Source organism: Pseudomonas sp. ZS1P83, assembly GCF_054897825.1.
Genome location: NZ_CM142706.1, coordinates 6,057,127 through 6,110,000, shown reverse-complemented (window position 1 = coordinate 6,110,000; position 52,874 = coordinate 6,057,127). Strand labels below are relative to the sequence as shown.

Genomic DNA, 52,874 nt, shown 5'->3' with positions numbered 1-52,874 from the left:
CGTATATAAAGGTGCGATCAACAATCTCACCATCTATACGCACACCACCCGAACCCAGAAGATCACGCGCAACCGCAGAGTTCTTCACCAGCCCTGCTTTATTAAGGACGGCTGCGATCGGCATATCTTCGGCGGCAGTCAATTCGATCTCTGGAAGATCATCCGGCAGCTCGCCTTCCTTCATACGGTTACCCGCCGCACGGTGAGCATTGGTCGCAGCCTCCTCACCATGGAAACGCGCGACGATCTCTTCAGCCAACTTGATCTTGATGTCGCGCGGATTTGCACCCGTATCAACATCCGCACGGAACGCATTGATCTCATCCATGGAGCGGAAGCTGAGCAATTCGAAGTAGCGCCACATCAGCGCATCCGGAATGGAAACCAGTTTGCTGTACATCACACCCGGCGCTTCCTGAATACCCACGTAGTTGCCCAAGGACTTGGACATCTTCTTCACGCCATCCAGACCCTCGAGCAGCGGCATGGTCAGAATGCACTGAGCCTCTTGACCATATCCACGCTGCAGTTCACGCCCCATCAACAGGTTGAACTTCTGATCGGTACCACCCAGCTCGACATCCGCACGCAAAGCGACCGAGTCATACCCTTGAACCAGCGGATAGAGAAACTCGTGAATGGCGATTGGCTGATTGGTTGTGTAGCGCTTGTCGAAGTCGTCGCGCTCGAGCATGCGAGCCACAGTGTACTGGGAGGTCAGACGAATGAAGTCGGCCGGCGCCATCTGATCCATCCAGGTGGAGTTGAACGCAACTTCAGTTTTCGCCGGATCAAGAATCTTGAAGACCTGGGTCTTGTAGGTCTCGGCATTCTCGAGAACCTGCTCACGGGTAAGCGGAGGACGTGTTGCACTCTTGCCGCTCGGATCACCGATCATCCCGGTGAAGTCACCTATAAGGAAGATGACTTGGTGACCCAGCTCCTGGAACTGACGTAGCTTATTAATAAGCACGGTATGACCCAGGTGCAAATCCGGCGCGGTCGGATCGAAGCCTGCCTTAATACGTAGCGGCTGGCCACGCTTGAGCTTTTCGATCAGCTCGGACTCGACCAACAGTTCTTCCGCACCACGTTTGATCAGCGCTAGCTGCTCTTCAACCGACTTCATAACAGACCCGCAAGGCTCGAATTCAAAGGGAACCAACCATACAAGATCGCGCGTCAAATACAAGTTCTGCCCGGCGCACGGAAGCCAATCCACGAACAGAGCGTTCGCGGACTTGCTTCAGAGATGATTTGGTTATATTTTATACAGTTATTTCATCTTCATCATGTCATTCATCTTTTCCAATTCATCTTTTTTCAAAGTCAAAAATTACCTATGACCAAAGAATCGTCTAAAGCGCCGCCGCTTTACCCGAAGACCCACCTGCTCGCAGCAAGTGGCATCGCCGCCCTTCTGAGCCTGGCGCTTCTGGTATTCCCTTCCAGTGATGTTGAAGCCAAAAAGACGACCCTGAGTCTTGAACTGGAAAGCCCTGCTGAACAACTGACACAAGATCAAGACGCTGCCGAGGCCGTCCAGGCCACAAATGAGCCAGCAGCTTCCCCTTTCGCGCAGATCGAAAACAGCACAGAAGAACCCCAGGAAACCGCTCAGACCGCAACGGCGCCGGCATCCACGCCCGCCTCTGTGATCGAAGGAAAAAAATCTCCAAACCATAGGGAAGTGATCGTTTCTAAAGGCGATACGCTCTCCACACTGTTCGAGAAAGTCGGCCTTCCAGCAACTTCGGTGCATGAAGTGCTGGCCAGCGACAAACAGGCCAAGCAGTTCAGCCAACTCAAACATGGTCAGAAACTTGAATTCGAACTAAGCCCCGATGGCCAGCTGACCAACTTGCACAGCAAGGTCAACGACGTCGAAAGCATCACCCTGACCAAGAATGACAAGGGTTATGCATTCAACCGCATTACCGCCAAGCCTACCGTGCGCTCCGCCTACATTCATGGCGTGATCAACAGTTCGCTGTCGCAATCCGCTGCACGTGCAGGCCTGTCCCACAGCCTGACCATGGACATGGCCAGCGTGTTTGGCTATGACGTCGACTTCGCCCAGGATATTCGCCAGGGTGACGAGTTCGATGTCATCTACGAACAGAAAGTCGTCAACGGCAAGGCTGTCGGCAATGGCCCGATCCTTTCCGCGCGCTTCACCAACCGCGGCAAGACCTACACCGCCGTGCGTTACACCAATAAACAAGGCAACAGCAGCTACTACACCGCTGACGGCAACAGCATGCGCAAGGCGTTTATCCGTACCCCGGTGGACTTCGCCCGCATCAGTTCGAAATTCTCCATGGGCCGCAAGCACCCAATCCTGAACAAGATCCGCGCCCACAAAGGCGTCGACTATGCAGCGCCACGTGGCACCCCAATCAAGGCAGCCGGTGACGGTAAAGTGTTGCTGGCCGGACGCCGCGGTGGCTATGGCAACACCGTGATCATCCAGCACGGCAATACCTACCGCACGCTGTACGGCCACATGCAAGGCTTCGCCAAAGGCATCAAGACTGGCGGCAGCGTCAAGCAGGGCCAGGTGATCGGCTACATTGGTACTACCGGGCTCTCCACGGGGCCGCACTTGCACTACGAGTTCCAGGTCAATGGCGTGCACGTCGACCCACTAGGCCAGAAGGTGGCGATGGCCGATCCGATCTCCAAAGCAGAACGCACACGTTTCCTCGCGCAGAGTCAACCGATGATGGCGCGCATGGATCAAGAGAAATCCACGCAGCTGGCTTCGAGCAAGCGCTAAGCCATGGCTCTCTATATAGGTGTGATGTCCGGAACAAGCCTTGATGGACTGGACATTGCGCTGGTTGAGCTAGCCCCGGCGATCAAGCTGATCGCCACGCACTACATTCCCATGCCTGATTCCCTACGCACCGAGCTGCTTGGCTTGTGCAGTAGTGGCCCAGACGAGATCGCCCGCTCTGCTATCGCCCAGCAGAACTGGGTGAAGCTGGCAGCACAGGGCATTCACACCCTCCTTGATCAACAAAACCTGAAGCCCGAAGACATTCGTGCAATCGGCAGCCACGGCCAGACCATTCGCCACGAACCCGCGCGCGGCTTCACGGTGCAAATTGGAAACCCTGCCCTACTGACGGAGTTGACCGGCATCACTGTGGTCAGCGACTTCCGTAGCCGCGACGTGGCCGCCGGAGGGCAAGGTGCGCCACTGGTTCCAGCCTTTCACGAAGCGTTGTTTGAAAAACGCGCAGGCAATCGCGCGGTATTGAACGTTGGCGGTTTCAGCAACCTCAGCCTGATCGAGCCCGGCAAACCGGTAGCCGGTTTCGACTGTGGCCCGGGCAATGTTCTGCTGGATGCGTGGATTCACCAGCAACGCGGCGACAACTTTGATCGCGACGGCCAATGGGCTGCCAGCGGCAAGGTCGAACCGATTCTTTTGAAAGAGCTGCTCAGTGATCCGTTCTTCGTGACCAACGGCCCCAAGAGCACCGGTCGCGAATTATTCAACCTGCCATGGCTGACACAGCATCTGGCACAGCTGCCGACCTTCGCCACCGAAGACGTGCAGGCAACCCTGGTCGAACTCACCGCCCTGACCATCGTCGAGTCACTGCAAAACGCCCAATCAGACACCCAGGAACTGCTTGTCTGCGGCGGCGGCGCGCACAACACCACGTTGATGAACCGTTTGGCCATTTTGCTGCCGAACACCAAGGTCACCAGCACCGCGGCTTACGGTGTAGACCCGGACTGGGTCGAAGCCATGGCCTTCGCCTGGCTGGCCCATTGCTGCCTTGAAGGCATCGCCGCCAATCGCCCGAGCGTTACGGGCGCCCGTGGCCTACGCTTACTTGGCGCCATCTACCCTGCCTGACTAGCCATACCGAATTCCGGACAGCAAAACGCCGCAGAGCCCTGAGGCCATGCGGCGCTTGGTGATGCGGTGAATTGTGATCAGATCGAGAACGAAGAGCCGCAACCACACGTGGTACTGGCGTTCGGATTCTTGATGACGAAGCGCGAACCTTCCAGACCTTCCTGATAATCCACCTCGGCACCTGCCAGGTATTGGAAGCTCATCGGATCGACCACCAGACTCACACCTTCGCGTTCGACAATGGTGTCGTCATCGGCCACTTCTTCATCGAAGGTGAAACCGTACTGAAAACCTGAACAACCACCGCCCGTAACGAATACGCGCAGCTTCAAGCGATCATTCCCCTCTTCATCGACCAGGCTCTTCACCTTGTGCGCGGCACCGTGGGTGAATTGCAAAGCCGTGGGGGTGAAGGATTCGACGCTCATGCTAACTATCTCCCGGCGTTACGCCGCCATAATGCGTGATGACGCGCATTATCCGCTTCTCCTAGAAAATCGGTCAACTATTGTTACGGTATATCAATCAACACATTTGCCCGCCCGAAATGCCAAAAGGCCCGTCAGACGGGCCTTTTTGCTGAGTGGAATGAACCTTACGGCAGCATACCTGCGTGGGACAGACCCAAGCGTTCATCCAGACCGAACAGAATGTTCAGGTTCTGCACCGCCTGACCCGACGCGCCTTTGACCAGGTTGTCGATCACCGACAATACCACCACCAGATCACCATCCTGTGGACGATGCACGGCAATACGGCACACGTTGGCGCCACGCACGCTGCGGGTTTCCGGATGACTGCCGGCCGGCATGACATCGACGAACGGTTCGTTGGCATAGCGCTTTTCGAACAGCGCCTGCAGATCCACCGAGCGATCCACGACGGTCGCGTAGAGCGTCGAGTGGATGCCTCGAATCATGGGCGTCAGGTGCGGAACGAAGGTCAGACCAACGTCCTTGCCCGCTGCGCGACGCAGACCCTGGCGAATTTCCGGCAAGTGACGGTGACCTTTGACGGCGTAGGCCTTCATGCTTTCCGACGTCTCGGCGTACAGCGAACCTACGGAAGCCCCACGACCGGCGCCGCTGACGCCGGATTTGCAGTCAGCGATCAAGCGGGTGGTATCGGCCAGACCTGCTTCAAGCAGTGGCAGGAAACCCAATTGCGTAGCGGTCGGGTAGCAACCTGGCACAGCGATCAGGCGGGCCTGTTTGATCTGCTCGCGATTGACTTCCGGCAAGCCATAGACCGCCTCTTCCAGCAGTTCCGGTGCGCCGTGAGGCTGACCGTACCACTTAGCCCACTCATCGGCGTCTTGCAGACGGAAGTCAGCCGACAGGTCGATAACCTTGGTGCCAGCAGCCAACAGTTCACCGGCCAGGGCATGGGCAACACCGTGAGGCGTAGCGAAGAACACCACGTCACAAGCGCCCAGCGTCTTGATGTCCGGAACGCTGAACGCCAGGCCATCGTAATGACCGCGCAGGTTCGGATACATGTCAGCCACGGCCAGACCGGCCTCGGATCGGGAAGTGATGACTGCCACTTCAGCTTGCGGGTGCTGCGCCAACAGACGCAGCAGTTCGACACCGGTGTAACCCGTGCCGCCGACGATACCGACCTTGACCATAAACCTGCCCTCAACAAACCCACTGGAAAGCCGTCGATAATAGGGGCCGCGCGGCTCTGCGACAACCGTCAAGGTGACGTGCGGGCGCTCTACCCTCTACTATCTTCGCTACCGTGAACCTGGGAATAACTAAAAATGCTTTATCTGTGGCTCAAAGCGCTTCACATCGTCAGCATGGTCTGCTGGTTTGCCGGCCTGTTCTACCTGCCGCGCCTGTTCGTTTATCACGCCCAAAGCGAAGACACCGTCAGCAAAGAACGCTTCAGCATCATGGAGCGCAAACTCTACCGCGGCATCATGGGCCCGGCGATGATCGCCACCCTGATTTTCGGCATTGCACTGATCGCCTTGAACCCCAGCATATTTAGTCAAGGTGCCTGGATTCACGCGAAGTTGACGCTGGTAGTGATCCTGATCGGCTACCACCACATGTGCGGCGCCCAGGTGAAACGTTTTGCCCGTGGTGAGAACACCCGCAGCCATGTCTTTTATCGCTGGTTCAATGAAGTGCCGGTTCTGATATTGCTGGCTATTGTAATTCTGGTTGTCGTTCGGCCGTTCTAACTCCAATAAGCACAACTCACCGGGGTACTTCCAATGTCGCTGCCCGCTCTGCTCGAACAACGTTTGCGCCTGCCTGTGGTGGCAGCGCCGATGTTCCTGATCTCCAACCCCCAGCTGGTGCTCGCCTGCTGCCGTACTGGTGTGGTGGGCAGCTTCCCCGCGCTGAACCAGCGTGAGAGCAGTGGCTTCAAGGCCTGGCTGGAAGAGATCGAAGCAGGGTTGGCAACACTGGAGAATCCGGCGCCTTATGCGGTGAACCTGATCGTCCACAACAGCAACCCGCGGCTGCAAGCGGATCTGGAGATCTGTATCGAGCACAAAGTGCCGATCGTGATCACCAGCCTCGGCGCCGTGAAAGAACTGGTCGATGCCGTGCACAGCTATGGCGGTCTGGTATTTCATGACGTGACGACTCGTCGCCATGCCGAGAAAGCCGCCGAGGCCGGGGTCGACGGCTTGATCGCCGTGGCAGCAGGCGCCGGTGGACACGCCGGGACCTGGAGCCCGTTCTCGCTGATTGCGGAGATACGCCAATTCTTCGACAAGACGCTGCTGCTGGCGGGCTGCCTGAACCACGGCCACGAGATTCTCGCTGCACAATTGCTCGGTGCGGATCTGGCCTACTTCGGTACGCGATTTATCGGCACCACCGAAAGTCATGCGCCTGACGCCTATAAAGAGATGCTGCTGACTTCCAGAGCGGCGGACATCGTCCATACTCCAGCGGTGTCGGGGGTACCGGCGAGCTTTATGCGTCAAAGCCTTGAGGCTGCGGGTTTCGACATGGCAGCGCTGCAAGGCAAGGGTGAGGTGAACTTCGGCTCCAAACTCAAGCCTATCAGCGATGAAGCCAAAGCCTGGAAAACCGTTTGGTCCGCAGGCCAGGGTGTCGGCGAAATCGATGACCTGCCGAGTGTCGATCAATTGGTCGCTCGCCTTGATGCCGAGTACCGCAAAGCCCTCGAGCTGGCGGCAGCGCTGCCCAAACGCTGGCCACGCTGACAGGAAAACTTGGCCAGTCCATTCCGGCTGGCCTTACACTCCACGCGCAATTCTCCCTAAAACACTCGCGACAAGGATGCCTCGCAATGAGCGAAAACCGTTTCAAGATCGTATTCGACGGCGCTCTGCTGCCAGGTGTTGACGTCACCACCGCCAAGCTCAATGTCGCCGATCTGTTCAAAAGCGATGTGGCTGCCATCGAGCGGCTGTTCAGTGGCAAGCCGGTTGCACTCAAACGCGACCTGTCACAGACCGATGCTCAGACTTATCTCCAGGCGCTGACCAAAACCGGTATCGATGCCCGGATCGAATCCGAACCTTCGATCGAGCTGAACCTGTCTGACGTTCATGAACACGGCCCTGCCCTCACAGCAGATCCTGAATCCCCTTACGCACCACCCCGGGCGACCGTCGGCGAAGCCTTGCCCGAATTTGCCCCACTCAAGGCGTTCAGTTTCGAGGGCCGCATCGGCCGCTTGCGTTACCTGGCATGGACGATGGCCCTGACACTCGTCACCCTTGCCGTTGGCGCTGTGCTTGCTGTTTTCGGCCTGGCCCTCATCAGCACGGACTCGACCGCCGGACTGATTCTTGGTGGCTTGCTGGCCTTTGTTCTATTCGTGGCGCTCGCGTTCGTCAGCATTCAGTTCAGTGTCCAGCGTCTGCATGATATCGGCTGGTCTGGCTGGCTTTGGCTACTGACTCTCGTGCCGTTCGTGGGCAGCATCTTTCCGTTCGTGATGATGATTGCGCCGGGCAATAACACCGCCAATCGATATGGTGCGCCACCACCGCCCAACAGCTCCGCGGTCAAGGTCCTGTCTTCACTGTGGCTGGTGTTTATCGCGATCCTGTTCATCGGCGGACTGGCCGGTGGCCTCTCTACCATTCAAAGTGAATACGAAAGCGCCACACAGAGCAGTTATGAAAGTGACTCCGCGACCACCGAAGAGATCGAAGATCAGGCCGCTGTGGAAGCAGAGCCGGCACCAAATTCAGCCGACGATGCAGCCGAAGAAGCCCAGCCCCCTGTAGACTCTGCGAAAGAATGAACAGCGCTCCCCGCCCGTGACACCTGCGTCGCCGGCGCGGAGCTGTTGCGATGGAGAAATGCATGACCCGTTACGCTCTGATCACTGGCGCTTCCAGCGGCATCGGCCTGGCGATGGCCGAAGCGCTGGCCCGGCGCGGCCGCAGCCTGATTCTGGTGGCCCGGCAGCGTGATCAGCTGGAAAGTATTGCGATTGAACTGACTCAACGTTTTGGCGTGGAAGTGTTGTTCCGAGCCTGTGACCTCGGCGAGCCGCTGCGGCTGTCCGGTTTTCTGCTGGAGCTGGAGGAAGGTGACCGACAGATCGATTTGCTGGTCAACTGCGCCGGCATTGGCACTTGCGGCCCTTTCCTGGCTCAGGACTGGATGACCGAGCAGGACCTGATCGAAGTGAACATCCTCGCGCTCACTCGCCTGTGTCACGCGATCGGCAACAGTATGGCGCTGCAGGGCGGCGGGCAGATTTTGAATGTCGCCTCGGTTGCGGCGTTCCATCCCGGCCCATGGATGAGTACTTACTACGCCAGCAAGGCGTATGTGCTGCACTTTTCCGAAGGGTTGCGCGTCGAACTGAAAAAATGTGCGGTCAAGGTCTCGGTGCTCTGCCCCGGTCCTACCCGCACGGCGTTTTTCCGCACCGCGCAATTGGACGCAGGCAAACTGGTCGACAGCAAAATGCTGATGAGCCCGGAGGAAGTCGCGCTCTATACCGTGAGGGCTCTGGAGAAAAATCGCGCCATCATTATTCCGGGTCGACGCAACCGCTGGCGCGCCTTCCTGCCGCGGCTCGGCTCACGCTGGCTGACCCGGACAATCGCAGGCATGGTCAATAAGGCTTACTGCCCGCGCTGATCGCCCCTCAAGGTAAAAGGCTGGGCTCGGGCATAACCCATGGTTAAACTCAGGCCAGCCCAAACAACGGAGAAACAGCTGTGGATACTCTGTTCACCAAGATCATCAACCGGGAAATCCCGGCCAAGATCATCTACGAGGACGACCAGGTACTGGCCTTCCACGACATAGCCCCACAGGCACCGGTGCATTTTCTGGTGATCCCGAAAAAAGCGGTGCGCACGCTTAACGACCTGACCGAGGACGACAAGGCACTGGCCGGGCACATTCTGTTCACCGCCCAGCGTCTGGCCCTGGAACTGGGCTGCGAAGAGGGCTTTCGCGTGGTCATGAACTGCAATCCACTGGGTGGGCAGACTGTCTATCACATTCATATGCACGTGCTGGGTCAGCGCCAGATGCATTGGCCGCCGGGCTGATTCATTCCCCGCCCTTGTAGGAGCACAGCTTGCTGGCAATGGCGTCATTGAAATCGCCATCGCCAGCAAGCTGTGCTCCTACAGGAGAAGCCTGCATCACAATGACCCAACGCAAACCTTCGCCGGCCGATTGGGTTAAACTGGCCGCCGAGATTCTTCCCGGAGGTCAGCATGACTACCCAACGTCACTACTCGCCGATTGACCGTCTTCTGCTGCAAGCCGATGCCGCGATGCGTACCTTGCTGCCCTTCAGTGGCCAGCCGTACCGTCCTTCGCCCGCTATCGTGCAGCCGGATGCGCAAATGAGCGACGAAGACACCCGACACGTCGCCGGCCTGATGCGCATCAACCATACCGGTGAAGTCTGTGCCCAGGCGCTGTATCAGGGTCAGGCCCTGACCGCCAAGCTGCCGCAAGTGCGCGCAGCCATGGAACATGCCGCCGAAGAAGAAATCGACCACCTGGTCTGGTGCGAACAACGCATAAAACAGTTAGGCAGCCACACCAGCATTCTCAATCCGCTGTTCTATGGCATGTCGTTCGGGATCGGCGCGGTAGCAGGGTTGATCAGCGATAAAGTCAGCTTGGGTTTCGTTGCTGCCACCGAGCATCAGGTCTGCAAACACCTGAACGAACACCTTGAACAACTGCCGGCCGAGGACGAAAAGTCCCGGGCGATCCTCGAGCAGATGCGCATTGATGAAGAACACCACGCCGAAAGCGCGCTGGAGGCTGGGGGTTTCCGCTTCCCGGCACCGGTGAAGTTCGGCATGAGCCTGATGGCCAAGGTCATGACCAAGAGTACTTACCGGATCTGATCCCCAAATCCCGGGCACAAAAAAAAGGGCGCTTTTCAGCGCCCTTTCTTTTTGCGCCCAGGAATCAGTTCGACATGTTGCGCGCGTAAAAGATTTCCAGCATTTCGTGCTTCACGCGGTCAGTCACCTGAGTACGCTGCTCAGAGGACAGGCTGCTGGTGGCGTCGCCGAACAGGTAGTTATCCAGTTCGAAGTTCTTCAGCAGCATTTTGGTGTGGAACAGGTTTTCCTGGTACACGTTCACGTCGGTCATTTGGTACGCGTCACGGGTGTCTTCGGAAAGGTAGTTCTGAATCGAGTTGATCTCGTGATCGATGAAGTGCTTTTTGCCTTCCACGTCACGGGTGAAGCCGCGCACGCGATAATCCACGGTCACGATGTCCGAATCGAACTGGTGAATCAGGAAGTTGAGCGCCTTAAGCGGTGAAATGACGCCACAGGTCGACACGTCAATGTCCACACGGAAGGTCGCGATACCGTCCACCGGATGGATTTCCGGATAGGTGTGCACCGTGATGTGGCTCTTGTCGAGGTGGGCCAGGATAATTTCAGGCAGCGGGCCCGGGGACTCTTCGATCTGGCTGTCGGTCGGGGTCACCGGCTCTTCAGAGATCAGAATCGTGACACTGGCGCCCTGCGGTTCATAGTCCTGACTGGCAATGTTCAGGATGTTGGCGCCAATGATATCGACAACTTCTGTGAGGATCTGCGTCAGGCGCTTGGCGTTGTACTCTTTATTGATGTACTCGACGTAAGCCTGTTGGTCTTGCGGGGTTTCCGCGTAGCAGATGTCATAAATGTTGAAGCTCAAGGTCTTTGTCAGGTTATTGAACCCGTGGAGCTTGAGTTTGCTTTTCACCGTTAAAACTCTCTATGTATTGCGGCCCGGCCGCGTGATCAAGCATGCCTGCGCCACTTTTTTCAGGGTAGCGGCCCGTCAACCGACAGGCCGTACACCCGAACAGACGCCCGCTTTAGATCACCAGAGTCTGCACTGCTTTTATGATAGTTGAATGTCGATTCAACCGAGTTCGATGATCTCGTAGTCATGGGTAATGGCCACGCCAGCCGCGCCGAGCATGATCGACGCCGAGCAATACTTCTCGGCAGACAGCTCGATGGCGCGTTTGACCTGGGCTTCTTTCAGCCCGCGGCCCTTGACCACGAAGTGCATGTGGATCTTGGTGAACACCTTCGGATCTTCGGTGGCGCGCTCGGCTTCGAGGAAGGCTTCGCAGCTTTCAACGGCCTGACGGGACTTCTTGAGGATGCTGACCACATCAAAATTGCTGCAACCGCCGACACCCAGCAGGAGCATTTCCATCGGCCGGACACCCAGGTTGCGACCGCCGGCATCGGGCGGACCGTCCATGACCACGACATGACCGCTGCCGGATTCACCGAGGAACATGGCTTCGCCAGCCCATTGGATGCGTGCCTTCATCGCCAAGACTCCACTGTATAAAAAAGGGTCGCCAGCTTAGCACAGGGCCCTTGATTGACAGCGCTCGCCTTCGTAGGACATAACCTACTGCGTCGTAGGTAAATGCTCGAATATTGCAGGAAGTGTCTGTTAAGCTGGCGCCAATTCGCTGGCGCATAGCCAGCTTTGTAGCAGCCTCAGCTATTCATAAAAAAACCAAACATACCGCGCAGTCTTTTCGGGATACAACCATGGTTGCTATTACCCCCACACCCAAAATCAAGAACCTCGACAAGCTGCTGATGCACTGCCAGCGCCGTCGCTATGCGGCCAAGAGCAACATCATTTGTGCCGGCGACCGCTCGGACACGCTGTTCTTCATCATCAAAGGGTCAGTCACCATCCTGATCGAGGATGACGACGGCCGCGAAATGATCATCGCCTACCTGAATTCCGGGGACTTTTTCGGCGAGTTGGGCTTGTTCGAACAGGCCGGCCTGGAACAGGAACGCAGCGCCTGCGTGCGCGCCAAGATCGAATGCGAAGTCGCGGAGATCAGCTACGCGAAATTCCGCGAGCTGTCCCAGCAGGATCCGGACATTCTTTACGTGCTCAGCGGACAAATCGCACAGCGTCTGCGTAACACCACGCGCAAAGTCGGTGATCTGGCGTTCTTCGACGTCACCGGTCGCGTTGCGCGCTGCCTGCTGGAACTCTGCAAACAGCCGGATGCCATGACCCACCCGGACGGCATGCAGATCAAGGTGACCCGCCAGGAGATCGGGCGGATTGTCGGTTGTTCGCGTGAGATGGTCGGTCGCGTACTCAAGGATCTGGAAGAACGCAACCTGGTGGACGTAAAAGGCAAGACCATGGTGGTCTTCGGTACGCGCTAAGCCCTGAACATGTCTGCCAGCAACTGGCGGTACAACGTGTCGAGTCGCTCCAACGCATCAGGTGCTGCATATTTTTCATGCAAGGCGATGTGGCTCTCGGCGCGAACTCGCTGCTCCAGGCCACAGGCTTCATTGAACCGGTTGACCGCCGTAACCATCGATTCGCGCTCGTTATCGAGCAACAAAGCACCGTGCACCAACCCTACCGGACGCGTACCGCCCTTGCTCTGACGCCAGCGCTGAGCAGTGCCGACTATCTTGCGACCGTCGAGGTTGACGTTGAAACGGCCATCGCAAAACGCGCCATCCACTTCGCCCAGGGACGAAACGCCGCCCAACTCATCAAGCATCTGACAAATCGGGTCGCAGAGTCGTCGGTAAGCGGTTTCGATCCGGTTCTGGTCACCCTCGCTACGCAGTGGCGCGTAGACCAGCGCGATATTGATGGTTGAGGCCGATTGCGGCACCGGTTCACCACCGGTTTCACGCAATAACACCGGCCAACCCGCCGCAGCCGATACCTCGCACGCGGCCTCGAACCCAGGCAGACGATTCAACCGTCGCGGCATGACCAGCGCCCGATCACTGGGTTGCCAAAACAGCAGGCCAAACTCCGAATCGCCGGTGCATACATGGGCCAACAGATCCTGTTCGGCGAGCAGGCCGGCTTTGACGGTCATGGCGATGGGCTGGGTCATGGCAGTAGGCATCCTTTGTTTGGGGTATAAAAAAGCCGGCATCGCCGGCTTCTTCATTAAGTCAGGTTCAGTCGAGTGTAGAACCGCTCACCGTGATACCACGCTCAGGAAAGAACAGACGCTGCAGTTCGGTGCCCGGGCTTTCGGCGCGCATGAACGCTTCGCCAACCAGGAACGCGTACACATCACTGATTTCCATCAGCTCGACATCGGCCCGGTTGAAAATGCCACTTTCGGTGATCACCAAGCGATCACGCGGTATACGAGGCAACAGGTCGAGGGTGGTTTCCAGACTGACGTCGAAGGTGTGCAAATTGCGGTTGTTCACGCCCACCAGCGGCGTGTCAAGGGTTTTCAAGGCCCGCTCCAGCTCGTCGCCGTCGTGGACTTCTACCAACACATCGAGGCCGACGCTTTTGGCCACGGCCGCCAGCTCAGCCATTTTCACGTCGTCCAGTGCGGAGACGATGAGCAGCACGCAGTCGGCGCCTAACGCTCGGGCTTCAATGATCTGGTATGGATCGATCATGAAGTCCTTGCGGATCACCGGCAGTTTGCATGCCGCCCGAGCCTGTTGCAGATACGCATCGGCGCCCTGGAAGTAATCGATATCGGTGAGCACCGACAGACACGTTGCGCCGCCCTTCTCGTAACTCTTGGCGATGTCGGCGGGAACGAAGTTCTCGCGGATCACACCTTTGCTCGGTGAGGCTTTCTTGATTTCGGCGATCACCGCCGGGTGCTTGAGCTTGGCCTGAGCGATCAGTGCCTTGGCAAAACCACGGGGTGCATCGGCCACCTTGGCCAGACTTTCCAGCTCCGCCAGGCTTACGCGAGCGCTACGCTCGGCGACTTCCTGGACTTTGCGGGCCAGAATGTTTTCCAGAACCGTCGGTACACTCATCCCTCATTCTCCACTTTGAATACCGCGGTAAATGCACCCAACTCCTCCAGTTTTTCCCGAGCGAGGCCTGTGTGCAGCGCATCGTGCGCCAGGGCAACGCCTTCTTTCAAACTGCTGGCATGGTCGGCGGCGTACAGCGCGGCACCGGCATTGAGCATAATCATTTCCGCGGCTTTCTGACCGTTCTCGGTCTTGCGCTTGCCCAGGGCATCGCGAATCAGCTCCAGGGAGGCCGCCGGGCTATCCACCGCCAGACCGTGCAGGCTCTGGCTCTTCATGCCCAAGTCTTCTGGTTCGACCCAGTACTCGGTGATCTGGTCATCCTTCAATTCCGCCACAAAGGTTGGCGCCGCCAGACTGAATTCGTCCAGGCCATCCTTCGAATGCACCACCAGCACGTGTTTGCTGCCCAGACGTTGCAAGACTTCAGCCAACGGCCGGCACAACGCCTGATTGAAGACGCCCACCACCTGATGTTTCACGCCGGCCGGATTCGTAAGCGGGCCGAGCATGTTGAACAAGGTGCGCAAGCCCAGCTCCCGGCGCGGGCCGGCGGCGTGCTTCATGGCACTGTGGTGGGTCTGGGCGAACATGAAACCGATGCCGACGTTATCGATGCAGCGTGCTACCTGAACCGACGTCAGGTTCAGGTAGATACCGGCCGCCTCCAGCAGGTCGGCGCTGCCGCTTTTGCCCGAGACCGCACGGTTGCCGTGTTTGGCGACGGTGCAACCGGCCGCCGCGACCACGAACGAGGACGCGGTCGAGACGTTGAAAATATTGGCACCGTCACCACCGGTACCGACCACATCGACGACGCCATCGAGGGTCTTGAGTTCGACCTTGTCCGCCAGCTCGCGCATGACCGACACGGCGCCGACGATCTCGTCGATGCTTTCGCTCTTCATGCGCATGGCCATCATAAATGCGCCGATCTGCGCATCCGTGCACTGACCGGTCATGATTTCGCGCATGACATCGCGCATCTCATCGGTGCTGAGGTCGAGCTGTTCGACGATACGGCTCAGGGCTGTCTTGATATTCATGAAAAGTCCTTAGCGCATGCCGCCGGTTTGTTTGAGGAAATTGGCGAACAGCTCGTGGCCCTGTTCGGTGAGGATCGACTCAGGGTGAAACTGGACGCCCTCGATGTTCAGTGTCTTGTGGCGCAGGCCCATGATCTCGTCCACAGAGCCGTCTTCAAGCTGGGTCCAGGCGGTCAGCTCAAGGCACTCGGGCAGGGTTTCGCGTTTGACGATCAGTGAATGATAGCGGGTGACCGTCAGCGGATGGTTCAGGCCTTCGAAAACGCCCTTGTCCTCGTGGAACACCGGGCTGGTCTTGCCATGCATGACCTGTCGGGCGCGAACCACATCGCCGCCAAACGCCTGGCCGATGGATTGATGGCCCAGGCAGACGCCGAGAATCGGCAGTTTGCCGGCAAAATGTTTGATCGCTTCAATCGAGATGCCGGCTTCAGTCGGGGTGCAAGGACCGGGCGAGACGACGATCCGCTCAGGGTTGAGGGCTTCGATTTCGGCGATGGTGAGCTCATCGTTGCGCACGACCTTGACCTGGGAGCCGAGCTCACCAAGGTACTGCACAACGTTGTAGGTAAAAGAGTCGTAGTTATCGATCATCAGCAACATGGCGTTATGAACCTCTTGAATTCACTGACTTTAATACAGCCTTCGAATGAGTTACCCGCAGCGTCCTGCGCTTTGCCAGTCGCTGGAATCGCGCAGCAAAGCGGTATGTCTTACGGGTAAAGAAGGCAAAGCGGTAAAGATCCGGCCGGGCCGGCAGAAGGATTCAGGCGCGCCAACGCCAGCGGGCGTGTGCCTTGATGACTTGATCCAGAAGTTTGCTGACGATCAACACGGGGAAGGTCTCATTTATACGTCTCGGCACAGTAACTTAGCTGGGCAGAGCGTGCAATATGGCGCGATCGAAGCGCATGAAACAATCGACGGGTTCGCGCCAAACGGCAACAGGCTCTATAGTTTTTGGCACTGACGTTTCGCTCACTAAAACAATAACAAACGGACTTGCTCATGATTAGACAGACGTTGGCTGTACCGCTTGCCGGCTGCTTGCTCGCTATGGCCTGCACCCAGGCGATCGCGGCGCCCAACCCTTACTCGAACTTCATCGTCTTCGGTGACAGCCTCAACGATGCAGGGCAGTTTACCGACACGGGCGGCCCCGCCGGTGCCACCCTGCGCTTCACTAACCGGACCGGGCCGATCTATCGGGATGGCAGTGGCGAAGTTTATTCCGCCAACTCGACACAACTGCTGGGGGCAAGGCTTGGGTTTTCTCCAGACCAGACGGCCGCTTCGACCTCGGCCGCGCGTGCCACCCAGGGCCTGCCGGACGGCAATAACTGGGCGGTTGGTGGTTACCGCACCGACCAGATTCTCGACTCGATCACCACCGCATCCGCCACAGGTGAACGCAGCCGTTTGGGTTATCTGCCGACAAACGACTTCCGCGCCGATCCGAACGCGCTGTATTACCTCTCCGGGGGCGGCAACGATTTTCTTCAAAGACGTGTTCAAAGTGGCGCTCAGGCGAATGCCGCTGCCGATCGACTGGCCAACAGTGTTCAGATTCTACAAACCGCCGGCGCCCGCTACATTATGGTCTGGCTGCTGCCCGACCTGGGTCTGACGCCTGCCATCAATGGCACGCCGCTACAAACAGCCACCTCACAATTGAGCAGTGCGTTCAACCGGCAGTTGGTCACCCGTCTCGCTGGGATCGATGCCGAAATCATCCCGCTGAATATTCCGCTGCTGTTGCAGGAAACCTTCGCCGATCCGGCTCGATTCGGTTTTGCTACTGGCCAGAACCTGACGGCGACCTGCTTCAGCGGTAACAGCTGCACCGAAAACCCTACGTATGGCATCAACAGTGCGACCCCGGACCCCAGCAAGCTGATTTACAACGATGGGGTTCATCCGACCGAAGCCGGGCAAAAACTGATTTCCGACTACGCCTATTCCTTACTGGCTGCGCCTTGGGAGCTGACGTTGTTGCCGGAAATGGCCCACGCTACCTTGCGTGCGCACCAGGATGAACTGCGCAGCCAATGGCAATCGGACTGGGATAACTGGCAAGCGATCGGCCAATGGCGCGCCATTGTCGCTGGCGGTGGTCAGCATCTCGATGTCGACAGCCAAAGCAGCGGCGCCAGCGCTGATGGCAGCGGTTATAACTTGAATATCGGTGGCAGCTATCGTCTCAATGAAGCCTGGCGTGTGGGCGTAGCGGCCGGGTTCTATCGTCAGAATCTGGAAGCAGGCAGTAACGATTCAGACTACAAACTCAACAGCTACCTGGCCACCGCTTTTGCCCAGTTCCAACAGAACCGCTGGTGGGCTGATGCCGCGTTGACCGGCGGCAAGCTGGATTACGACAACCTCAAACGCAAATTCGACCTGGGCGCCAGCGAAGGGGCGGAAAAAGGCGATACCGATGGCTATCTCTGGGCCTTCAGCACACGCGTTGGCTACGACATTGCGCAACCGGGTAGCGAGTGGCACCTGTCGCCGTTCGTCAGCGCCGATTACGCGAAAGTGGAAGTCGACGGCTATTCGGAAAACAGCAACCGCTCCACGGCACTGACCTTTGATGACCAGAAACGCGATTCAAAACGCCTCGGCGCCGGGCTGCAGGGCAAATACCAAATCACAGCACAGACTCAAGTGTTCGGCGAATATGCCTACGAGCGTGAGTATGAAGATGACGTGCAGAAGGTGAAAATCGCCCTCAACAGCCTGCCATCCCTCGACTTCAAGCTTGATGGCTATACACCGCAAAGCCACTTGAATCGCGTGAGCCTGGGGGTCAGCCACACGTTGACGGCCGACCTGGCGGTGCGTGCCGGTTACACGTTCCGCAAGGATGATGACTTCACCCAGCAAGGGCTCACCGTCGGGGTAGCGTTGGACTTCTGAACAGTAGGCAATAAAAAACGCGGCGCCCTCACAGGTGCCGCGTTTTTATTGAGTAGCCGTGATCCGTAGGAGCATAGCTTGCTGGCGATGGCGATCTCATGGGCGCTATCGCGAGCAAGCTGTGCTCCTACAGGAAACGACCCTGCGCCTAGTTGTCCGGGGTTTGTTCCGCCAGGGCTACGGCGCGGAACATCGCGCGGCGCTTGTTCAGGGTTTCTTCCCATTCCAGCGCCGGCACCGAGTCGGCAACGATACCGCCACCGGCCTGCACGTGCAGTTCGCCGTTCTTGATCACCGCGGTGCGGATCGCAATCGCAGTGTCCATGTTGCCGTTCCAGGCGAAGTAGCCGACGGCGCCGCCGTAGACGCCACGCTTGACCGGTTCCAGTTCGTCGATGATTTCCATCGCGCGGATTTTCGGTGCGCCGGACAAGGTGCCCGCCGGCAGAATCGCGCGCAATGCGTCCATCGCCGTCAGCCCGGCCTTCAGTTGACCGGTGACGTTGGAAACGATGTGCATCACGTTGGAATAACGCTCGATGACCATCTTCTCGGTGAGTTTCACCGAACCGATTTCCGAGACCCGACCGGTGTCGTTACGGCCAAGGTCGATCAGCATCAAGTGCTCGGCAATTTCCTTGTCGTCGGACAGCAGGTCTTTTTCCAGCGCCAGGTCAGCCTCTTCGTTGGCGCCGCGAGGACGGGTGCCGGCAATCGGGCGCACGGTGATCAGGTTGTCTTCAACCCGCACCAGCACTTCAGGCGAACTGCCGACAACGTGGAAGTCGCCGAAGTTGAAGAAGTACATATAAGGCGTCGGGTTGAAGCAACGCAGCGCCCGGTACAGATCAATCGGCGCGGCCTTGAAGTCAATCGACATGCGCTGGGACGGCACGACCTGCATGCAGTCACCGGCCAGGATGTATTCCTTGATGGTGTCGACGGCTTTTTCGTAATCGTCCTGGGTGAAGCTCGAACGAAAGACCGGATCAGCAGACTGTTGCTTGCTGAAATCCAGGCCACGGCGCGGGGTGATCGGTTGACGGAGTTTTTCCAGCAGCTCTTCCAGCCGAGCCTGGCCTTGCTCGAAAGCCTCTGCCTGCGACGGATCGGCCAGAACAATCGCGTGCATCTTGCCGGCGAGGTTGTCGAACACCACCACCGCGTCGGAAACCATCAGCAGAATGTCCGGCACGCCCAATGGATCCGGGTTCGGGCACCTGCCTAGACGCTTTTCTACATACCGCACGCAGTCGTAACCGAAGTAACCCACCAGACCGCCATTGAAGCGCGGCAGGCCGGGGATGGTCGGCACGTTGTAGCGGGCTTTGAATTCTTCGACGAAGGCCAGCGGATCTTCAGCTTCGTGGCTTTCGATCTCGACGCCGTCGTGGGTCACGCTCACATGGTGATCATGAACTCGCAGCACGGTGCGGCACGGCAGGCCGATGATCGAGTATCGCCCCCACTTCTCCCCGCCCTGCACCGATTCCAGCAGGTAGGAGTTGGGCTCGTCGGCCAGTTTCAGGTAGATCGACAGCGGTGTATCGAAGTCGGCCAGGGTTTCGCAGGCAAGCGGGATGCGGTTATAGCCGGCAGCGGCCAAACGCAGGAATTCTTCGCGGATCATGGGGTAGCCTCGTGGCTTGAGGGTCTAACAGTCAGGTATGCAAACGCGCCGGTATGCCGGCCAGGAGCAAGTCAGGCGCGCCAACGCCAGCGGGCCAGGGCCTTGATGACTTTCATCCAGAGTTTGCGAGTGACCACCACGATGGCGCTTCCAGAAGGGGGTTGGACAACGTTGGGCAACGTTATCTCAGCGGCCGGATCCAGGCAACCGCGAATTAGCTTGCGCAGATCGTCGATCACCAGCGCCGGTGACTCTTCGGCAATCGGCCGGCCGTGGTTATAGCCATAACTGAGTGCCACGCATTTGACCCCCGCCGCTTTCGCCGCCTGCACATCGCTGCGCGAATCGCCGACGAACAAGGATTGCGACGCCGGGATGTTGGTCATTTTCATCACGAAAAACAGTGCTGCCGGGTCCGGCTTTTTCTGTGGCAGGGTGTCTCCGCCGATGATCAAGCGAAAATAACGACCGATTTTCATCTGATCCAGCAGCGGCGCGACGAAACGCTCCGGCTTGTTGGTGATCAGCGCCATCTCTACACCCTGCTTGTGCAGCCATTTCAGGGTGTCACGCACGCCGGGGTAAACCACCGTCAGCTTGTGACTGTCCTCATAAAAGCCGTTGAACAATGCCAGGGCATGCTCGGCTTCGACCTCATCGACACCCTCGGCGTCGATGTGGTTGGCCAGGGCCCGGCGCACCAGCACGTGCACGCCGTTGCCCACCCACTCACGCACCGATTCGATGCCAGCAGGTTGACGTCCGAGTTTGAGCAGCATGTTATCCACAGCCGCTGCGAGGTCGGGGACCGAATCGATCAGCGTGCCATCCAGATCGAACATCACCAGCCGCGGCAGAGACCCGGGGAACAGTTGCTCAAAGCCACTCATGGGCGGGCCAGCGCCAGCTCGGAACGCATCTTTTCAATCACCTCTTGGTAGTTCGGTGCATTGAAGATCGCCGAGCCGGCGACGAAGGTGTCGGCGCCAGCAGCAGCGATTTCACGAATGTTGTTGAGGTTCACGCCGCCGTCGATTTCCAGGCGGATGTCACGGCCGGAAGCATCGATCAGCGCCCGCGCTTCACGCAGTTTGTCGAGGGTGCCGGGGATGAACTTCTGCCCGCCGAAGCCCGGGTTGACACTCATCAACAAGATCATGTCGACCTTGTCCATCACGTACTTGAGCACGTCCAGCGGGGTCGCCGGATTGAACACCAGGCCCGACTTGCAGCCACCTTCGCGGATCAGTTGCAGGGAACGGTCGACGTGCTGCGTGGCTTCCGGGTGGAAGGTGATGTACGTCGCGCCGGCCTCGACGAAGTCACCCACGATGCGGTCCACCGGGCTGACCATCAGGTGCGCGTCGATCGGCGCAGTCACGCCGTACTTGCGCAGTGCGGCGCAGACCATCGGGCCGATGGTCAGGTTCGGCACGTAATGGTTGTCCATGACATCGAAGTGCACGAAGTCGGCACCGGCGGCCAGGACGTTGTCCACTTCTTCACCCAGGCGGGCGAAGTCGGCGGAGAGAATCGACGGAGCAATGACGAAGGGCTGCATGACGCACCTTTTTTGAGCAGAATCACGATGGCGCGCATTGTATACCGCATGCTTTGAAGCGCGCACCGTGACGCGATAATCAGTAAGCCGCCCTATAGATCTTCTCGATATCGACGGCGCTCAATTTGCGTGGATTGTTGCGCATCAGACGCTCAATCCCCGCAGCTTCGACCGCCATGGCCGGGATCGCGTCCTCGGGAATACCGAAGCTGCGCAGGCCCGGCGGGATTTCCACCGCGGCGCACAGTTCGGTCATCGCCTTGACGGCTTTGTCGGCCGCGTCGTTGGCGCTCAGATGAGCGGTCTTCACCCCCATGGCCTCGGCAATATCCTGCATGCGCTCCACGCAGGCCATTTTGTTCCAGTTCATGACATACGGCAGCAGCAAGGCATTGCTGACGCCGTGGGCAATGTTGAACCGCCCGCCCAGCGGATACGCCAATGCATGCACCGCCCCGACCCCGGCATTACCAAACGCCATACCGGCCATCAGGCTAGCGGTGGCCATGTCTTCGCGGGCTTGAAGATTGGACGGATTGGCGTAGGCCTTGGGCAGCGCCTTGGCGATGAGCTTGATGGCACCGATGGCCAGCGCGTCGGTAATCGGTGAGGCGTTCAGCGACAGATAGGATTCGATGGCGTGCACCAGTGCATCGACGCCACTGGCGGCAGTGACACTGCGCGGGCAGGTCAGGGTCATTTGTGGGCTGACCAGCGCCACGTCCGGTAATAGATAGTCGCTGACGATGCCTTTCTTCAGCTGCGCAACCTTGTCGGAGAGGATCGCCACGTTGGTGACTTCCGAGCCGGTGCCCGCGGTGGTCGGAATGGCGATCAGCGGCGGGCCTTTGCGCGGCACCTGATCGATACCGAACAGATCCTCCAGCGCCCCGTGATAACCGGCGTAGGCCGCGACACTTTTAGCGATGTCGATGGCACTGCCACCGCCCAGGCCGATCAATCCGTCGTGCCCGCCCTCGCGGTAGACCCGCATGCAGTCTTCGACGATGGCGATTTCCGGGTCTGGCAGCACACGGTCGAAAATTTCGTAGGGGCGGTCGCCCAGCTGCGCCAGCGCCAGCTCGACCGTGCCGGACTTGACCAGTGCGGCATCGGTGACGATCAGCGGGTTGTCGATGTCCAGGCGTGTCAGTTCAGCCGCCAGTTGCTCGATGGCACCGGCGCCGGTGATCAGTTTGTGAGCGATTTTGAAGGAGGAAAGACTCATGTGCGCAGCCTCTTATAGATAGGGGAGCTGGGCACAAGAGTAGCTGGGGATTTGGGATTGTCTGCTATTCAGGTCGTGAATGACTGAGCCTGCACTCGATCGTTCCCACGCTCTGCGTGGGAATGCCTCAACGGACGCTCTGCGTTCGGCTTTTAAATGGGACGCGGAGCGTGGGAACGATCAAATCAAAAGCTACTCAGACTTGGGCGGTGCGCAGTTTCTCGCTGCGCCCGCGCAGCCATTCCAGGGTCAGCAACAGGATCACCGAGAACGCGATCAGCAGCGTCGCAGCCGCTGCAATGGTTGGGCTGAGGTTTTCGCGGATGCCGCTGAACATCTGCCGTGGCAAGGTCGCTTGTTCGGGGCCGGCGAGGAACAGCGTCACCACCACTTCATCGAACGAGGTCGCAAAGGCGAACAGCGCACCGGAAATCACGCCGGGTGCAATCAGCGGCAACGTCACCCGACGGAACGCCGTCAGTGGCGAAGCACCAAGGCTCGCCGCAGCGCGCACCAGATTTTGATTGAACCCCTGCAACGTCGCCGACACCGTGATGATCACAAACGGCACACCCAACACCGCATGCACGATGATCAGCGAGAAGAAACTGTTGCCCAGACCCAGTGGCGCGAAGAACAGATAGCTCGCCACACCGATGATCACCACCGGCACCACCATCGGCGAAATCACCAGTGCCATCACCAGCGCCTTGCCGGGGAAGTCGCCCCGCGTCAGGCCGATTGCCGCCAGCGTACCGAAGATCATCGCCAAAACAGTCGCCGCCGGAGCAACGATGATGCTGTTCTTCAGCGAGCGCATCCACTCGGCCGACGCGAAGAAATCCTGGTACCAGTGCAGCGAAAAGCCTTGCAGCGGGTACACCAGAAAACTCCCGGAGTTGAACGACAGCGGGATGATCACCAACACCGGCAGAATAAGGAACAACAAAATCAAGCCGCAGAGAATCCGCAAGCTGTAGAACCACACCCGTTCAATGGGCGACATATAAGGACTCAGCATTTCGTTCTCCCCTTAGCTCAGGCGCAGGCGACTGGCGCCCACCAGCCAGCTGTAAATCAGATAAAGCACCACGGTGGCCAACAGCAGCAGCCCACCGAGTGCGGTCGCCATGCCCCAGTTAATGCTGGTGTTGGTGTAGAAGGCGACGAAGTAACTGACCATCTGATCGTTCGGGCTGCCCAGCAAGGCCGGGGTGATGTAGTAGCCGATGGCGAGGATAAACACCAACAGGCAACCGGCGCCGACACCGGCATAGGTCTGCGGGAAGTACACCCGCCAGAAACTGGCGAACGGGTGGCAGCCGAGGGAAATCGCGGCCCGCATGTACGTCGGCGAGATGCCTTTCATCACGCTGTAGATCGGCAGAATCATGAACGGCAGCAGGATGTGCACCATGGAGATGTAAACCCCGGTGCGGTTGAACACCAGTTCCAGCGGTTTATCGATGATGCCCATGGCCATCAAGCCGCTGTTGATCAGTCCGCCCGATTGCAGCAGCACGATCCACGCGGCGACCCGCACCAGGATCGACGTCCAGAACGGCAGCAGCACCAGAATCATCAGCAGGTTGCTTTGCCGCGATGGCAGGTTCGCCAGCAGGTAGGCCAACGGATAAGCCAGCAACAAGCAGATCCCGGTAATGATCAGCCCCATCCAGAAGGTCCGGGCGAAGATGTCGAGGTAGATCGCCTGATCGGGCGTGGCCGGGGCGATTTCGCCGAGGTCGTCGATACGGTGATCGACCGACGCCAGTAAGTAATAAGGCGTGATGCTGCTGGTGTTGCGGCGCACGGCTTGCCAGTAGGCCGGGTCGCCCCAGCGCTCGTCGAGACCTTCCAGCGCTTCTTTATAGGAGGCCGGTTCGGTGGCGAACGGTAAGGCACGTGCAGTTTTGGTCAGCAGGCTGCGGTAGCCGGCCAATTCCATGTTCAAGCGCTTGGACAGGTCGCCCAAGGTCTGATTCTTGCGGGCCTCCGCGAGGTCTTCGCTGGCTGCCTTGTAAACCGGTTCAGCGGGCAGGCCTCGGCCATCCCAACTGGCGATGGCCGCCACGGTGCGTGGCATGCCGCCGACGACTTCCGGGTTACCGACGCTTTTGTAGAGCAGCGCCACGATTGGCACCAGAAACACCAGCAACAGAAACAACACCAATGGCGCGATCAAAGCCTGGGCTTTCCAGCGGTTGATCCGCTCGGCGTGCTTGAGCCGCTGCTTCAAGGTGGGGTCGGTGCCCGCGTTCAGGGGAATGGCGGTGGCCATGGCGTACTCCGGAAATCTTTGATCGTTACAGAGGCGGCAAACGCCGCCTCGAACTTTTGGTACTGATCGTTCCCACGCTCTGCGTGGGAACGCATCCAGTGACGCTCTGCGTCACAGGGACGCGGAGCGTCCCGGGCGGCATTCCCACGCAGAGCGTGGGAACGATCATCCGGTGAACCGTCGTCCTGTGTGACTTTCTTACTTGGCAGCCCAGGAATTGAAGCGCTGTTCCAGTTGCTCGCCGTTGTCAGCCCAGAAGCTGACGTCGATCTGCACCTGATTGGCGATGTTTTCCGGGGTGGTCGGCATGTCTTTCAGGACATCCTTGGCCAGCAACGGTACGGCCTGGGTGTTGGCCGGGCCGTAGGCGATGTTTTCCGAGTAGGTCTTCTGCTGCTGCGGCTGCACCGAGAACGCGATGAATTTCTTCGCCGCTTCGGCACGGGTTTTATCCAGGCCTTTTGGAATCGCCCACGCGTCGAAGTCGTAGATGCCACCGTTCCACACGACTTTCAGGTTGCTTTCTTTCTGCACGGCAGCGATCCGGCCATTGTAGGCCGAGCTCATGACCACATCACCGGAAGCGAGGTACTGCGGCGGCTGCGCGCCGGCTTCCCACCACTGGATGCTTGGCTTGAGTTCATCGAGTTTTTTGAACGCGCGATCCTGACCATCCTTGCCGGCCAGCACCTTGTAGACGTCTTTCGGCGCAACGCCGTCGGCCATCAGAGCGAATTCCAGGGTGTACTTGGCGCCTTTACGCAGGCCACGTTTGCCCGGGAATTTTTTGGTGTCCCAGAAATCCACCCAGCTGGTCGGTGCGGATGCCAGCTTGTCGGCGTTGTAGGCCAACACGGTCGACCACACGAAGAAGCCCACGCCGCACGGCTGGATGGCGCCTTTGACGTAGTCTTCGGACTTGCCGAACAACTTCGGATCAAGCTGCTCGAACATGTCTTCGTCGCAACCACGGGACAGTTCTGGCGATTCAACTTCCACCAGGTCCCAGGACACGCTCTTGGTGTCGACCATGGCTTTGACCTTGGCCATCTCGCCGTTGTACTCGCCCGCCACGATCTTGCCGTTGCCTGCCGCTTCCCACGGTGCGTAGAAGGCTTTGACCTGCGCTGCCTTGTTCGCCCCGCCAAAGGACACCACGGTCAGGTCCGGGCCCGCCGCCATTGCGTGTGCCGCACCGATCATGCCCATGACCAAAGCGGTGAATTTCAGGGATCTCAACATTTATTGTTCTCTCCACGTGCAGGGTTGGTGTTGGTGTAGCAGTGGGCGATCAGTTCGCCTCTAGAAGCGGGTCGAGCGCGCGAACGTGTTCGACCTGCCAGCCAAGCGGTACCACGTCGCCGACGGCCAGCGCGGGATCGAGCTCGGCAATCGGTTGTTTCACAAAAAAATCGGTCTTGCCGCAGACTTCCAGGCGAACCCGGACGTGGTCGCCCAGATAGATGAATTCCGCCACCCTCCCCGAGAAGCGATTGACGCAGGACTCGCTCGAACCATTGAGGCTCACGCGTTCCGGTCGAATCGACAGCGTGACGGGTTCGCCGGTCTTGCCGACGTTGACGGCCAGGGCTTCAACCTTTTCACCACGACCGAGCTCAACCACGCAGCGGTCGCCGGTGTGGCTGTGCAAGCGGCCATTGAGACGATTGTTCTCGCCGATGAAGTTGGCGACGAAGGTGTTTTTCGGCTCTTCATAAAGGCTGCGCGGCGGCGCAATCTGCTGGATCTCGCCCTGGTGGAACACCGCCACACGGTCAGACATGGTCAGGGCTTCGCCCTGATCGTGGGTCACGTAGACCACGGTCACGCCGAGGCGCTGGTGCAGATGCTTGATCTCCATCTGCATGTGTTCGCGCAGTTGTTTGTCCAGCGCGCCGAGGGGTTCGTCCATCAGCACCAGTTGTGGTTCGAACACCAACGCCCGAGCCAAAGCCACACGCTGTTGCTGTCCGCCAGACAGTTGCGCCGGGTAGCGCTGGGAAAAGGTGTCGAGCTGAACCATGCTCAATACACGCTTGACCCGGTCACTGACGTCGCTCTTGTTCAAGCCACGCACGGTCAGCGGGAACGCCAGGTTCTCGGCCACCGTCATGTGCGGGAATAACGCGTAGTTCTGGAACACCATACCGATGTCGCGCTTGTGCGGCGGCACGTTGTTGATGGAACGCCCGGCCAGCTGGATTTCGCCTGCGGTCGGGGTTTCGAAACCGGCGAGCATCATCAGGCTGGTGGTCTTGCCGGAGCCGGACGGCCCGAGCAAGGTGAGGAATTCGCCTTTGCGAATCTCCAGGTTGAGGTCTTTGACGATCAGGTTCTCGCCGTCGTAGCTTTTTTGCACTCCACGAAAGCTGACCAGAATATCGCTGGCCCCTGCGTTTGAATCGACCTGGCTCATACCCACACCTTTGTTGTGATGACTGCTGTGGACTAAGCCTAGTGGACACTGCTGACCATGCAAATCGGGGCGCAGGAGAGAATAGCCTCAGCCGGATGGAAGGTTGGGGGTAGGGATTGCCCTACAAGAATGGCGCGTTTTGACCAACACAGCGTCAAACGGTCAGCTGCAAGCCACAAGTAAAGGCAAAAGCGATTCGGAGGGATGTCGCAAATGGATATGCACCGCCCATCCCTGTAGGAGCGAGCGGTGCGGCGATCCGACTTGCCCGCGAAGCTTTTGGCGTCAGTGAAATCGCCTTCGCGGGCAAGCTCGCTCCTACGGGAATGCATGCGGTTTTTATAGGAGTTTGTGCTCCATGGCGTACTTCACCAGTTCCGCCAGGGAGGTGATGTTGAGTTTCTGCATCAGCCGCGCCTTGTGGGTGCTGATGGTTTTGCTGCTCAGGGCCAGTTGCTGGGCGATGTCGTTGACGTTGGCGCCCTGGGCCAGGCGTTCGAACACCGAGAACTCGCGCTCAGACAGCAACGAGTGCAGCGGACGCGAATCGGTCAGGCCGACTTCGAAGACCATGCGGTCGGCCAGGTCCGGGTCGATGTAGCGCCCGCCGGCCGCGACCTTGCGGATCGCCGTCAGTAGCAGCGCCGGATCACTGTCCTTGGTCGCATAACCCGCCGCGCCAACCTTCAACGCGCGGGCGGCCATTTGCGCTTCGTCGTGCATCGACAGCACCAGAATCGCCGGCGGATTGTTCAGCGCGCGAATCCGCGGAATCGCCTCCAGGCCGTTAACCCCGGGCATGGAGATGTCCAGCAAGACCACTTCACAGGGAACATGGCGCAGGGTCTCGAGCAGCTGCTCGCCATTGCTCGCCTCCCCCACCACCAGCAAGTCCTTGGCCAGGCCGATCAACTGCTTGATGCCTTCACGGACGATGGTGTGGTCTTCAGCTACCAGTACACGGATCACTTACTTCTCCTCATCCAACGGCACTCGCACACTCAGGGTTGTGCCTTCACCCGGTTCACTTTCAAGCGACAACTGCCCGCCCATGATCAACACTCGCTCGCGCATGCCGACCACCCCGAAGGATGTTGACCTACCGGTGGCAGGGACAAATCCTACGCCATCATCGCTGACGGTCAGACACAACTCGTCGCCTTCCAGCACCAATGTCAGTTCGACAGTATGCGCCTGGGCATGGCGCATGACATTGGTCAGCGCTTCCTGAAGAATCCGGAACAGGCCAATCGCCTTCGAATCACTGAGCACCGGCAGATTCTCCGGCACCCGCACCAGACACGGAATCTGCGTGCGCGCCTCGAATCGGCGGGCCTGCCACTCGATAGCCGAGGCGATCCCGGCGTCGAGAATCGGCGGTCGCAGCGCCGTCGCCACATCTCGTACCAGTTGGAACAACTGAGCGATCAAGCGCTTCATGCTGTTCAAGCGTTCGTTCAGACCGGGGTCGAGCTGGGCGTAGGCCAGTTCGCACATGGAGGTTTCAAGCTTGAGCACGGTCAACATCTGACCCAACTCGTCGTGGACTTCCCGGGCGATGCGGGCCTTTTCCTCTTCCCGCACGTTCTCAAGGTGCGCGGACAACTCACGCAACTGCTCCCGAGAGCTGGCCAGTTCCAGTTCGATGCGTTTGCTTTCGCTGATGTCCCAGACGATCCCGTCCCAGACATAGGCGCCGTCTTTGAGTCGACGGGTGATGGCCTTGATCTCGGCCCAGCGCTGTTCGCCGGAACGGGTGAGAATCCGCCCCTGCCACGACCAGTCGCTGTCGGTATCCAGCGCATGGTCCTGGGTTTGGTGATAGCTGGCCTTGTCGTCCGGGTGCACCAGGCTGCGCAGGCCCTTGTCGCGATGGGCCAGAGTGGCCGGTGAGTAACCCACCAGGCTCTCGCTGCCTTCACTGATGTAGGCAAAGTCTATTTGCCCCGTCACCGGGGCTCGTTCCAGACGAAAGACCAGTCCTGGAACGTTGGCGGCGATCCCTTGCAATCGGGCCTCGCTCTCCTGCAACGCGGCCAGGGCGCGACGGCGCTCGGTGACATCGTTGAGGTACACCACCAGGTATTCACCGTCGCGAAACCGCAAAAAACTCAGCGAAACATCCACCGGCAGATTGCTGCCATCCGCACGCACACAATTGGTTTCGAAACTCTGCGGGCCTTCCTCGCTGGCCCGGGCGCGCTTCCACAGGTTCAGCCAGCGATCCATGTGCAAGCCGGGTTCGAAGTCGATCAGCGGCCGATCAATGATCCCGCCCGCCGGATAACCCAGCATGGTTTCGGCCGCGCGATTGGCGTAGCGCACATGGCTGTCCCAGTTGACCCAAAGGATGCCGACGGTGCTCTGGTCGATGGAAAACTGGGTGAGACGCAAGGCTTCTTCACTGGCGGCACGCAGGGCAATGTCTTCGCGCGCTGCCAGCAAACGATGCTCAAGACTGCGTTGCTGCCGTCGCTGCCAGAACACAATGGCCATGCTGCTCAACATCAACACCGCCAACAACAGACAGAGGTTTTGCCAGAAACCCGGGGACTCGGTCAGCCGCGGGTACTTCGGTTGCAGCCATTGGTTGTGCAGTTGCTCCAGGTCCTTGGCCGGGATCGCCCGCAACGCGCTTTCGACGATGCCAGCCAGTTCCGGCCAGTCCCGACGCGTGGCCACCCGCAACAGTTGCGGCAGGCCGATGTCACCCACCACCACCAGCCCGGCGAACTCCGGTTCGGCGGACAGACGTCCCAGCTGCGCTTCGTCGACCACGGCGTAACTGGCCTGCTGACTCAATAACAGTTGCAGTGCCTGGCGTTCGATCGGTACGCCTTGAAGGTTAAGGTGCGGGAAATTGCTGCGCAGGTAATCGGCGGTGGCGCCGGGCATGCGCACGGCGACGCGGGTCTGGCTGTCGAGTTTTTCCAGCTCGACCACGCCGGTGCTTTTCTGGTCGCTGACCACCAGTTGCGGCACCCGCATATACGGGTCGGAAAACTGCCAGAGCCGCAGGCCAGCGGGGGTTTGGGTCAACCCCGGAGCGATGTCGATTTCACCTTCGCGCGCGGCAGTTTCCAGTTGCGCCAGGTCGGGAAAATTACGCCAGCTCAGCTCAACCTTGAGTGACTTGGCCAGCCATTTCATCAGCTCGACGTTAACCCCGGACAGGCGCTGCAAGCGGCGATCGTATTGGGCGTAGGGCACTTGCAACACTAGCCCGACGCGTAATTCGCCATGTTGCGCCAGCCATTGCTGCTGGTCCGCGGACAATGGCACGACGTGCACCGGTGGCGCGGGAGCCGCCCAGCCCATCAAGGGAAACCACAAACAGCCGATAACCCACAGGCAGCGAAAACGCATCATCGAAGTCTCACACACTGACAAATACTGACCAACCCATTAGGCTGCCGGAATAACTTCTGGCCTGGAATATCCGATGCCCCCTGTTTACCGCCTGGCATTGCCAGCATTGTGCCTGTCGCTGATCCTGCCTTGCGCCTTTTCCGTCGAGGCCGCCGACCCGGCACCTGCCGCGACGCAAACACCCGCCGAAGCAAAACCGGTCGAGCGCCAGCCGCTGCTGGAGCGTAGTCAGGAAGAAGCGACTGCACTTGAGCGCATGATCCCTGCTCAGGAACAGCAGCAACTGCAAGCGGGCAGCGACACGTTTCTTGCCTTGTGGAAACCGGCCAATACCGCCGAGCCCAAAGGCGCGGTGATTATCATCCCGGGCGCTGGTGAAAGCGTTGACTGGCCGCAAGCAATAGGCCCATTGCGACGTAAATTGCCGGACGCCGATTGGAGCAGCCTGAGTATCACCTTGCCGGACGTGCAAAGCGATGCCATCGCGCCACGGATTGTAGAAGTGGCGCCCACGCCAAAAGCCCCTGACACCAGCAGCAAAGACTCGACCACCGCAGCGCCTATCGAACAAGCGGCGGGCGGTGAAGCGGAGGTGGCAGACAAGGCGATCGCCGAAACCACCGAGGAACAGGCCAAAGCCGACGCCGAACGAATTTTCGCCCGCATCGACGCCGCCATTGCCTATGCCGAACAGCAAAGCGCTCGCCGCATTGTCGTATTGGGCCATGGCACCGGCGCTTACTGGGCGGCGCGTTATCTGAGCGAGAAGCAGCCCTCGCAAGTGGAGAAGTTTGTGATGGTCGCCGCTCAGATGCCGGTGAAAGCCAAACCAGAGCTGGCCGAGCTTACACCGACCCTGAAGCTGCCCACCGCAGACATCTTCTATATGGATAAGCCGCTGGACCGCAACGCGGCGCTAGAACGTATGCAAGCCAGCAAACGTTTGAAAGCTTCGGCATTCAGCCAGGTAGCGCTCAAGGCTTTGCCCGGGAATACCAAGGCAGAGCAAGAGCAGTTGTTCCGCCGCGTGCGTGGATGGTTGAATCCGCTAGCCGATTGACCCTCGCTGCCTGACAGGGATTACACCCCTGCCCTGCTAGCGAAAATCCCGCCGTTCACGAATCAATGTGTAGGCGCTATGCAGTTCGCGAGTCTTGTCGGTGGCTTCGCGAACCTGCAACGCCGTCGCACCGCTGCCGGCAATCTTGTCCGGGTGATGGCGACTCAACAGGCGTCGATAAGCGTGCTTGATCTGCGCCGGCTCGCTGGTCGCCGACACGCCCAAAAGCCGCAAGGCATCTTGGTAGGTAACAGCGCTGCTGACCGGCGCAAGCTTGTGCTGTTCATAATCGGCCGCCAGCGCCTGCACCTGTGGCCGTGTCCAGCCCAGCCATTTGCCCCACTGCGCAATCAGCGCTCGTTCAGCGCTACCGGCACGGCCATCCGCCCAGATCATCCGCCAACACGCGCGCAAGACGCCTTCGGCCGCATGAGGTTGAGCACTCAAGCGCCGCAGGTAACCGCGCAACCGGTCATCTCCCGACTTGCCGCGATTGAACGCGGCAATTGCCCGGCGCTGGGCCGACTCGTTCATTTCCAGCGAACGCATTTCCTGACGGGCCTGCAGGATGTGGCCCTCCACCACCCGTCCATCGCTCTTGGCCAGTCGTCCCAACAACACAAACAGCAGTTCGTCGTTGCGCAGCAGCGAGCGACCACCAAGCTTTTCTCGCAAGTGCGCCCAGCTCTGCAAGTGCAAGCGCCGATCCAGCGCCTGCCCCAATAAGGCGCCAAGCATGGCCCCCGGAATGCTGGCTATGACAAAGCCCACTCCGGCTCCAATCAGAGTCCCTGGCCACAGCATGTCAGCGTCTCGCTTCTAACAGAGTTTCGACTTCAGCCAGACGCTCGTGAGTGCCGACATCCACCCAATGTCCGTTCAAGCGTTCCCCGGTTACGCGTCCATCGACCATGGCCTTGCGCAGCAGTGGGGCGAGTTTGAACGCCCCAGTGGAGCATCCGTCGAACAGCTGCGGGTGCAGCACCGCGATGCCGCTGTAGGTCAGGGTTGCGGTGTCCGGCAGACCGTCGTGTACTTGTCCGTCGATCAGGCTGAAATCCCCGGCCGGGTGATGAGCCGGGTTGTCCGCCAGCACCAAATGCGCCAGCCCGCTGATGGGTTGGTGCAATACGCTGAAGTCGTAGTCGGTCCAGATGTCACCGTTGACCACCACAAAGGCCTTGTCTCCCAACAACGGCAACGCGCGGAAAATCCCGCCTCCGGTTTCCAGTGGCTCACCTTCCGGCGAGTACTGAATACGTACGCCATATTGAGAGCCATCACCGAGGTAGTTTTCGATCAGTTGGCCGAGCCAGGCGTGGTTGATCACCACCTCGGTAAACCCCGCCACCGCCAGGGCTTTCAAGTGATACTCGATCAACGGAATACCGCCAGCGCGAACCAGCGGTTTCGGTGTGGTCAGGGTCAGCGGGCGCATGCGCTCGCCTTTGCCTGCCGCCAGAATCATCGCCTTCATGCATTCGCTCCAGCACGCAGACTCAGCAGCAACACATCCAGTTCAGCCAGTTCAGGTCGGCGTGCGATCACTGCGTCTATATAAGCAAAGAAGCGCGGCACATCGCCGAGATAGCGCGGCTTGCCGTCGCGGTGGCAGATGCGGGCGAAGATGCCGATCACTTTCAGGTGACGCTGCACGCCCATCAGGTCGCTGGCACGCAGGAAATCTTCGAAGTCAGACTGAACCGGAATGCCAAGCGCACCCGCTTGCTGCCAGTATGCTTCCAGCCAGCCGTGCACGCGCTCTTCAGGCCAGCTGAGGAACGCATCCTTGAACAGGCAGGTCACGTCGTAGGTCACCGGGCCATAGACTGCATCCTGGAAATCCAGCACACCGGGATTCGGTTCGCTGAGCATCAGGTTGCGCGGCATGTAGTCGCGGTGCACCAGCACTTTGGGCTGGGCCAGTGCGCTGTCGATCAACAGATCAGTCACGTTCTGCCAGAGCAATTGCTGCGCCGAGTCGAACTCGATACCCAACTCGCGCTTCACGTACCACTCCGGGAACAACTCCAGCTCGCGGCGCAGCAATGCCACGTCATAACTGGGCAGCGGTGCAACCATCGGCAACTGCTGAAAAGCCAGCAGTGCTTGCAGGGCATCCTTGAACAAATCGTCGGCATTTGCGCTGTCGATTACGTCCAGGTAAGTCTTGTTGCCCAGGTCATTGAGCAAAAGAAAACCACGTTCGAGGTCTTCGGCATAAATTTCCGGAACATTTATTCCGGATTTCGCCAGCAAAAAAGCGATATCCACGAAGGGTTTGCAGTTTTCCTGGGGGGGTGGCGCGTCCATCACGACGAAGCTTCTGCCCTCGCCTTCCCAGCGGAAATAACGTCGAAAACTCGCATCGCTACTGGCCGCGGTCAACGTGGCCGGGGGTACGACGCCCCAACCCTGCTCTGCAAAGAGGGTAGCCAATTGTTCATCGAGCCAAACTTTCAGGTGTTGCAAACGTACATCTTGGTCAGGCATTGCAAGGGTCTCCGACGGCGCTAGCCGTCAAGCGGGGCATGCTTTATTATCCAGCATCTTTTTCAGACCATCGAGAGGCGTGCGGCCCACACCGCGGGCAGATGGCACGCAGGAAGCCCGGACTAATAAGATGGCATTGAAATCCCCCGCGTTTCGTAAAAAATTTCCGTTGTTGGTTACCGGCAGTCTGCTGGCCCTGCAACCTCTAGCCACTTCGTTCGTGGTCGCCGCGGAACAGTATGACTGCTCAGTCTCTGCTTCGGGTGCCTGGAACTGTGCGCCAAAATCTCCAGCAGCTGCGCTGCCACCGCGTCCCGTCCATGACGGCAGTGCGGCGGTAAGCGCGAGCGGCGAGACTCCGGCCGACAGCGGTTCCAGTCAAGACACCGGCGCCAAGCCTGTGCTGGTGACCGAGTCCAAGGGCCGCGGCTTGAAGTCGCGTAGCGAAGACTACAGCCACCTCGATTGGGTTCCGCGCGAGAAGCTCACTGCAGCGCAATTGGCCGAGACCGGTCCTTACTGCTCTGGTTCCTATATCGAACCGATTCGTCCTGGCATGAATGACAAGACGAATAAAAGTGACGCTCCAACCTTTCTCGGCGCCAAAGCCTCTCGCTATAAGCAGGATGAGCAGGTCGCGACCCTGGCCGGTGACGTGGTCATGCGCCAGGGCAGCATGCAGGTCGAAGCCGACGAGGCGAACCTCTACCAGGCCGAGAGCCGTGGCGAACTGAGCGGCAACGTCCGTGTTCGCGACAACGGCGCACTGATCGTGGGCGACCACGCCGACGTGCAGCTCGACACCGGCGAAGCCAAGGTCGACAACGCCGAATACGTCATGCACAAATCCCGTATCCGCGGCAACGCGCTGTACGCCAAGCGTGCCGAGAACGCGATCATCCGCCTCAAGGATGGTACGTACACCACGTGCGAACCGAACAGCAACGCCTGGCAGCTCAAGGGCAACAACATCACCTTGAACCCGGCCACCGGCTTCGGTACCGCGACCAACGTGACGCTGCGGGTCAAGGACATTCCGGTTCTGTACACGCCGTACATCTACTTCCCGATCGATGACCGTCGCCAGTCCGGTTTCCTGCCGCCGACTATCGGCACCGGCAGCGATACCGGCTTCCTGCTGGTCACACCGTATTACTTCAACCTGGCACCGAACTACGATGCCACGTTGTACCCGCGCTACATGAGCAAGCACGGCCTGTTGATGGAAGGCGAATTCCGTTACCTGACCCCGTCCAGCGAAGGTCAGTTCGGTGCCGCGTACCTCAACGACGAAGACACCGATCGCAGTGGTCAGACCGATTATCAAAAAAATCGCTACATGTACAACTGGCAGCACAAGGGTGGTCTCGACTCGCGGGTTCTGACTCAGGTCGATTACACCAAGATCAGCGATCCGTATTACTTCCAGGATCTGCAAACCGACCAGATCGGGGTTAAAAGCTCCGATTATGTGAACCAGCAGGGTTCTGTCACCTATCGTGGCGACAGCTACACCGCCCGCGTGAACGCCCAGGCTTACCAGCTCGCGACCGTTTCGAACATTACGCCGTATGACCGCTTGCCGCAGATCACCTTCAATGGTCAGTTGCCGACTCACCCTGGCGGCCTGAACTTCGACTACGAGACAGAAGTCGTACGATTCGACCGTAATTTGAAGAACGGTAACTTTGTAAACGAAGACGACACCGTCGAGCCGCGTCTTGATAACAACGTTACAGGACTGGCACGGGCCAACGGCGACCGTTTGAATCTCAAACCGGGTGTCAGTCTGCCGCTGGACTGGACTTATGGCTTCGTGAAGCCATCGCTCAAGTATCAGTACACCCAGTACCAGCTGGATCTGGACGGTACCGGTAAAAGTCAGATTGCCGCGCAAACTGCGGAACAGCAAAAGCTCAACGGCACCTTCAGCAGTAACCAGAGCCGTGGCGTTCCAATCGCCAGCATCGACAGCGGTCTGTACTTCGATCGCAACACCCAATGGTTCGGCAAGAATTATCGCCAGACCCTCGAACCGCGCCTGTTCTACCTGTACGTGCCTGAAACGGATCAGGAAGACATTCCGGTATTCGACACTAGCGAATACACCTTCAACTACGCGTCGCTGTTCCGTGACAACCGCTTCTCCGGCTCCGACCGTGTCGGCGACGAGAACAAGCTGTCTCTGGGCGTCACCAACCGCTGGATCGAAGACAATGGCTTCGAACGTCAACGCATCAGCGTCGGCCAGGCCGTGTACTTCAAGGATCGTGAAGTTCAGTTGCCGGGCATCGATGCAAAAACCCGTGACGATGCGCAGGCTCATGTCTCGCCCTATGCACTGGAATACGAATATCGCTGGAACCGCGATTGGCGCACCACGGCCGATTACAACTGGGACCCGGACAGCCGCAGCCCTCGCTCGGGCAGCGCGATGTTCCACTACCAGCCTGAAGACAACCCGAACAAGGTCATCAACGCCGGCTATCGCTATCGCAATGACCAGGTCCGTTACGACCAGAACACCGGTAAGTGGCAAGTGGGCGGTGGTGACTACGGCACCCCTGGCCAACCTGGCTACGTGAAGGACTACTACAAGATCAAGCAGCACGATTTCTCGGTGATCTGGCCGATCGTGCCGCAATGGAACGCCATCAGCCGCTGGCAGTATGACTACAACCGTAACCGTACCCTGGAAGCTTTCGGTGGTTTCGAGTACGACAACTGCTGCTGGAAACTGCGCCTGATCAACCGTTACTGGGTTTCGTATGACGAGTTCAGTCAGAACGCCCCGGAAAACGAAAAAGGCGACCACGGCATCTTCCTACAAATTGTTCTGAAGGGACTCGGCGGCCTCACCGGCGCCAAAGTAGAGAGTTTCCTCGACAAAGGCATCCAAGGTTATCGTGAACGTGAAGACCAAGCTTTCTGATTGTCTGCGCCCGCTGATGCTGGGCGCGCTGTTCCTGGGTACCGCGGCGAACGCCGCGGTGCAGTCCATCGATAAAGTGGTGGCCATTGTCGACAACGACGTGGTCATGCAGAGCCAACTGGACCAACGCGTCCATGAAGTTCAGCAAACCATCGCCAAGCGCGGTTCAGCCGTGCCGCCAGCCGGCGTGCTGGACCAACAGGTGCTTGAGCGCCTGATCGTCGAAAACCTGCAACTGCAGATCGGCGAACGTTCCGGTATCCGCATTACCGATGAAGAACTGAACCAGGCTGTCGGCACCATTGCCCAGCGCAACAACATGTCCGTGGATCAATTCCGAGCCGCCCTGACTCGCGATGGTCTGTCTTATGAAGACGCCCGCGACCAGATTCGTCGCGAGATGGTCATCAGCCGTGTGCGTCAGCGTCGTGTGGCCGAGCGTATTCAGGTGTCCGAACAGGAAGTGAAGAACTTCCTCGCATCAGACCTGGGCAAAATGCAGCTGTCCGAAGAGTTCCGCCTGGCCAACATCCTGATTCCTACGCCGGAAAGCGCCAACTCCGACGCCATTCAGAATGCCGCCAAACAAGCCGACGCGGTTTACCAGCAGCTCAAGCAAGGCGCTGACTTCGGTCAGTTGGCAATTGCCAAATCCGCCAGCGAAACCGCACTGGAAGGTGGCGACATGGGCTGGCGTAAAGCCGGTCAACTGCCACCTCCGTTCGATCGCATGCTGAGCACCATGACTGTCGGCGACATCACTCAACCGATGCGTACGCCGGGCGGCTTCATCATCTTGAAGATCCTGGAAAAGCGTGGCGGCGAGACCCAAACGCGTGACGAAGTGCACGTGCGTCACATCCTGGTCAAACCGAGCCCGATCCGCGACGAAGCTAAAACCAAGGCTTTGGCTGAGTCGCTCTATACCCGTATCGAAGCGGGCGAAGATTTCGGCGAACTGGCGAAAAGCTTTTCGGAAGATCCGGGTTCCGCCCTCAACGGCGGCGACCTGAACTGGATCGACCCGAATGCATTGGTGCCTGAATTCCGCGAAGTGATGGCCAAGACCCCGCAAGGTCAGCTGTCCAAGCCGTTCCAGACCCAATACGGCTGGCACGTCCTGGAAGTCCTTGGCCGTCGCGCCACCGACAGCACCACTCAGGCCCGTGAGCAGCAAGCGATGACCGTACTGCGTAACCGCAAATACGACGAAGAGCTGCAAACCTGGCTGCGTCAGATCCGTGACGAAGCGTACGTAGAGATCAAACTCCCTGGTGCAAACCAGGCAGCGCAGTGAAACCCAAGCGTTTCGCGCTGACACCCGGCGAACCGGCCGGCATAGGTCCTGACCTGTGCCTGCTGCTCGCCTCGCAAGCCCAGCCACACCCCCTGATTGCCATTACCAGCCGCGACCTGCTCCTTGAGCGGGCCGCGCAGCTGGGCGTGGTTGTCGATTTGCTGCCGGTAACCCCGGACAGCTGGCCGGATGTACCCGCGCCAGCCAACAGCCTGTATGTCTGGGATACACCGCTCAACGCCAAGGTCACTGCCGGGCAACTGGACAAGGCCAACGCGGCTTTCGTCCTTGAAACCCTGACCCGAGCTGGCCAAGGCTGCCTGGACGGGCATTTTGCCGGCATGATCACGGCCCCTGTGCACAAGGGTGTGATCAATGATTCCGGGATCGCCTTTTCCGGGCACACAGAATTTCTCGCCGACCTGACCCATACCGCACAAGTGGTGATGATGCTCGCCACTCGCGGATTGCGCGTGGCGCTGGTCACCACTCACCTGCCTCTTCGCGAGATTGCCGATGCGATCACGCCGGAGCGACTGGAACGGGTCACGCGAATTCTGCACGCTGATCTACAAGAAAAATTCGGCATTGCCCAGCCACGCATTCTCGTGTGTGGGCTCAACCCTCATGCCGGCGAAGGCGGACACCTGGGCCATGAAGAAATCGACATTATTGAACCTACATTAGAGCGCCTGCGCGGCGAAGGAATGGACCTTCGTGGCCCCCTGCCCGCCGACACTCTGTTTACCCCCAAATATCTGGAGCACTGCGATGCGGTGCTGGCGATGTACCACGACCAGGGCCTGCCGGTGCTGAAGTACAAAGGCTTCGGCGCGGCAGTCAACGTGACCCTCGGCTTGCCGATCATCCGCACATCGGTCGACCACGGCACCGCCCTGGACCTCGCCGGTAGCGGCAAAATCGATACCGGCAGCCTGCAAGTCGCCCTGGAAACCGCCTACCAGATGGCCGAGACCCGTTTATGACCGAGCATTACCAACACAAGGCGCGCAAACGCTTTGGCCAGAACTTCCTGCACGATGCCGGCGTTATCGACCGCATCCTGCGCGCCATCCACGCCAAGCCCGAAGACCGTCTGCTGGAAATCGGCCCTGGCCAGGGTGCGCTGACCCAAGGCCTGCTAAACAGCGGTGCCCAGCTGGACGTGGTGGAACTGGACAAGGATCTGATCCCGATCCTTAACCAGCAGTTCGCTGGCAAGAGCAATTTCAACCTGCATCAGGGCGACGCACTGAAGTTCGACTTCACCAGCCTGAACGCCGCGCCGAACAGCCTGCGGGTGGTCGGCAACCTGCCGTACAACATCTCTACGCCGCTGATTTTTCACCTGTTGCATAACGCCAGCCTGATTCGCGACATGCACTTCATGCTGCAAAAGGAAGTGGTCGAACGCCTGGCGGCAGGTCCTGGTGGTGGTGACTGGGGTCGCTTGTCGATCATGGTTCAGTATCACTGCCGGGTTGAACATTTGTTCAACGTTGGCCCAGGCGCGTTCAATCCGCCACCGAAAGTCGATTCGGCCATCGTGCGCCTGGTGCCCCACGCGGTATTGCCGCACCCGGCCAAGGATCACAAGCTGCTCGAACGCGTCGTGCGCGAAGCCTTTAACCAGCGCCGCAAGACCCTGCGCAATACCCTCAAACTGCTGCTGAGCAACGCTGAAATCGAAGCCGCCGGCGTCGATGGCAGTCTGCGCCCCGAGCAACTTGATCTGGCCGCTTTCGTGCGTCTGGCCGACAAGCTCAGCGAACAAATCCTACAAAAGCCTGCTGATATCTGACAGGCCTGAAGCGTTATCGGGTAGGACACCAGCGCCCATGTCTGGTTTACTACCCGATACTTGGCCTAGACTGACCTCAATCAGCTACGCCCCGCGTCCCGCTTCGATTTTAAGGCCTCTTGCATGTCCGATCCTCGTTATCAGGTCAACGTCAGCGTCGTCACTCGCTATCTGGCAGAACAATCGCAACCCGAGCAAAACCGCTTTGCCTTCGCCTACACCATCACCGTGCACAACAATGGCGAGCTACCGGCCAAACTGTTGTCGCGGCACTGGGTGATCACCGACGGTGACGGGCATGTCGAGGAAGTTCGCGGTGCCGGCGTTGTGGGTTTGCAGCCGCTGATCCAGGCAGGTGAAAACCACACATACAGCAGCGGCACGGTCATGACCACCAAGGTTGGCACCATGCAAGGCACCTATCAGATGGTCGCCGACGACGGCAAACACTTCGACGCCATCATTGCTCCATTCCGTCTGGCGGTGCCCGGAGCCCTGCACTGATGGCAACGTACGCCGTCGGCGATCTGCAAGGCTGCCTTCAAGCACTGCAATGCCTGCTCAAGCAAGTCGCCTTCGACCCGACACGGGATCGTCTGTGGCTGGTAGGTGACCTGGTCAACCGTGGCCCGCAGTCTCTGGAAACCTTGCGTTTCCTCTATAGCATCCGCGAATCGTTGGTGTGCGTGCTCGGCAACCATGACCTGCACTTGCTGGCCGCCGGGAAAAACATCGAACGCCTGAAGAAGACCGACACCCTGCTCGAGATTCTCGGAGCGCCCGATTGCGCGCAACTGCTGGAGTGGCTGCGTCAGCAAAAGCTCATGCACTACGACGAACAGCGCGAAGTTGCTCTGGTCCATGCCGGCATACCGCCCCAGTGGTCGCTGCGCAAAGCCTTGAAATGTGCCGTCGAAGTCGAGACGGCACTGCGCGACGACAACCTGTTCCCGGCCTACCTCGATGGCATGTACGGCAACGATCCGGCGAAATGGGACAACGATCTCAAAGGCGTGACACGCCTGCGGGCGATCACCAACTACTTCACCCGCATGCGGTTTTGTACCGCCGAGGGTAAGCTTGACCTCAAAAGCAAGGAAGGTCTCGACAATGCGCCACCGGGTTACAAACCCTGGTTCCAGCACAAGGAACGCAAGACCAAGGGTCTGAAGATCATCTTCGGCCACTGGGCCGCGCTGGAAGGCCGGTGCAACGAACCGGGCGTCTCGGCCCTCGATACCGGCTGTGTCTGGGGTGGCACCCTGACCCTGATGAATGTCGACAGCGGTAAGCGCCTGTCCTGTAAATGTGACGAGCACGGCCTTGCCCTGCCGCCAGTCGCCCCACTTAGTCCCGAACCATCGTCAGCCAGCGCCCCGCGCTAGACTGCGCTTTCAGCCGAGCCACAGGAGCCCGCCATGAGCGAATTCAAACGTATCCCCCCGGAACAGGCCCAAGCCCTGCGCGAACAAGGCGCGGTGGTAGTCGATGTTCGCGATCCTCAAACGTATGCCGCGCTGCACATCGCCGGCTCGAAGCATCTGGACAACGTTTCCATCTCGGATTTCATCCGTGCCGCGGACCTTGATGCACCGACGGTAGTGGTCTGCTATCACGGCAATTCCAGCCAGAGCGCAGCGGCCTACCTTATCAGCCAAGGCTTCTCCGACGTCTACAGCATGGATGGCGGTTTTGAGTTGTGGCGTACGACTTATCCTTCGGAAACGGCGCAAGGCACTTCCGAATAATTTTTTTGTAACGCGCAAGCCCCGGCCCCCGCGGGCTCGCGCGGTGGCAGACAAACGGTCTGCCACAACTAATTACGTATCTCGCCTTTATCTGCCGAATTCCCAACTATCCTTAAGCGCAGGCCATCCAAAACAGGGGAGAGCCGGTACACCGGCGCGCGGGTCATCGGGAGTAGCTTTCGGGGTAGTCAGCTCCGAAAGAGTTCTGGGGGGTAAACAGCGACTGCATATTCCGTCGCTGCCAGCATCGACTGAGTGATCCGGCGTCGGCTCCACGTATCGAGCGAGGTGACGTCATGAGTATCTTTAGCCACTTCCAACAACGCTTCGAGTCCACACGCCAGGAAGAACTCTCGCTGCAAGAGTATCTTGAGCTGTGCAAAAGTGACCGCAGCGCCTACGCCTCCGCCGCCGAGCGTCTGTTATTGGCCATCGGTGAACCGGAGCTTCTCGACACCTCGGCCAACTCGAGACTGTCGCGAATCTTTTCCAACAAGGTGATCCGTCGCTATCCGGCCTTTGAAGACTTCCATGGGATGGAAGAATGCATTGACCAGATCGTGTCGTATTTCCGCCATGCCGCTCAGGGCCTGGAAGAGAAGAAACAGATTCTCTATTTGCTCGGCCCTGTGGGTGGCGGTAAATCGTCCCTGGCCGAGAAGCTGAAACAGCTGATCGAGAAAGTGCCCTTTTACGCAATCAAGGGCTCGCCGGTATTCGAATCGCCCCTGGGTCTATTCAACGCCACCGAAGATGGCGCGATCCTCGAGGAAGACTTCGGCATTCCACGGCGTTACCTCAACACCATCATGTCGCCATGGGCTACCAAGCGCCTGGCCGAATTCGGCGGCGACATCAGCCAGTTCCGCGTGGTGAAGCTCTATCCGTCGATCCTCAACCAGATCGCCGTGGCCAAAACCGAGCCTGGAGACGAAAACAACCAGGACATCTCGGCACTGGTGGGCAAGGTCGATATTCGCAAACTCGAAGAATTCCCGCAGAACGACGCCGATGCCTACAGCTACTCGGGCGCACTGTGCCGGGCTAACCAGGGCCTGATGGAGTTCGTCGAAATGTTCAAGGCACCGATCAAGGTGCTGCACCCACTGCTGACCGCCACCCAGGAAGGCAACTACAACAGTACCGAAGGTCTGGGGGCGATTCCGTTTACCGGGATCCTGCTGGCCCACTCCAACGAATCGGAATGGCACACCTTCCGCAACAACAAGAACAACGAAGCCTTCATCGACCGGATCTACATCGTCAAAGTGCCTTACTGCCTACGGGTCAGTGACGAAGTGAAGATCTACGACAAGCTCCTGTTCAACAGCTCCCTTGCCAAGGCTCACTGCGCACCTGACACCCTGAAAATGCTCGCCCAGTTCACCGTACTCTCGCGCCTCAAAGAGCCGGAAAACTCCAACATCTACTCCAAGATGCGTGTGTATGACGGCGAAAACCTGAAGGACACCGATCCGAAGGCCAAGTCGATCCAGGAATACCGCGACAACGCCGGTGTCGACGAAGGCATGAACGGCCTGTCGACCCGTTTCGCGTTCAAGATTCTGTCGAAAGTGTTCAACTTCGATCCGCACGAAATCGCCGCCAACCCGGTGCATTTGCTTTACGTGCTGGAACAACAGATCGAGCAGGAACAATTCCAGGCCGAAACCCGCGAACGCTATCTGCGCTTCCTCAAAGAGTACCTGGCACCGCGTTATATCGAATTCATCGGCAAGGAGATCCAGACTGCCTATCTCGAGTCTTATAGCGAATATGGCCAGAATATCTTCGATCGCTATGTGCTGTACGCCGACTTCTGGATCCAGGACCAGGAATACCGCGACCCGGAAACCGGCGAAATCCTCAACCGCGTAGCGCTGAACGAAGAACTGGAGAAAATCGAAAAACCGGCCGGCATCAGCAATCCGAAGGATTTCCGCAACGAAATCGTCAACTTCGTACTGCGCGCCCGGGCCAATAACAACGGCAAGAACCCGACCTGGCTCAGCTACGAAAAACTGCGGGTGGTCATCGAGAAGAAAATGTTCTCCAACACCGAGGACCTCCTGCCAGTCATCAGCTTCAATGCCAAGGCCAGCAAAGAGGACCAGCAGAAGCACAACGACTTCGTCACACGGATGGTCGAGCGGGGCTACACCGACAAACAGGTACGACTGCTGTCCGAGTGGTACCTGCGGGTCAGAAAATCACAATAACCCGCTGCCGGTCAGACCGGTTGTCGTCAGTCAGAGGCCTGTGTGCGCATTTTCTGTTACATAGACCTCTGGAAGGTGTTCGAAAGTCGGTAGCGAGGTTCAGTCAGCGTCCAAAAGCGCTTGGGGCAGCGTGAACATCCCTTGGCACGGTCGATGCTGCATAACCGCTCGCCCCTTTCAGGACAGCTTCTAAGGAGCAGTCATGAGCTATGTGATCGACCGACGTCTCAATGGCAAGAACAAGAGCACGGTGAACCGTCAGCGGTTTCTGCGGCGTTACCGTGATCACATCAAAAAGGCTGTCGAAGAGGCGGTCAGCCGGCGCTCCATTACCGATATGGAACACGGCGAACAGATCAGCATCCCCGGCCGCGACATTGACGAGCCGGTGCTTCACCACGGTCGCGGTGGCAAGCAGACCGTCGTGCACCCGGGCAACAAGGAATTCACCAGCGGCGAGCACATCGCCCGCCCGCCCGGAGGTGGCGGTGGCAGAGGCCCCGGCAAGGCCGGCAACTCGGGCGAAGGGATGGACGAATTCGTCTTCCAGATCACCCAGGAGGAATTCCTCGAATTCATGTTCGAGGACCTTGAGCTACCCAACCTGGTCAAGCGCAACCTGACCGGCACCGACACTTTCAAGACCGTTCGCGCCGGGATCAGTAACGAGGGCAATCCGTCACGGATCAACATCATCCGCACCTTGCGCTCGGCTCATGCACGACGAATCGCCCTGTCTGGCAGCAGCCGGGCAAAATTACGCGAAGCCAAGGATGAACTGCTGCGACTCAAGCGGGATGAGCCTGATAACTTCGGCGATATTCAAGAAATCGAAGCAGAAATCGAAAAACTCAGTGCACGCATACATCGCGTACCGTTCCTCGATACCTTCGACCTCAAGTACAACCTGCTCATCAAGCAACCCAACCCCAGTTCGAAGGCAGTCATGTTCTGCCTGATGGACGTGTCCGGTTCCATGACCCAGGCGACCAAGGATATCGCCAAGCGCTTCTTTATCCTGTTGTACCTGTTTCTCAAGCGTAACTACGACAAGATCGACGTCGTATTCATCCGCCACCACACCAGTGCCCGGGAAGTGGACGAAGAGGAGTTTTTCTACTCCCGCGAAACCGGCGGCACCATCGTTTCCAGCGCCTTGAAACTGATGCAGGAGATCATGGCCGAACGCTATCCGAACACCGAGTGGAACATCTATGCCGCCCAGGCCTCCGACGGCGATAACTGGAACGACGACTCGCCGATCTGCCGCGACATTCTGATCAACCAGATCATGCCGTTCGTGCAGTACTACACTTACGTTGAGATCACCCCGCGCGAACACCAAGCCCTATGGTTCGAGTACGAACGCATCGCAGAAGCCTTCTCTGACACTTTTGCCCAGCAACAACTGGTCTCGGCCGGGGATATCTATCCGGTCTTCCGTGAACTCTTCCAGCGCAGGTTAGTGACATGACCGCCAAAGAGCAGAAGCGCCAACCCATTTCCACCGGCTCCGAATGGACGTTCGAGCTGATCCAGGCCTACGACAAAGAAATCAGTCGCCTAGCGGCTCGTTATGCCCTGGATACCTACCCCAACCAGATCGAAGTGATCACTGCCGAGCAGATGATGGACGCTTATGCCTCCGTCGGCATGCCGCTGGGTTATCACCATTGGTCCTACGGCAAACACTTCCTCAGCACCGAGAAGTCGTACAGCCGCGGGCAGATGGGGCTGGCCTACGAGATTGTGATCAACTCCGACCCATGCATCGCCTATTTGATGGAAGAAAACACTATCTGCATGCAGGCCCTGGTGGTTGCTCACGCCTGCTACGGCCACAACAGCTTCTTCAAGGGCAATTACCTGTTCCGCACCTGGACCGATGCCAGTTCGATCATTGATTACCTGGTCTTCGCCAAGCAGTACATCATGCAGTGCGAAGAGCGCCACGGCATCGACGCGGTCGAGGACCTGCTGGACTCCTGCCACGCCCTGATGAACTACGGGGTCGATCGCTACAAACGCCCGTATCCGATTTCCGCCGAAGAAGAACGCCGTCGGCAAAAGGATCGGGAAGAGCATTTGCAGAAACAGATCAACGATCTGTGGCGGACCATTCCAAAAGGTGCCGACAAGTACAGCGACAAGGACAACGCGCGCTTCCCTGCCGAACCTCAGGAAAATATCCTTTACTTCATCGAAAAACACGCACCGCTGCTGGAGCCATGGCAGCGGGAAATTGTGCGGATCGTGCGCAAGATCGCCCAGTATTTTTATCCACAGCGTCAGACGCAGGTGATGAACGAAGGGTGGGCCACGTTCTGGCACTACACCCTGATGAACGACTTATACGACGAAGGCCTGGTAACCGACGGCTTCATGATGGAGTTTCTGACGTCGCACACCAGCGTGGTCTATCAACCTGGCTTCGACAGCCCCTACTACAACGGCATCAACCCCTACACCCTGGGTTTTGCCATGTATCGGGACATCCGACGCATGTGTGAAAAGCCTACCGAAGAGGACTACCGTTGGTTCCCTGAGATTGCCGGCACTGACTGGCTGTCGAGCATCAAGTTCGCCATGAGCAGCTTCAAGGATGAAAGCTTCATCCTGCAGTATTTGTCACCCCAGGTGATCCGCGACTTGAAATTGTTCAGCATTCTCGATGACGACCAGAAGGACGATTTGCTGGTCCCCGCCATTCACGATGAACCCGGCTACCGGATCATCCGTGAAACCCTGGCGGCGCAGTACAACCTCGGCAATCGTGAACCCAACGTGCAGATCTACAGCATCGACCGGCGCGGCGACCGCTCTCTCACCCTGCGTCACCAGCAACATGACCGCAAACCGCTGGGCGAGTCCACCGAGGAAGTGCTCAAACACCTGCATCGCCTCTGGGGCTTCGACATTCACCTGGAAACCCTGCAAGGGGATCAGGTAATGAAAACCCAGCATGTTCCGCCCAGAAGTGAACACAGCGAAGGGGATTACGGCCGACTGGACTTGGCCGTCATTCATCTTTGATGCTGTTTCGGCCTCCGGAAGTTCGACGCAAAGGTTATTCTGTCGAGCTAACGGAGGTTTTTTATGCAGATTTATAAAGTCGGCGGTGCGGTACGCGATCGTCTGCTGGGCAAGCCTGTCACCGACATCGACTGGGTCGTGGTTGGCGCCACCACTGAAGAAATGCTCGCCAAGGGCTTTCGCCCGGTGGGTGCGGACTTCCCGGTTTTTCTTCACCCCAAAAGCGGTGAGGAATACGCCCTCGCCCGGACCGAACGCAAAAGCGGACGCGGTTATGGCGGCTTTACCTTTCACGCCAGCCCCGAAGTCACCCTCGAAGAAGACCTGCTCCGTCGTGACCTGACAATCAATGCCATGGCAGAAGACGATCAGCAGAACCTGACCGATCCTTACCATGGCCAACGGGATCTCAAGAATCACCTACTGCGCCACGTTTCCCCCGCATTCGCCGAAGATCCTCTCAGGGTTCTGCGCGTTGCCCGCTTCGCTGCTCGTTATGCGGGGCTCGGTTTCACCGTCGCACCTGAGACACTGGAACTGATGCGTCAACTTAGCGAATCAGGTGAACTCGAAGCCTTGACCGCGGAACGAAGCTGGAAAGAAATCTCTCGCGCCCTGATGGAAGACCAACCCCAGGTGTTCGTTGAGGTGCTTCGCGAGTGCGGTGCGCTCAAGGTGCTGATGCCGGAACTCGACGCGCTGTTCGGCGTACCGCAACCGGAAGTCCATCACCCGGAAATTGACACGGGCGTGCACACCCTGAGCGTGCTGGAGCAAGCGGCACTGCACAAACAACCACTCATCGTGCGCTGGGCCTGCCTGCTGCATGACCTGGGCAAGGGACTGACGCCCGAGGAGGAATGGCCCCGACACATAGCCCACGAGCATAAGGGCCTGAAACTGATCAAGGCGGTCAACGAACGCTTCAAGGCGCCGAGGGACTGTCAGGAACTGGCTCTGCTGGTCGGCGAATATCACACCCACGGCCATCGCGCCCTGGAGCTGAAGCCGTCGACCTTGCTGGAGTTGCTGCAACGTTTTGACGTTTACCGTCGACCGCAGCGGTTCGAGGATTTTATCGCGGCGTGCGAGATGGACGCGCGTGGACGCAAAGGGCTGGAACAGCGAAGTTATCCACAGGCGGATTATTTGCGCGGGGCGGCGAATGCCGCTCGGACCGTGGCGGTTCAGCCGTTGCTGGAGAAAGGATTCAAAGGGCCGGAGCTGGGTGAGGCGATCAAGCGTGAACGGCTCAAGACGTTGAAGACTTACAAAGACGCGGCGTCTGCCTGAAAGCATCGCGGGCAAGCCTCGCTCCTTGGTCCGCATTGTCCTGTAGGAGCGAGCGGTGCGGCGATCCGACTTGCCCGCGAAGGCGTCAGCAGGGTCACAGCAAATCCGAAGGCGTCAGCTGTTCACCGCGCCACTCAAAAGCCACCGGCACCAACACCTGATCAATCTGCGCCTCGCGCCACAACGTCGCGAAGCTCTTGCCTACCCCCGGATGCAAGCGGTCCGGTGCAATCAGCGATAACGGCCACAGCACGAAGGCATTTTTCAGAATTTCTGCCCGCGGCAGGATCAAGCCATCAAAGTTACCCACCAGATCGCCGAACAGCAGCACGTCGATATCCAGCGGTAAACCCTTGCGGTCCGGTGCATAACGGCCGTTGTCCGCCTCGATGAATTTCAACCGGCGATCCAACTCCATCAGCGGTAAATCGGTAAAAGCCGACACCACAAAATTAAAGAACGGCCCGCTCTTGATCCCCACCGGCTGGCTTTCGAACACCGCCGAGCAGCGTATATCCACCATGAAACCTGCCAAGGCTTCCAGGCCAGCCTGCAAATGGGATTCACGCTCGATATTGCTCCCGAGCCCGAGATACACCTGAGTCAGCGACATCCGCGCTCGATCTCCACGCCCACACCACCCGTGGCAGCCGGGATCGCACCTGGCTTGGTCAGTTTGAGGCGCATCCAGGTGATCTTGAATTCGCTCATCAGCACTTCAGCCAGACGTTCGGCGAAGGTCTCCACCAGCTGGAACTGCGCCTGCTCGGAAAAAGCCTGGATGCGCGACGAAACGCTTGCGTAATCGAGCGCCAGCGTCAGGTCATCACCGGCGGCGGCAGGGCGATTGTCCCAGGCGAAACTCAGATCAAGTCGCAAGCACTGTCGGATGCCTCGTTCCCAGTCGTAGGCACCAATCACGGTGTCGACTTCCAGTCCCTCGATAAACACTCTGTCCAAGCACTTTTCTCCGCTGCACGACAAGGGCGCATTGCGCCGTTAGAATCAGGGCGTCCTCGCCCGGAATAGTTAGCATGTTTTGGTTATTGGCGATCCTCGCCTACCTGCTTGGCTCTCTGTCCTTCGCCATTTTACTCAGCCGCCTGACCGGTAACCCCGATCCGCGAATGAGTGGCTCGGGCAATGCCGGCGCCACCAACATGTTGCGCCTGGCCGGCAAGAAACTCGCCGTCCTGACCTTGCTCGGCGACCTCTGCAAAGGCCTGCTGCCGGTGCTGATCGCAGGCATCGCGGGCCTTTCGCTGCAAGAACAGGCCTGGATCGGCGTCTGCGCCGTTATCGGTCACCTGTTCCCGCTGTACTTTCGTTTTCGCGGTGGCAAGGGCGTCGCCACTGCTGCCGGAATGTTGCTGGGTCTCTATCCGCCTGCTGCACTGCTGGCGGTCTGCGCCTGGCTGCTGACGTTCTACCTGACTCGCACCAGCTCACTGGCCGCATTGATCGCCACACCGCTGACCCTGCCGCTGCTTGCCTGGCAAGAACCGGCGGCACTGCTGCCCATGAGCGCACTCACGGGACTGATCGTCTGGCGCCATCGTGGCAATCTACGCGACCTGTTTGCCGGGCGCGAACGGCATTTTTAAATACCGGGCATGAGCGCCGCTCATCCCGCACGTCATCACAGCGCCGACAATTGCTCCATTGGCCAGCGCGCCTGCACGCTGATTGCCAGGCTTTCGTGCTGACCGGCCTGCAAGCGCTGGCAGCCGGCAAATGCGATCATCGCGCCGTTGTCGGTGCAGAACTCTGGACGGGCATAAAACACATCGCCCTTCATGTCGCCGAGCATTTTCTCCAGTGAAGTGCGCAGTGCCTTGTTGGCACTGACGCCGCCAGCGATCACCAGACGCTTCATGCCCGCCTGTTTCAGGGCACGCTTGCACTTGATGGTCAAAGTCTCCACCACGGCCTGCTGGAACGCCAGCGAGATGTCGCAACGGGCTTGCTCGCTGTCGTCCCCGGCGCTGACGCTTTGCTGCCAGGTGTTCAGGGCGAAGGTTTTCAAGCCACTGAAGCTGAAAGCCAGCCCTGGACGGTCGCACATCGGACGCGGAAAGACGAAACGCCCTGCAACCCCTTGCTCTGCGAGTCGCGCGATTTCCGGGCCACCCGGATAATTGAGGCCCATCATCTTCGCGGTCTTGTCAAAAGCTTCACCGGCGGCATCGTCGAGGGTCTCGCCCAAGAGCGTGTATTGACCGATCCCGTCGACCTGAACCAGTTGCGTATGACCGCCCGACACCAACAAAGCGACGAACGGAAATTCCGGTGGTTGCGTCTCCAGCATGGGCGCCAGCAGGTGACCTTCCATGTGGTGCACACCCAGCGCCGGAATGCCCCAGGCGAAGGCCAGCGCCTGAGCGCAGGAGGCGCCCACCAGCAAGGCACCGACCAGGCCAGGACCCGCGGTATAGGCGATGGCGTCGATCTCGGTCGGCACACAGTCAGCTTCGGCCAACACCTGACGAATCAAGGGCAGCATGCGTTTGACGTGGTCACGCGAGGCCAGCTCCGGCACTACCCCGCCATAGGCGCGGTGCAGGTCGATCTGGCTGAAAAGCGCGTCGGCCAGCAGGCCGCGTTCACTGTCATATAATGCGACACCAGTTTCGTCGCAGGAGGTTTCTAATCCCAGTACTAGCATGGGTTTGCGCCTTGTTTAGGCTGAATTCGAAGGCGCGCATAATAGTCGCCATGGGATGCCCCGACTAGCGGTTTTCGATCAGAGGCTTTGCATTCCGAGCGATGAGGGGTTAACATCCGCAACCCTTAAAAACCGACGTCTTCAAGTGCTCTTTTGCCACGAGGATGTTGACCCCGGTAATGAATGAAGGTAGCTCTGGATGCCAGCCGTCAAAGTAAAAGAGAACGAACCCTTCGACGTAGCTCTGCGTCGTTTCAAGCGCTCCTGCGAAAAAGCCGGTGTACTGGCTGAAGTTCGTAGCCGCGAATTCTACGAGAAGCCTACTTCTGAGCGTAAGCGCAAAGCAGCAGCCGCTGTTAAGCGTCACGCCAAGAAAGTTCAGCGCGAACAGCGCCGCGCCGTTCGTCTGTACTAATACACAGACGTTCGTAGCAAGCTTCTGCCAAGCCCGGCCCTCAGCCGGGCTAATGGCATTTGCGGACAACGCTTGATGCTTCACCGTCAAAGCCGCACACGCGACCGAGACAAATCTGCCTCACAGCGTCAGACCTGGCTCTTTTGCCAGCAGTGCACGTCTTTTCTGACGAGCCTTCCAAGGCTACTGACGAGCACACCCACTGATTCCTCTCATGACGATCAGCCCAAGGCACCTTCTTGCGTGCCAGTTTATGAGCTATCCGAGGCCATCGACAGGCCGCAGCCGGATTCAGCGCAACACTTTCAAATAGTCGAATACTGATTGGTACTAACGTCAGTGGATTTTCGGCAGATACACTTCCCGACAGCGATTACGCAGACGACACCGGTCGAGCCGCACATTTTGCGCGCCCCAAACAACGACCCGCATTCGGCCGCTCATCGTTTTGGGTCCATTTCAGCGCAGATGACGAGAACGCCATGGCCGGGCTAATTCCCCAGAGCTTCATTGACGACCTTCTGAACCGCACCGACATCGTCGATGTGGTCAGCTCGCGCCTGCAGATGAAAAAGGCTGGCAAGAATTACACCGCCTGCTGCCCGTTTCACAAAGAGAAAACCCCCTCCTTCAGCGTCAGCCCCGACAAGCAGTTCTATTATTGCTTTGGCTGCGGCGCTGGCGGCAACGCCCTCGGTTTTATGATGGACCACGACAACCTGGATTTCGTCCAGGCTGTCGAAGAACTGGCCAAAGCTGCCGGAATGGAAATCCCCCGCGAAGAAAGCGGACGGCCGCACAAACCGCGGCAGCCTACCGATTCGCCGCTGTACCCGCTGCTTACCGCCGCCGCCGACTTTTACCGCCAGGCCCTGAAAAGCCATCCGTCGCGTAAAGCGGCTGTGGATTATTTGAAAGGACGCGGCCTGACCGGTGAAATCGCTCGAGACTTCGGCCTCGGGTTTGCCCCGCCCGGCTGGGACAACCTGTTCAAGCACTTGAGCAGCGATACCCTGCAACAGAAAGCCATGATCGATGCTGGCCTGCTGATCGAGAACGCCGAAACCGGCAAACGCTATGACCGCTTCCGCGATCGCGTGATGTTCCCGATCCGTGACAGCCGCGGACGAATCATCGCTTTCGGCGGCCGGGTTTTGGGTGACGACAAGCCGAAATACCTGAACTCACCGGAAACCCCGGTATTCCATAAAGGCCAGGAGCTCTACGGCCTTTATGAAGCACGCAAGAACAACCGCAACCTCGACGAAATCATCGTCGTTGAAGGCTACATGGATGTTATCGCCCTCGCACAGCAAGGCCTGCGCAATGCTGTCGC

51 protein-coding genes (2 of these 51 only partly in view) are annotated in these 52,874 nt (G+C 58.8%); 26 read left to right on the top strand and 25 right to left on the bottom strand.

Annotated features, from left to right (window positions below; translation table 11 throughout):
* Positions 1-1,129, bottom strand: the 5' portion of a protein-coding gene (gene tyrS, locus ACYZT0_RS28635; protein ID WP_462044009.1) for a tyrosine--tRNA ligase. The gene continues 71 nt to the left of window position 1, outside the view; the window shows 1,129 of its 1,200 coding nt (coding positions 1-1,129); its start codon is at positions 1,127-1,129; the stop codon falls past the left edge of the window.
* 213 nt (positions 1,130-1,342) lie between these two features.
* On the opposite strand from tyrS, the gene ACYZT0_RS28630 reads away from it, so the two are divergent.
* Both ACYZT0_RS28630 and ACYZT0_RS28625 read left to right on the top strand, forming a co-directional pair.
* The gene (locus tag ACYZT0_RS28630) at positions 1,343-2,779 is read left to right on the top strand and encodes a peptidoglycan DD-metalloendopeptidase family protein (RefSeq protein WP_462044008.1); all 1,437 of its coding nucleotides are present in this window, start codon (positions 1,343-1,345) and stop codon (positions 2,777-2,779) included.
* A gap of 3 nt (positions 2,780-2,782) precedes the next feature.
* Complete coding sequence (locus tag ACYZT0_RS28625; protein ID WP_462044007.1) at positions 2,783-3,874, top strand: anhydro-N-acetylmuramic acid kinase; 1,092 nt, start codon at positions 2,783-2,785, stop codon at positions 3,872-3,874.
* A gap of 80 nt (positions 3,875-3,954) precedes the next feature.
* Here ACYZT0_RS28625 and erpA read toward each other — a convergent pair whose 3' ends face one another.
* On the bottom strand, positions 3,955-4,305 hold the full coding sequence (erpA, locus tag ACYZT0_RS28620) for an iron-sulfur cluster insertion protein ErpA (protein ID WP_007947969.1): 351 nt from the start codon (positions 4,303-4,305) through the stop codon (positions 3,955-3,957).
* 167 nt (positions 4,306-4,472) lie between these two features.
* On the bottom strand, positions 4,473-5,507 hold the full coding sequence (argC, locus tag ACYZT0_RS28615) for an N-acetyl-gamma-glutamyl-phosphate reductase (RefSeq protein ID WP_076029550.1): 1,035 nt from the start codon (positions 5,505-5,507) through the stop codon (positions 4,473-4,475).
* A 135-nt stretch (positions 5,508-5,642) separates the two neighbouring features.
* On the opposite strand from argC, the gene hemJ reads away from it, so the two are divergent.
* The 6 genes from hemJ to coq7 all read left to right on the top strand — a co-directional run bounded on the left by hemJ (position 5,643) and on the right by coq7 (position 10,214).
* Positions 5,643-6,071, top strand: a complete 429-nt coding sequence (gene hemJ / locus ACYZT0_RS28610) for a protoporphyrinogen oxidase HemJ (RefSeq protein ID WP_008147249.1) — start codon at positions 5,643-5,645, stop codon at positions 6,069-6,071.
* Positions 6,072-6,104: 33 nt separating this feature from the next.
* Complete coding sequence (locus ACYZT0_RS28605; protein WP_462044006.1) at positions 6,105-7,073, top strand: NAD(P)H-dependent flavin oxidoreductase; 969 nt, start codon at positions 6,105-6,107, stop codon at positions 7,071-7,073.
* Between the two features lie 86 nt (positions 7,074-7,159).
* Positions 7,160-8,125: a DUF805 domain-containing protein gene (locus tag ACYZT0_RS28600; protein WP_462044005.1), complete on the top strand. Its 966-nt coding sequence runs from the start codon at positions 7,160-7,162 to the stop codon at positions 8,123-8,125.
* A gap of 62 nt (positions 8,126-8,187) precedes the next feature.
* On the top strand, positions 8,188-8,976 hold the full coding sequence (locus ACYZT0_RS28595; RefSeq protein WP_046052341.1) for an SDR family NAD(P)-dependent oxidoreductase: 789 nt from the start codon (positions 8,188-8,190) through the stop codon (positions 8,974-8,976).
* Positions 8,977-9,056: 80 nt separating this feature from the next.
* Positions 9,057-9,395, top strand: coding sequence for a histidine triad nucleotide-binding protein (locus tag ACYZT0_RS28590; RefSeq protein ID WP_008147240.1), 339 nt, complete (start codon positions 9,057-9,059; stop codon positions 9,393-9,395).
* A gap of 171 nt (positions 9,396-9,566) precedes the next feature.
* A complete protein-coding gene (gene coq7 / locus ACYZT0_RS28585) occupies positions 9,567-10,214 on the top strand; it encodes a 2-polyprenyl-3-methyl-6-methoxy-1,4-benzoquinone monooxygenase (RefSeq protein WP_008147238.1) in 648 nt (215 codons plus the stop codon).
* A 64-nt stretch (positions 10,215-10,278) separates the two neighbouring features.
* Here the strand turns inward: coq7 and speD are convergent, their stop codons facing one another.
* Entirely contained in the window at positions 10,279-11,073 is a 795-nt protein-coding gene (gene speD, locus ACYZT0_RS28580; protein ID WP_462044004.1) for an adenosylmethionine decarboxylase, read from the bottom strand.
* 162 nt (positions 11,074-11,235) lie between these two features.
* Positions 11,236-11,658, bottom strand: coding sequence for an OsmC family protein (locus ACYZT0_RS28575; protein ID WP_007941657.1), 423 nt, complete (start codon positions 11,656-11,658; stop codon positions 11,236-11,238).
* A 230-nt stretch (positions 11,659-11,888) separates the two neighbouring features.
* Here ACYZT0_RS28575 and crp point away from each other — a divergent pair, with 230 nt between their 5' ends.
* Entirely contained in the window at positions 11,889-12,533 is a 645-nt protein-coding gene (gene crp, locus ACYZT0_RS28570) for a cAMP-activated global transcriptional regulator CRP (protein ID WP_462044003.1), read from the top strand.
* Here the strand turns inward: crp and ACYZT0_RS28565 are convergent.
* The 4 genes from ACYZT0_RS28565 to ACYZT0_RS28550 form a co-directional block, all read right to left on the bottom strand.
* Positions 12,530-13,231, bottom strand: a complete 702-nt coding sequence (locus tag ACYZT0_RS28565; protein ID WP_462044002.1) for a lipoate--protein ligase family protein — start codon at positions 13,229-13,231, stop codon at positions 12,530-12,532. The two genes, crp and ACYZT0_RS28565, sit on opposite strands and share 4 nt — an antisense overlap.
* Positions 13,232-13,298: 67 nt before the next feature.
* Positions 13,299-14,135 (bottom strand): indole-3-glycerol phosphate synthase TrpC, encoded by an 837-nt coding sequence (gene trpC / locus ACYZT0_RS28560; RefSeq protein ID WP_462044001.1) that lies wholly within the window; start codon positions 14,133-14,135, stop codon positions 13,299-13,301.
* The gene (gene trpD, locus ACYZT0_RS28555) at positions 14,132-15,181 is read right to left on the bottom strand and encodes an anthranilate phosphoribosyltransferase (RefSeq protein ID WP_462036570.1); all 1,050 of its coding nucleotides are present in this window, start codon (positions 15,179-15,181) and stop codon (positions 14,132-14,134) included. Before trpD ends, trpC begins: the two co-directional genes overlap by 4 nt.
* A 9-nt stretch (positions 15,182-15,190) precedes the next feature.
* Positions 15,191-15,784 (bottom strand): aminodeoxychorismate/anthranilate synthase component II, encoded by a 594-nt coding sequence (locus ACYZT0_RS28550; protein ID WP_462044000.1) that lies wholly within the window; start codon positions 15,782-15,784, stop codon positions 15,191-15,193.
* Positions 15,785-15,830: 46 nt separating this feature from the next.
* Between ACYZT0_RS28550 and ACYZT0_RS28545 the strand changes: the two genes are divergently transcribed.
* Both ACYZT0_RS28545 and estP read left to right on the top strand, forming a co-directional pair.
* Entirely contained in the window at positions 15,831-16,151 is a 321-nt protein-coding gene (locus tag ACYZT0_RS28545; RefSeq protein WP_462043999.1) for a hypothetical protein, read from the top strand.
* 38 nt (positions 16,152-16,189) lie between these two features.
* Positions 16,190-18,097: an esterase EstP gene (gene estP, locus ACYZT0_RS28540; RefSeq protein ID WP_462043998.1), complete on the top strand. Its 1,908-nt coding sequence runs from the start codon at positions 16,190-16,192 to the stop codon at positions 18,095-18,097.
* A 148-nt stretch (positions 18,098-18,245) separates the two neighbouring features.
* On the opposite strand, the gene trpE is transcribed toward estP, so the two are convergent.
* The 10 genes from trpE to ACYZT0_RS28490 form a co-directional block, all read right to left on the bottom strand.
* Entirely contained in the window at positions 18,246-19,727 is a 1,482-nt protein-coding gene (trpE, locus tag ACYZT0_RS28535) for an anthranilate synthase component I (RefSeq protein WP_462043997.1), read from the bottom strand.
* 71 nt (positions 19,728-19,798) lie between these two features.
* Positions 19,799-20,617 carry a phosphoglycolate phosphatase gene (locus ACYZT0_RS28530; protein ID WP_462043996.1) on the bottom strand — a complete coding sequence of 273 codons (819 nt, stop codon included), beginning with the start codon at positions 20,615-20,617 and terminating at the stop codon, positions 19,799-19,801.
* Complete coding sequence (gene rpe, locus ACYZT0_RS28525) at positions 20,614-21,288, bottom strand: ribulose-phosphate 3-epimerase (RefSeq protein WP_462043995.1); 675 nt, start codon at positions 21,286-21,288, stop codon at positions 20,614-20,616. The genes ACYZT0_RS28530 and rpe overlap by 4 nt, the downstream gene beginning before the upstream one ends.
* Before the next feature lie 79 nt (positions 21,289-21,367).
* Complete coding sequence (locus ACYZT0_RS28520) at positions 21,368-22,516, bottom strand: iron-containing alcohol dehydrogenase (protein WP_462043994.1); 1,149 nt, start codon at positions 22,514-22,516, stop codon at positions 21,368-21,370.
* 196 nt (positions 22,517-22,712) lie between these two features.
* On the bottom strand, positions 22,713-23,537 hold the full coding sequence (locus tag ACYZT0_RS28515) for an ABC transporter permease (RefSeq protein ID WP_462043993.1): 825 nt from the start codon (positions 23,535-23,537) through the stop codon (positions 22,713-22,715).
* 12 nt (positions 23,538-23,549) lie between these two features.
* Positions 23,550-24,797: an ABC transporter permease gene (locus tag ACYZT0_RS28510; RefSeq protein WP_462043992.1), complete on the bottom strand. Its 1,248-nt coding sequence runs from the start codon at positions 24,795-24,797 to the stop codon at positions 23,550-23,552.
* 198 nt (positions 24,798-24,995) lie between these two features.
* A complete protein-coding gene (locus tag ACYZT0_RS28505) occupies positions 24,996-26,039 on the bottom strand; it encodes an ABC transporter substrate-binding protein (protein ID WP_462043991.1) in 1,044 nt (347 codons plus the stop codon).
* Between the two features lie 49 nt (positions 26,040-26,088).
* Positions 26,089-27,213, bottom strand: coding sequence for an ABC transporter ATP-binding protein (locus ACYZT0_RS28500; RefSeq protein WP_462043990.1), 1,125 nt, complete (start codon positions 27,211-27,213; stop codon positions 26,089-26,091).
* Positions 27,214-27,552: 339 nt separating this feature from the next.
* A complete protein-coding gene (locus ACYZT0_RS28495; RefSeq protein WP_003210977.1) occupies positions 27,553-28,182 on the bottom strand; it encodes a response regulator in 630 nt (209 codons plus the stop codon).
* Positions 28,183-30,582: a PAS domain-containing sensor histidine kinase gene (locus ACYZT0_RS28490; RefSeq protein WP_462043989.1), complete on the bottom strand. Its 2,400-nt coding sequence runs from the start codon at positions 30,580-30,582 to the stop codon at positions 28,183-28,185.
* A 73-nt stretch (positions 30,583-30,655) separates the two neighbouring features.
* Between ACYZT0_RS28490 and ACYZT0_RS28485 the strand changes: the two genes are divergently transcribed.
* The gene (locus ACYZT0_RS28485; RefSeq protein WP_462043988.1) at positions 30,656-31,642 is read left to right on the top strand and encodes an alpha/beta hydrolase family protein; all 987 of its coding nucleotides are present in this window, start codon (positions 30,656-30,658) and stop codon (positions 31,640-31,642) included.
* A 36-nt stretch (positions 31,643-31,678) separates the two neighbouring features.
* Here ACYZT0_RS28485 and ACYZT0_RS28480 read toward each other — a convergent pair whose 3' ends face one another.
* From ACYZT0_RS28480 to ACYZT0_RS28470, 3 genes are read right to left on the bottom strand one after another with little or no spacing between them, the layout of a single operon-like run.
* A complete protein-coding gene (locus ACYZT0_RS28480) occupies positions 31,679-32,446 on the bottom strand; it encodes a DnaJ domain-containing protein (RefSeq protein ID WP_462043987.1) in 768 nt (255 codons plus the stop codon).
* A 1-nt stretch (position 32,447) separates the two neighbouring features.
* Complete coding sequence (gene murU, locus ACYZT0_RS28475; protein WP_462043986.1) at positions 32,448-33,119, bottom strand: N-acetylmuramate alpha-1-phosphate uridylyltransferase MurU; 672 nt, start codon at positions 33,117-33,119, stop codon at positions 32,448-32,450.
* Positions 33,116-34,135 (bottom strand): aminoglycoside phosphotransferase family protein, encoded by a 1,020-nt coding sequence (locus tag ACYZT0_RS28470; protein ID WP_462043985.1) that lies wholly within the window; start codon positions 34,133-34,135, stop codon positions 33,116-33,118. The genes murU and ACYZT0_RS28470 overlap by 4 nt, the downstream gene beginning before the upstream one ends.
* 130 nt (positions 34,136-34,265) lie before the next feature.
* Between ACYZT0_RS28470 and ACYZT0_RS28465 the strand changes: the two genes are divergently transcribed.
* The 11 genes from ACYZT0_RS28465 (at position 34,266) to ACYZT0_RS28415 (ending at position 48,458) form a co-directional block, all read left to right on the top strand.
* The gene (locus tag ACYZT0_RS28465; protein WP_462043984.1) at positions 34,266-37,067 is read left to right on the top strand and encodes an LPS-assembly protein LptD; all 2,802 of its coding nucleotides are present in this window, start codon (positions 34,266-34,268) and stop codon (positions 37,065-37,067) included.
* The gene (gene surA, locus ACYZT0_RS28460) at positions 37,048-38,364 is read left to right on the top strand and encodes a peptidylprolyl isomerase SurA (RefSeq protein ID WP_462043983.1); all 1,317 of its coding nucleotides are present in this window, start codon (positions 37,048-37,050) and stop codon (positions 38,362-38,364) included. The genes ACYZT0_RS28465 and surA overlap by 20 nt, the downstream gene beginning before the upstream one ends.
* On the top strand, positions 38,361-39,350 hold the full coding sequence (gene pdxA / locus ACYZT0_RS28455; RefSeq protein ID WP_462043982.1) for a 4-hydroxythreonine-4-phosphate dehydrogenase PdxA: 990 nt from the start codon (positions 38,361-38,363) through the stop codon (positions 39,348-39,350). The genes surA and pdxA overlap by 4 nt, the downstream gene beginning before the upstream one ends.
* Positions 39,347-40,165 (top strand): 16S rRNA (adenine(1518)-N(6)/adenine(1519)-N(6))-dimethyltransferase RsmA, encoded by an 819-nt coding sequence (gene rsmA, locus ACYZT0_RS28450; RefSeq protein WP_462043981.1) that lies wholly within the window; start codon positions 39,347-39,349, stop codon positions 40,163-40,165. The genes pdxA and rsmA overlap by 4 nt, the downstream gene beginning before the upstream one ends.
* Positions 40,166-40,288: 123 nt before the next feature.
* Positions 40,289-40,669, top strand: coding sequence for a Co2+/Mg2+ efflux protein ApaG (gene apaG / locus ACYZT0_RS28445; RefSeq protein ID WP_462043980.1), 381 nt, complete (start codon positions 40,289-40,291; stop codon positions 40,667-40,669).
* Positions 40,669-41,550: a symmetrical bis(5'-nucleosyl)-tetraphosphatase gene (locus tag ACYZT0_RS28440; RefSeq protein ID WP_462043979.1), complete on the top strand. Its 882-nt coding sequence runs from the start codon at positions 40,669-40,671 to the stop codon at positions 41,548-41,550. Before apaG ends, ACYZT0_RS28440 begins: the two co-directional genes overlap by 1 nt.
* A gap of 33 nt (positions 41,551-41,583) precedes the next feature.
* Positions 41,584-41,913, top strand: coding sequence for a thiosulfate sulfurtransferase GlpE (gene glpE / locus ACYZT0_RS28435; RefSeq protein WP_149659573.1), 330 nt, complete (start codon positions 41,584-41,586; stop codon positions 41,911-41,913).
* A gap of 296 nt (positions 41,914-42,209) precedes the next feature.
* Positions 42,210-44,132 carry a PrkA family serine protein kinase gene (locus ACYZT0_RS28430; RefSeq protein WP_033056218.1) on the top strand — a complete coding sequence of 641 codons (1,923 nt, stop codon included), beginning with the start codon at positions 42,210-42,212 and terminating at the stop codon, positions 44,130-44,132.
* Positions 44,133-44,334: 202 nt separating this feature from the next.
* Positions 44,335-45,606: a YeaH/YhbH family protein gene (locus ACYZT0_RS28425; protein WP_462043978.1), complete on the top strand. Its 1,272-nt coding sequence runs from the start codon at positions 44,335-44,337 to the stop codon at positions 45,604-45,606.
* Positions 45,603-47,165, top strand: a complete 1,563-nt coding sequence (locus ACYZT0_RS28420; RefSeq protein ID WP_462043977.1) for a SpoVR family protein — start codon at positions 45,603-45,605, stop codon at positions 47,163-47,165. Before ACYZT0_RS28425 ends, ACYZT0_RS28420 begins: the two co-directional genes overlap by 4 nt.
* 63 nt (positions 47,166-47,228) lie before the next feature.
* Positions 47,229-48,458, top strand: coding sequence for a multifunctional CCA addition/repair protein (locus tag ACYZT0_RS28415; RefSeq protein ID WP_462043976.1), 1,230 nt, complete (start codon positions 47,229-47,231; stop codon positions 48,456-48,458).
* Positions 48,459-48,552: 94 nt separating this feature from the next.
* Here ACYZT0_RS28415 and folK read toward each other — a convergent pair whose 3' ends face one another.
* Both folK and folB read right to left on the bottom strand, forming a co-directional pair.
* Complete coding sequence (gene folK, locus ACYZT0_RS28410) at positions 48,553-49,071, bottom strand: 2-amino-4-hydroxy-6-hydroxymethyldihydropteridine diphosphokinase (RefSeq protein ID WP_462043975.1); 519 nt, start codon at positions 49,069-49,071, stop codon at positions 48,553-48,555.
* On the bottom strand, positions 49,062-49,418 hold the full coding sequence (gene folB, locus ACYZT0_RS28405; RefSeq protein WP_282381450.1) for a dihydroneopterin aldolase: 357 nt from the start codon (positions 49,416-49,418) through the stop codon (positions 49,062-49,064). Before folB ends, folK begins: the two co-directional genes overlap by 10 nt.
* Positions 49,419-49,492: 74 nt before the next feature.
* Between folB and plsY the strand changes: the two genes are divergently transcribed.
* Positions 49,493-50,062, top strand: a complete 570-nt coding sequence (gene plsY / locus ACYZT0_RS28400; RefSeq protein WP_462043974.1) for a glycerol-3-phosphate 1-O-acyltransferase PlsY — start codon at positions 49,493-49,495, stop codon at positions 50,060-50,062.
* 35 nt (positions 50,063-50,097) lie between these two features.
* Here plsY and tsaD read toward each other — a convergent pair whose 3' ends face one another.
* Positions 50,098-51,123, bottom strand: coding sequence for a tRNA (adenosine(37)-N6)-threonylcarbamoyltransferase complex transferase subunit TsaD (tsaD, locus tag ACYZT0_RS28395; protein WP_462043973.1), 1,026 nt, complete (start codon positions 51,121-51,123; stop codon positions 50,098-50,100).
* A gap of 199 nt (positions 51,124-51,322) precedes the next feature.
* Between tsaD and rpsU the strand changes: the two genes are divergently transcribed.
* A complete protein-coding gene (rpsU, locus tag ACYZT0_RS28390) occupies positions 51,323-51,538 on the top strand; it encodes a 30S ribosomal protein S21 (RefSeq protein WP_002551877.1) in 216 nt (71 codons plus the stop codon).
* A 482-nt stretch (positions 51,539-52,020) separates the two neighbouring features.
* Positions 52,021-52,874, top strand: the 5' end (the start) of a protein-coding gene (gene dnaG, locus ACYZT0_RS28385) for a DNA primase (RefSeq protein ID WP_462043972.1). The gene runs 1,126 nt beyond the window's last position; only the first 854 of its 1,980 coding nucleotides appear in the window; its start codon is at positions 52,021-52,023; its stop codon lies off the right edge, out of view.

Bases quoted from the DNA above. Each gene is read 5' to 3' on its own strand.
- ACYZT0_RS28630 (WP_462044008.1), top strand. From the start codon at position 1,343: ATGACCAAAGAATCGTCTAAAGCGCCGCCGCTTTACCCGAAGACCCAC.
- ACYZT0_RS28625 (WP_462044007.1), top strand. From the start codon at position 2,783: ATGGCTCTCTATATAGGTGTGATGTCCGGAACAAGCCTTGATGGACTG.
- erpA (WP_007947969.1), bottom strand. From the start codon at position 4,305: ATGAGCGTCGAATCCTTCACCCCCACGGCTTTGCAATTCACCCACGGT.
- argC (WP_076029550.1), bottom strand. From the start codon at position 5,507: ATGGTCAAGGTCGGTATCGTCGGCGGCACGGGTTACACCGGTGTCGAA.
- hemJ (WP_008147249.1), top strand. From the start codon at position 5,643: ATGCTTTATCTGTGGCTCAAAGCGCTTCACATCGTCAGCATGGTCTGC.
- ACYZT0_RS28605 (WP_462044006.1), top strand. From the start codon at position 6,105: ATGTCGCTGCCCGCTCTGCTCGAACAACGTTTGCGCCTGCCTGTGGTG.
- ACYZT0_RS28600 (WP_462044005.1), top strand. From the start codon at position 7,160: ATGAGCGAAAACCGTTTCAAGATCGTATTCGACGGCGCTCTGCTGCCA.
- ACYZT0_RS28595 (WP_046052341.1), top strand. From the start codon at position 8,188: ATGACCCGTTACGCTCTGATCACTGGCGCTTCCAGCGGCATCGGCCTG.
- coq7 (WP_008147238.1), top strand. From the start codon at position 9,567: ATGACTACCCAACGTCACTACTCGCCGATTGACCGTCTTCTGCTGCAA.
- ACYZT0_RS28575 (WP_007941657.1), bottom strand. From the start codon at position 11,658: ATGAAGGCACGCATCCAATGGGCTGGCGAAGCCATGTTCCTCGGTGAA.
- crp (WP_462044003.1), top strand. From the start codon at position 11,889: ATGGTTGCTATTACCCCCACACCCAAAATCAAGAACCTCGACAAGCTG.
- ACYZT0_RS28565 (WP_462044002.1), bottom strand. From the start codon at position 13,231: ATGACCCAGCCCATCGCCATGACCGTCAAAGCCGGCCTGCTCGCCGAA.
- trpC (WP_462044001.1), bottom strand. From the start codon at position 14,135: ATGAGTGTACCGACGGTTCTGGAAAACATTCTGGCCCGCAAAGTCCAG.
- trpD (WP_462036570.1), bottom strand. From the start codon at position 15,181: ATGAATATCAAGACAGCCCTGAGCCGTATCGTCGAACAGCTCGACCTC.
- ACYZT0_RS28550 (WP_462044000.1), bottom strand. From the start codon at position 15,784: ATGTTGCTGATGATCGATAACTACGACTCTTTTACCTACAACGTTGTG.
- ACYZT0_RS28545 (WP_462043999.1), top strand. From the start codon at position 15,831: ATGAGTTACCCGCAGCGTCCTGCGCTTTGCCAGTCGCTGGAATCGCGC.
- estP (WP_462043998.1), top strand. From the start codon at position 16,190: ATGATTAGACAGACGTTGGCTGTACCGCTTGCCGGCTGCTTGCTCGCT.
- trpE (WP_462043997.1), bottom strand. From the start codon at position 19,727: ATGATCCGCGAAGAATTCCTGCGTTTGGCCGCTGCCGGCTATAACCGC.
- ACYZT0_RS28530 (WP_462043996.1), bottom strand. From the start codon at position 20,617: ATGAGTGGCTTTGAGCAACTGTTCCCCGGGTCTCTGCCGCGGCTGGTG.
- rpe (WP_462043995.1), bottom strand. From the start codon at position 21,288: ATGCAGCCCTTCGTCATTGCTCCGTCGATTCTCTCCGCCGACTTCGCC.
- ACYZT0_RS28520 (WP_462043994.1), bottom strand. From the start codon at position 22,516: ATGAGTCTTTCCTCCTTCAAAATCGCTCACAAACTGATCACCGGCGCC.
- ACYZT0_RS28515 (WP_462043993.1), bottom strand. From the start codon at position 23,537: ATGCTGAGTCCTTATATGTCGCCCATTGAACGGGTGTGGTTCTACAGC.
- ACYZT0_RS28510 (WP_462043992.1), bottom strand. From the start codon at position 24,797: ATGGCCACCGCCATTCCCCTGAACGCGGGCACCGACCCCACCTTGAAG.
- ACYZT0_RS28505 (WP_462043991.1), bottom strand. From the start codon at position 26,039: ATGTTGAGATCCCTGAAATTCACCGCTTTGGTCATGGGCATGATCGGT.
- ACYZT0_RS28500 (WP_462043990.1), bottom strand. From the start codon at position 27,213: ATGAGCCAGGTCGATTCAAACGCAGGGGCCAGCGATATTCTGGTCAGC.
- ACYZT0_RS28490 (WP_462043989.1), bottom strand. From the start codon at position 30,582: ATGATGCGTTTTCGCTGCCTGTGGGTTATCGGCTGTTTGTGGTTTCCC.
- ACYZT0_RS28485 (WP_462043988.1), top strand. From the start codon at position 30,656: ATGCCCCCTGTTTACCGCCTGGCATTGCCAGCATTGTGCCTGTCGCTG.
- ACYZT0_RS28480 (WP_462043987.1), bottom strand. From the start codon at position 32,446: ATGCTGTGGCCAGGGACTCTGATTGGAGCCGGAGTGGGCTTTGTCATA.
- murU (WP_462043986.1), bottom strand. From the start codon at position 33,119: ATGAAGGCGATGATTCTGGCGGCAGGCAAAGGCGAGCGCATGCGCCCG.
- ACYZT0_RS28470 (WP_462043985.1), bottom strand. From the start codon at position 34,135: ATGCCTGACCAAGATGTACGTTTGCAACACCTGAAAGTTTGGCTCGAT.
- ACYZT0_RS28465 (WP_462043984.1), top strand. From the start codon at position 34,266: ATGGCATTGAAATCCCCCGCGTTTCGTAAAAAATTTCCGTTGTTGGTT.
- rsmA (WP_462043981.1), top strand. From the start codon at position 39,347: ATGACCGAGCATTACCAACACAAGGCGCGCAAACGCTTTGGCCAGAAC.
- apaG (WP_462043980.1), top strand. From the start codon at position 40,289: ATGTCCGATCCTCGTTATCAGGTCAACGTCAGCGTCGTCACTCGCTAT.
- ACYZT0_RS28440 (WP_462043979.1), top strand. From the start codon at position 40,669: ATGGCAACGTACGCCGTCGGCGATCTGCAAGGCTGCCTTCAAGCACTG.
- glpE (WP_149659573.1), top strand. From the start codon at position 41,584: ATGAGCGAATTCAAACGTATCCCCCCGGAACAGGCCCAAGCCCTGCGC.
- ACYZT0_RS28430 (WP_033056218.1), top strand. From the start codon at position 42,210: ATGAGTATCTTTAGCCACTTCCAACAACGCTTCGAGTCCACACGCCAG.
- ACYZT0_RS28425 (WP_462043978.1), top strand. From the start codon at position 44,335: ATGAGCTATGTGATCGACCGACGTCTCAATGGCAAGAACAAGAGCACG.
- ACYZT0_RS28420 (WP_462043977.1), top strand. From the start codon at position 45,603: ATGACCGCCAAAGAGCAGAAGCGCCAACCCATTTCCACCGGCTCCGAA.
- ACYZT0_RS28415 (WP_462043976.1), top strand. From the start codon at position 47,229: ATGCAGATTTATAAAGTCGGCGGTGCGGTACGCGATCGTCTGCTGGGC.
- folK (WP_462043975.1), bottom strand. From the start codon at position 49,071: ATGTCGCTGACTCAGGTGTATCTCGGGCTCGGGAGCAATATCGAGCGT.
- plsY (WP_462043974.1), top strand. From the start codon at position 49,493: ATGTTTTGGTTATTGGCGATCCTCGCCTACCTGCTTGGCTCTCTGTCC.
- tsaD (WP_462043973.1), bottom strand. From the start codon at position 51,123: ATGCTAGTACTGGGATTAGAAACCTCCTGCGACGAAACTGGTGTCGCA.
- rpsU (WP_002551877.1), top strand. From the start codon at position 51,323: ATGCCAGCCGTCAAAGTAAAAGAGAACGAACCCTTCGACGTAGCTCTG.